The sequence below is a fragment of the Calditrichota bacterium genome (assembly GCA_020637445.1).
GTDB lineage: Bacteria > Electryoneota > RPQS01 > RPQS01 > RPQS01 > JABWCQ01.
Map to the genome: position 1 here is coordinate 1,441,788 of JACJVZ010000001.1, position 57,671 is coordinate 1,499,458.

The 57,671-nt window shown below is 54.5% G+C and carries 56 protein-coding genes (2 of these 56 cut by a window edge); 1 reads left to right on the forward strand and 55 read right to left on the reverse strand.

The window, feature by feature from the left end:
* From H6507_06040 to H6507_06130, 19 genes are all read right to left on the reverse strand, one after another.
* Positions 1-374 carry the 5' portion of a hypothetical protein gene (locus H6507_06040; protein ID MCB9368646.1) on the reverse strand. 22,060 nt of this gene lie to the left of the window's left edge, so the window shows 374 of its 22,434 coding nt (coding positions 1-374); the start codon lies at positions 372-374; its stop codon lies beyond the left edge, outside the window.
* A gap of 568 nt (positions 375-942) precedes the next feature.
* Entirely contained in the window at positions 943-1,773 is an 831-nt protein-coding gene (speB, locus tag H6507_06045) for an agmatinase (GenBank protein ID MCB9368647.1), read from the reverse strand.
* A 72-nt stretch (positions 1,774-1,845) separates the two neighbouring features.
* The gene (speE, locus tag H6507_06050; GenBank protein MCB9368648.1) at positions 1,846-2,685 is read right to left on the reverse strand and encodes a polyamine aminopropyltransferase; all 840 of its coding nucleotides are present in this window, start codon (positions 2,683-2,685) and stop codon (positions 1,846-1,848) included.
* A 153-nt stretch (positions 2,686-2,838) separates the two neighbouring features.
* Positions 2,839-3,306 (reverse strand): arginine decarboxylase, pyruvoyl-dependent, encoded by a 468-nt coding sequence (locus H6507_06055; GenBank protein MCB9368649.1) that lies wholly within the window; start codon positions 3,304-3,306, stop codon positions 2,839-2,841.
* Positions 3,307-3,717, reverse strand: coding sequence for an adenosylmethionine decarboxylase (gene speD, locus H6507_06060; GenBank protein MCB9368650.1), 411 nt, complete (start codon positions 3,715-3,717; stop codon positions 3,307-3,309).
* A gap of 50 nt (positions 3,718-3,767) precedes the next feature.
* On the reverse strand, positions 3,768-4,304 hold the full coding sequence (locus H6507_06065; protein ID MCB9368651.1) for a helix-turn-helix transcriptional regulator: 537 nt from the start codon (positions 4,302-4,304) through the stop codon (positions 3,768-3,770).
* A 260-nt stretch (positions 4,305-4,564) separates the two neighbouring features.
* Positions 4,565-5,989 carry a GTPase HflX gene (gene hflX / locus H6507_06070; GenBank protein MCB9368652.1) on the reverse strand — a complete coding sequence of 475 codons (1,425 nt, stop codon included), beginning with the start codon at positions 5,987-5,989 and terminating at the stop codon, positions 4,565-4,567.
* Positions 5,986-6,732 (reverse strand): nucleoside triphosphate pyrophosphohydrolase, encoded by a 747-nt coding sequence (gene mazG, locus H6507_06075; GenBank protein ID MCB9368653.1) that lies wholly within the window; start codon positions 6,730-6,732, stop codon positions 5,986-5,988. The genes hflX and mazG overlap by 4 nt, the downstream gene beginning before the upstream one ends.
* 79 nt (positions 6,733-6,811) lie before the next feature.
* On the reverse strand, positions 6,812-7,333 hold the full coding sequence (locus H6507_06080) for a hypothetical protein (protein MCB9368654.1): 522 nt from the start codon (positions 7,331-7,333) through the stop codon (positions 6,812-6,814).
* A complete protein-coding gene (locus tag H6507_06085; GenBank protein ID MCB9368655.1) occupies positions 7,330-8,628 on the reverse strand; it encodes an HlyC/CorC family transporter in 1,299 nt (432 codons plus the stop codon). The genes H6507_06080 and H6507_06085 overlap by 4 nt, the downstream gene beginning before the upstream one ends.
* Complete coding sequence (ybeY, locus tag H6507_06090) at positions 8,625-9,083, reverse strand: rRNA maturation RNase YbeY (protein MCB9368656.1); 459 nt, start codon at positions 9,081-9,083, stop codon at positions 8,625-8,627. The genes H6507_06085 and ybeY overlap by 4 nt, the downstream gene beginning before the upstream one ends.
* Entirely contained in the window at positions 9,076-10,149 is a 1,074-nt protein-coding gene (locus tag H6507_06095; GenBank protein MCB9368657.1) for a PhoH family protein, read from the reverse strand. Before H6507_06095 ends, ybeY begins: the two co-directional genes overlap by 8 nt.
* Positions 10,150-10,471: 322 nt before the next feature.
* The gene (aspS, locus tag H6507_06100) at positions 10,472-12,241 is read right to left on the reverse strand and encodes an aspartate--tRNA ligase (GenBank protein MCB9368658.1); all 1,770 of its coding nucleotides are present in this window, start codon (positions 12,239-12,241) and stop codon (positions 10,472-10,474) included.
* Positions 12,242-12,478: 237 nt separating this feature from the next.
* Positions 12,479-13,450 (reverse strand): DMT family transporter, encoded by a 972-nt coding sequence (locus H6507_06105; protein ID MCB9368659.1) that lies wholly within the window; start codon positions 13,448-13,450, stop codon positions 12,479-12,481.
* A 1,120-nt stretch (positions 13,451-14,570) separates the two neighbouring features.
* Entirely contained in the window at positions 14,571-14,939 is a 369-nt protein-coding gene (gene crcB / locus H6507_06110) for a fluoride efflux transporter CrcB (protein ID MCB9368660.1), read from the reverse strand.
* 105 nt (positions 14,940-15,044) lie between these two features.
* Positions 15,045-17,051 (reverse strand): hypothetical protein, encoded by a 2,007-nt coding sequence (locus H6507_06115; GenBank protein MCB9368661.1) that lies wholly within the window; start codon positions 17,049-17,051, stop codon positions 15,045-15,047.
* Positions 17,052-17,296: 245 nt separating this feature from the next.
* Positions 17,297-18,040 (reverse strand): T9SS type A sorting domain-containing protein, encoded by a 744-nt coding sequence (locus H6507_06120; GenBank protein ID MCB9368662.1) that lies wholly within the window; start codon positions 18,038-18,040, stop codon positions 17,297-17,299.
* Positions 18,000-18,389, reverse strand: a complete 390-nt coding sequence (locus H6507_06125; GenBank protein ID MCB9368663.1) for a hypothetical protein — start codon at positions 18,387-18,389, stop codon at positions 18,000-18,002. The genes H6507_06120 and H6507_06125 overlap by 41 nt, the downstream gene beginning before the upstream one ends.
* A 158-nt stretch (positions 18,390-18,547) precedes the next feature.
* Positions 18,548-19,174: a hypothetical protein gene (locus tag H6507_06130; protein MCB9368664.1), complete on the reverse strand. Its 627-nt coding sequence runs from the start codon at positions 19,172-19,174 to the stop codon at positions 18,548-18,550.
* Between the two features lie 838 nt (positions 19,175-20,012).
* Here H6507_06130 and H6507_06135 point away from each other — a divergent pair.
* On the forward strand, positions 20,013-20,984 hold the full coding sequence (locus H6507_06135) for a hypothetical protein (GenBank protein ID MCB9368665.1): 972 nt from the start codon (positions 20,013-20,015) through the stop codon (positions 20,982-20,984).
* 267 nt (positions 20,985-21,251) lie between these two features.
* Here H6507_06135 and atpC read toward each other — a convergent pair whose 3' ends face one another.
* From atpC to dnaE, 36 genes are all read right to left on the reverse strand, one after another.
* Positions 21,252-21,662: an ATP synthase F1 subunit epsilon gene (atpC, locus tag H6507_06140; protein ID MCB9368666.1), complete on the reverse strand. Its 411-nt coding sequence runs from the start codon at positions 21,660-21,662 to the stop codon at positions 21,252-21,254.
* Positions 21,663-21,665: 3 nt separating this feature from the next.
* Positions 21,666-23,126, reverse strand: coding sequence for a F0F1 ATP synthase subunit beta (gene atpD / locus H6507_06145; GenBank protein ID MCB9368667.1), 1,461 nt, complete (start codon positions 23,124-23,126; stop codon positions 21,666-21,668).
* Between the two features lie 252 nt (positions 23,127-23,378).
* Positions 23,379-24,149, reverse strand: coding sequence for a DNA alkylation repair protein (locus tag H6507_06150; protein MCB9368668.1), 771 nt, complete (start codon positions 24,147-24,149; stop codon positions 23,379-23,381).
* Positions 24,150-24,157: 8 nt separating this feature from the next.
* Positions 24,158-24,700, reverse strand: a complete 543-nt coding sequence (locus tag H6507_06155) for an NYN domain-containing protein (GenBank protein ID MCB9368669.1) — start codon at positions 24,698-24,700, stop codon at positions 24,158-24,160.
* A gap of 62 nt (positions 24,701-24,762) precedes the next feature.
* On the reverse strand, positions 24,763-25,410 hold the full coding sequence (locus H6507_06160; GenBank protein ID MCB9368670.1) for a hypothetical protein: 648 nt from the start codon (positions 25,408-25,410) through the stop codon (positions 24,763-24,765).
* Between the two features lie 142 nt (positions 25,411-25,552).
* Positions 25,553-26,407 carry an ATP synthase F1 subunit gamma gene (gene atpG, locus H6507_06165; GenBank protein ID MCB9368671.1) on the reverse strand — a complete coding sequence of 285 codons (855 nt, stop codon included), beginning with the start codon at positions 26,405-26,407 and terminating at the stop codon, positions 25,553-25,555.
* 73 nt (positions 26,408-26,480) lie between these two features.
* Positions 26,481-27,716 (reverse strand): DUF2029 domain-containing protein, encoded by a 1,236-nt coding sequence (locus H6507_06170; GenBank protein ID MCB9368672.1) that lies wholly within the window; start codon positions 27,714-27,716, stop codon positions 26,481-26,483.
* A 662-nt stretch (positions 27,717-28,378) separates the two neighbouring features.
* The gene (locus H6507_06175) at positions 28,379-29,893 is read right to left on the reverse strand and encodes a F0F1 ATP synthase subunit alpha (protein ID MCB9368673.1); all 1,515 of its coding nucleotides are present in this window, start codon (positions 29,891-29,893) and stop codon (positions 28,379-28,381) included.
* 96 nt (positions 29,894-29,989) lie between these two features.
* Entirely contained in the window at positions 29,990-30,541 is a 552-nt protein-coding gene (gene atpH / locus H6507_06180; protein MCB9368674.1) for an ATP synthase F1 subunit delta, read from the reverse strand.
* Positions 30,538-31,032, reverse strand: coding sequence for a F0F1 ATP synthase subunit B (gene atpF / locus H6507_06185; GenBank protein ID MCB9368675.1), 495 nt, complete (start codon positions 31,030-31,032; stop codon positions 30,538-30,540). The genes atpH and atpF overlap by 4 nt, the downstream gene beginning before the upstream one ends.
* A gap of 227 nt (positions 31,033-31,259) precedes the next feature.
* A complete protein-coding gene (locus tag H6507_06190) occupies positions 31,260-31,490 on the reverse strand; it encodes a F0F1 ATP synthase subunit C (GenBank protein MCB9368676.1) in 231 nt (76 codons plus the stop codon).
* Between the two features lie 264 nt (positions 31,491-31,754).
* The gene (gene atpB, locus H6507_06195) at positions 31,755-32,672 is read right to left on the reverse strand and encodes a F0F1 ATP synthase subunit A (protein ID MCB9368677.1); all 918 of its coding nucleotides are present in this window, start codon (positions 32,670-32,672) and stop codon (positions 31,755-31,757) included.
* On the reverse strand, positions 32,669-32,938 hold the full coding sequence (locus H6507_06200; protein ID MCB9368678.1) for a hypothetical protein: 270 nt from the start codon (positions 32,936-32,938) through the stop codon (positions 32,669-32,671). Before H6507_06200 ends, atpB begins: the two co-directional genes overlap by 4 nt.
* The gene (locus tag H6507_06205; protein MCB9368679.1) at positions 32,935-33,153 is read right to left on the reverse strand and encodes an AtpZ/AtpI family protein; all 219 of its coding nucleotides are present in this window, start codon (positions 33,151-33,153) and stop codon (positions 32,935-32,937) included. The genes H6507_06200 and H6507_06205 overlap by 4 nt, the downstream gene beginning before the upstream one ends.
* A complete protein-coding gene (locus H6507_06210) occupies positions 33,150-33,608 on the reverse strand; it encodes a polymer-forming cytoskeletal protein (GenBank protein ID MCB9368680.1) in 459 nt (152 codons plus the stop codon). Before H6507_06210 ends, H6507_06205 begins: the two co-directional genes overlap by 4 nt.
* A 57-nt stretch (positions 33,609-33,665) precedes the next feature.
* On the reverse strand, positions 33,666-34,508 hold the full coding sequence (locus H6507_06215; protein MCB9368681.1) for a peptidoglycan DD-metalloendopeptidase family protein: 843 nt from the start codon (positions 34,506-34,508) through the stop codon (positions 33,666-33,668).
* Positions 34,509-34,614: 106 nt separating this feature from the next.
* A complete protein-coding gene (rlmB, locus tag H6507_06220; protein MCB9368682.1) occupies positions 34,615-35,427 on the reverse strand; it encodes a 23S rRNA (guanosine(2251)-2'-O)-methyltransferase RlmB in 813 nt (270 codons plus the stop codon).
* Between the two features lie 22 nt (positions 35,428-35,449).
* Positions 35,450-36,319: a ParB/RepB/Spo0J family partition protein gene (locus H6507_06225; GenBank protein MCB9368683.1), complete on the reverse strand. Its 870-nt coding sequence runs from the start codon at positions 36,317-36,319 to the stop codon at positions 35,450-35,452.
* A complete protein-coding gene (locus H6507_06230) occupies positions 36,316-37,107 on the reverse strand; it encodes a ParA family protein (protein ID MCB9368684.1) in 792 nt (263 codons plus the stop codon). The genes H6507_06225 and H6507_06230 overlap by 4 nt, the downstream gene beginning before the upstream one ends.
* A 44-nt stretch (positions 37,108-37,151) precedes the next feature.
* Complete coding sequence (recG, locus tag H6507_06235) at positions 37,152-39,266, reverse strand: ATP-dependent DNA helicase RecG (GenBank protein MCB9368685.1); 2,115 nt, start codon at positions 39,264-39,266, stop codon at positions 37,152-37,154.
* A gap of 6 nt (positions 39,267-39,272) precedes the next feature.
* Positions 39,273-40,607, reverse strand: coding sequence for a DUF4139 domain-containing protein (locus H6507_06240; GenBank protein MCB9368686.1), 1,335 nt, complete (start codon positions 40,605-40,607; stop codon positions 39,273-39,275).
* Positions 40,608-40,806: 199 nt separating this feature from the next.
* Entirely contained in the window at positions 40,807-43,500 is a 2,694-nt protein-coding gene (locus H6507_06245) for a valine--tRNA ligase (protein ID MCB9368687.1), read from the reverse strand.
* A 37-nt stretch (positions 43,501-43,537) separates the two neighbouring features.
* The gene (locus H6507_06250; protein MCB9368688.1) at positions 43,538-44,236 is read right to left on the reverse strand and encodes a rhomboid family intramembrane serine protease; all 699 of its coding nucleotides are present in this window, start codon (positions 44,234-44,236) and stop codon (positions 43,538-43,540) included.
* A complete protein-coding gene (locus H6507_06255; protein ID MCB9368689.1) occupies positions 44,233-45,765 on the reverse strand; it encodes a M23 family metallopeptidase in 1,533 nt (510 codons plus the stop codon). Before H6507_06255 ends, H6507_06250 begins: the two co-directional genes overlap by 4 nt.
* The gene (gene rodA, locus H6507_06260; protein MCB9368690.1) at positions 45,750-46,964 is read right to left on the reverse strand and encodes a rod shape-determining protein RodA; all 1,215 of its coding nucleotides are present in this window, start codon (positions 46,962-46,964) and stop codon (positions 45,750-45,752) included. The genes H6507_06255 and rodA overlap by 16 nt, the downstream gene beginning before the upstream one ends.
* Positions 46,961-48,811 (reverse strand): penicillin-binding protein 2, encoded by a 1,851-nt coding sequence (gene mrdA / locus H6507_06265; GenBank protein ID MCB9368691.1) that lies wholly within the window; start codon positions 48,809-48,811, stop codon positions 46,961-46,963. Before mrdA ends, rodA begins: the two co-directional genes overlap by 4 nt.
* Positions 48,811-49,287 (reverse strand): rod shape-determining protein MreD, encoded by a 477-nt coding sequence (mreD, locus tag H6507_06270; protein MCB9368692.1) that lies wholly within the window; start codon positions 49,285-49,287, stop codon positions 48,811-48,813. The genes mrdA and mreD overlap by 1 nt, the downstream gene beginning before the upstream one ends.
* Positions 49,284-50,123: a rod shape-determining protein MreC gene (gene mreC, locus H6507_06275; GenBank protein ID MCB9368693.1), complete on the reverse strand. Its 840-nt coding sequence runs from the start codon at positions 50,121-50,123 to the stop codon at positions 49,284-49,286. The genes mreD and mreC overlap by 4 nt, the downstream gene beginning before the upstream one ends.
* A 6-nt stretch (positions 50,124-50,129) precedes the next feature.
* Entirely contained in the window at positions 50,130-51,152 is a 1,023-nt protein-coding gene (locus tag H6507_06280; GenBank protein ID MCB9368694.1) for a rod shape-determining protein, read from the reverse strand.
* Between the two features lie 61 nt (positions 51,153-51,213).
* Positions 51,214-51,552: a hypothetical protein gene (locus tag H6507_06285; GenBank protein MCB9368695.1), complete on the reverse strand. Its 339-nt coding sequence runs from the start codon at positions 51,550-51,552 to the stop codon at positions 51,214-51,216.
* A 9-nt stretch (positions 51,553-51,561) separates the two neighbouring features.
* Positions 51,562-53,100: a bifunctional phosphoribosylaminoimidazolecarboxamide formyltransferase/IMP cyclohydrolase gene (gene purH / locus H6507_06290; protein ID MCB9368696.1), complete on the reverse strand. Its 1,539-nt coding sequence runs from the start codon at positions 53,098-53,100 to the stop codon at positions 51,562-51,564.
* Positions 53,101-53,109: 9 nt separating this feature from the next.
* Entirely contained in the window at positions 53,110-53,727 is a 618-nt protein-coding gene (locus H6507_06295; GenBank protein ID MCB9368697.1) for a phosphoribosylglycinamide formyltransferase, read from the reverse strand.
* A complete protein-coding gene (locus H6507_06300; protein MCB9368698.1) occupies positions 53,728-54,726 on the reverse strand; it encodes an LD-carboxypeptidase in 999 nt (332 codons plus the stop codon).
* Positions 54,671-55,915 (reverse strand): GWxTD domain-containing protein, encoded by a 1,245-nt coding sequence (locus H6507_06305; protein MCB9368699.1) that lies wholly within the window; start codon positions 55,913-55,915, stop codon positions 54,671-54,673. The genes H6507_06300 and H6507_06305 overlap by 56 nt, the downstream gene beginning before the upstream one ends.
* Positions 55,879-57,264, reverse strand: a complete 1,386-nt coding sequence (gene rimO, locus H6507_06310) for a 30S ribosomal protein S12 methylthiotransferase RimO (GenBank protein ID MCB9368700.1) — start codon at positions 57,262-57,264, stop codon at positions 55,879-55,881. Before rimO ends, H6507_06305 begins: the two co-directional genes overlap by 37 nt.
* Positions 57,255-57,671: the 3' portion of a DNA polymerase III subunit alpha gene (dnaE, locus tag H6507_06315; GenBank protein ID MCB9368701.1), read on the reverse strand. The gene runs 3,015 nt beyond the window's last position; only the last 417 of its 3,432 coding nucleotides appear in the window; its start codon lies off the right edge, out of view; it ends in the stop codon at positions 57,255-57,257. Before dnaE ends, rimO begins: the two co-directional genes overlap by 10 nt.

Here is a 57,671-nt window from a genome sequence, read left to right on the forward strand (position 1 = left end):
GGCCCAGCCAATCCCTGTCCGGCTGTAATATTCGTCGTCATCTCGTACAGACTCGTCGTCAAACCCGAGGGGCAGTTGATGATGATCGACGGATAAAGCGCCGGGATCAACACACCGAGATCGGGTGTCGGATCGAGGCCGACGTCGATTGAGTCGCAGAAATTGTCGACATACGCGGCTCGCGCGGTGATCTGCAGAACGTCACCGAGCTCGTCGATGATACCGTTCGGCACAGTACCGACGGAGTCTTCAATACACACGGCCACAATCGCGCCTTCAGTATTGATCTGAGCGCTGGCCTGCTGAGGAAGCAGAAGCACAAACAGTGCGCTTACTGCGGACATCAGCCACACAAAAAGAGTCTTGGACCTCATTCTGTGATTCTCCTGAATATGGGAAATCTTATTAGTCCGAATGGAATGGGCTGCGTCGGATACGCACGCCGAATGTCCGCCAGAGCACATTGCTCCGTGGACATTGTGAATAACTTGCGTAGGCATGAACTGGTTGTTCAATTCGTCTTTAGTGCTACTAGGATCTGGCATGAACGCATCCGTATTTAATCAACCCAGCTTGAGGAAAAAAACACAAGCTCCCTTTTTCACAGTAGCTCATCGCAACTGCTTACGGAAGTTTGGGTTCTTTGAGTTATGCTGGAAATCAAGTACTTAAAAAATGGGGTCTGACCTAAGTTCAAAAAAGTTCTATACTGGTCAAAGTTCCCCAAATATAGTCAATCGGAATCAACTTGTCAAGGAAAATGTTTTGCCTATTTTTAACATTCTCAAACCCCGGCAAAACGAAAGTCCTTATTCCTTAGGGAGTTCGCAATCGACAGAGACCCTCGCTGGGCTTTAACTGTCTATCTCACTATTTCTTTTAGAGCTTATAGCAATTGCAAGAGCGAGCCTATGGCCAAAGCCGTGGCAAATTGCAAGCCAATCAGTAAAGAGTTGCGGTTGAAGCAAGAATCATTGAGCGAACGATCTTGGAGGAAACCACTGAGGATACTTGTGTTGGATCGTAGTCTGGCGATAGCTCAACTACATCCCAACCCACCCATTGTGAGCCAGAAAGTGCAATAATCCAGCTTTGCAACGTGGAAAAAGTGACCCCCCCAGGCTCTGGGGTACCGGTTCCCGGAAGTATTGAAGGATCAAGAACATCCAAGTCTAATGTGACGTATACTGGCCTATTCCCTACCCATGCACTCAAATCTGCCGGAGAACACGTATCTGGACGGTAAGTTCCAAATTTTTTTGCTATTTCGAACTCCTCCCGTGGTCCCGACCTCGGACCAATCTGCAAGATTCGTGACGGACTCACAAACTCCATGATCCTGCGCAGAACTGTCGCATGCGACAACCGGGTACCCAGATAGTCATCCCGTAGGTCTAAGTGTGCGTCAAACTGCACCAAGACCATGTCCGGAAACCGCGAAAACGCCGCTTTTGCGAGCGGCAGCGTCACCAAATGCTCTCCGCCGAGAGCTCCCGGAATTACCCCGGCGCTATAGAGTTCGCCAGCGGCTTGTTCAATGAGCTGCAGGGTTTCGTCTTTATCGCCGGGAGGCAAAATCAAGTCACCCAGATCGGCAAACTGCACGTCTTCCAAGTCAGCATTTGCAACCGGACAGTACGTTTCTAACCCGTCTGAGACATTCCGGATGGCCGCCGGACCAAAGCGCGTCCCCGGACGGAACGAACACGTTCCGTCATAGGGAAGTCCGAACAACGCCAAACGGGCGCCATCCAGCGATTGCTGGGCGCCCATATAAACTTGAGTTCTGGTTGTCGGAGTTTTGAAGGGAGGAACGAACGGTTTTATGTTTTGAACGGGAGATAACTAAGCGACTCCCAATTCACGCGCGAGAAAGGCGGGAACGGCAAACGCCGCTTCATGCACCGCCGGTGTATAATACTTGGACGACTGCGTGATCTCTTGCATCCGTTCGAGGCTTGCGGCCTCGATAGGATGCACGCTGTCCGACGCAAAAAAGAAACTCCACCACCCGTAAGGATAAGTCGGAATCACCGCTCCGTACCAATGAGCTTGCGAATAATTTTGCAGCAAAACGTCTCGAATAGTCCGCAGTTTTGAGTCAGGATCCCACGGGCTGTGCGATTGAGTGACGAGGACTCCTCCCGCCTTGAGTGCGCGCTTCGTCAAGCCAAAATATTCTTGCGTAAACAGCACTTCGCCGGGACCGATCGGATCCGTCGAATCCGACAAAATCACATCGAATTCACCTTCGTGGTTCTTCAGATATTCGAAGCCGTCGCCGACTTGAATATCCACTCGCGGATCATCGAGTTTGGACGTATGATTCGGAAAGTACTTGCGGCAAACGTCTATCACGTCGCCGTCAATTTCCGCCAACACCACGCGCTCCACTCCCGGATGACGAAGCACCTCACGTACGGTCCCTCCGTCTCCTCCGCCGACGACGCAAACGCTCTTCGGAGCGGGATGCGAAACCATCGCCGGGTGAGTCAGCATCTCGTGGTAAACGAACTCATCTTTTTCCGTGGTCATCATGCAGCCATCGAGGACCAAAGTCTTGCCCCAACGCTCTGTTTCGACGATCTCCACGAGCTGGTACTTCGACTGCTTCGAGTACAGCACACCGCCAGCTTTCCAGCCGCCGCGAATGGGTCCGTATGTTTCAGTTAGCCAGAGTTCCATGTCTCTCCTTGGGGAAGACAGAAGATAGTGAACGGCCAATAGAATCTCAACTCTATCAAGATTCTCGATTTACATAAATTATGAACTTAGAGTCCAAACAAAAAGAAATCGGCCTCCTTGTTAGGAGGCCGATACTCTATACAATTTGACTTGTTAGGTCCAGAGGACGACGCCTGCGAATGCCGCACCCTTTTTTTCGACCTTTCCGGACACCACCGCAAACTTCAAATCAGCCAGCTTCCACCCTCTTTGGCGAAAAGCCGACTCGACTTTGGCGATCACGATGTTCTTGCATTCTTCTTCCGATCCGTGCATGTGGTGTTCCATAATTACACCCGGCAGAGTCGGATCGTCCGTAACACCCAAAGCCACTCCGGCACTGACCGTTTCGCCGGGAATCGAACTTACTTCGTCGGCATAAGCAATCGGAACAAGTGCGCCGTACGGAAGCTGAATCGGTGCAATCTCTTTTGCAGCCGGAGGCAGAATCGAACTCATGCGCACGAGGTTAACATTCCCAACTCCTGCGGCAAGCAGTGAATTGTCGAACGCGTTCAGTTCCGTATCGCCTTCGGAAAATCCCTTGACCAGAAAATATTTGTCGGGAGTCTTTATGATCATTTACGCTACCGCCGCCGTCATCATCGCGGTCGGCTTGTGCGAATCGAAACGGAGACCGTGTGAATTCATGATGCCGCGCTTCATCTCCATCGCGGTGAATTCTTCGGCTTCCAACGCTTGCTTCAAATGTTCGAAAGCAACCGCCGGATCGACTTCGTCGCCGCACGTGAACAGGTCCACGGCCGCGTAACCGAATTCCGGCCACGTGTGAATAGCAAGGTGCGACTCGGCGATGATAATTGCGCCGGACACACCGTACGGATTGAACAAGTGAAATGCCTCAGTCACGATCGTTGCGCCCGCCTTTAGAGCGGCTTCACGCATGGCGCGCTTAACCGCGGCGACGTCGTTCAAGAGTTCAGGATTACACTTGTGGTAATCGACCACAATTTGTTGTCCCAAAGATTTCAATGCAGGTTCTCCTACCTGAAAAGGTGAAAAGGTGAAAAACCCAACGCTACTTAAAAAGTGGGCGGCGTTGTAACCCAGAGAAATTCCGCGGTGCGTTTTCCGGCATTGCGGATAAAATGTTCTTTCTCTCCGGAAAAGTAAAAACTCGCTCCGGAAGAAGCCGAAAAAATGTCGTTGCCAAATACCAACTGAATCGTTCCTGACATCACGAACCCGAACGCTTCTCCTTGATACGGTCGCGTCGGGTAGGTTTGCTGATCGGCCTCCAGTGTAACCAAGGCCGCTTCCATTTCCCGGTCCGCCCCGCCCGGTATCAGCAATTCGAAGCTCTCGGCTCCAGTTTCCGCAATCGAGATCCGTTCAATCTTGTTGAACACAACCTGATCCGGCTGCGTCTCTTTGAAGAAGTCGGAGACCTTGATATCGAGAACTTTTAGAATCCCGATCAAGCTGTCTACCGATATGCTGGTCTGGTCGCGCTCGAGTTGGGAGATAAATCCCTTGGTCAAGTCAGCGCGCTCGGCCAGCTCTTCTTGGGTCAGGTTCCGGGCCAGTCGGAGGTTTCTTATTCGTGCTCCGATTTCCACCGGTCTGTATTCCAAGTATATTAAACTTTCTGTTCAATAAATTGAAGCGGCAATATAATGAGAAAAGGGGGTCTTGTCAAGACCCCCTTTGGGATACACTTCTCCTAACCTACTGGGTTTCCAGCTCCTAAGCCAAAAATCCGGAGAAACGAAAGTTTAATATATTACGCCCCTTAGCGCACTTAACCTGAACCGCAAGGGACCCCAAAAGCTAACAATTGGAGAGAAAACCCTGCCGACCCACACGTTTTTTTCGAGACTTACGCCTCTTTTTCCGAGTTTTCAACGTCCTCATCCGACCCCGGAACAATCCCACGTCTCCACGGATCAGACTTGGGCCGTTCAATCAGCCCCAACCGTCCCGCTTCCACGCGGTCCATCTGCACCCGTACCAATACCGTATCCCCTTTAGGTTCAGTACTTTGAACTTCCCCCACCCGGTACAATTCCTGCCATAATTTCCCATTCGCTGGATCAAGTTCGATTTCGAGCTGGACCTTCTCCTGCTCCATGATATGACGCATCCGTTCTCTAAGGAGATCGAGCCCAGTTCCTTCCCGTGCCGAAATAAGCTCAGCTTCAGGCTTGGTCTCTTTCACCCACTTCAGGACCGACGGATCGTCCAAGGCATCAACCTTGTTGAAAACTTCGATGGCCGGAATGTCGCTCACACCCATCTCGCCCAAGATTAGCTCCACTGCTTCCATTTGCTCGCGGTAGGTCGGCGAGGCCGCGTCGACCACGTGGACAATGCAGTCCGCCTCGGAAATCTCAGCCAACGTCGAGCGAAAACTCGCCACAAGTCCCGGCGGCAGCTTGCGAATGAAGCCCACGGTATCTGAAAGCACGGCTTTGATCCCCTGCCCCAGAGGAAGATTTCTCGTAGTAGAATCTAACGTCGCGAACAAGAGGTTCTCTTCAAAAACTCCCGCTGACGTCAGAACATTCATGAGTGTTGATTTTCCGACGTTGGTGTAACCTGCGAGCGAAAACCTGAACACCTCCTGCCGTTTCGCGCGCTGCGTTCGGTGCTGCTTCTCTATATGAGAGAGATCGTCTTCCAATTTGCGAATCCGCGAGCGAATAATCCGGCGGTCGGTTTCGATCTGCGTTTCACCCGGACCGCGCATGCCGATACCCCCCCGTTGCCGTTCAAGGTGCGTCCACGCTCCCGTCAAGCGCGGCAGCATATACTTCAGTTGCGCAAGCTCCACCTGCGTTTTTGCTTCGCGAGTTTGCGCGCGCTTGGCAAAAATATCCAAAATAAGTCCCGACCTGTCCACCAGCCGGGTCTTGAATTCGCGTTCGAGATTTCTCGCCTGCGCCGGAGCGGGGTCTTCGTCGAAAACCACAAGGTCCGCGTTCACCTCTGCCACCAACCCCGCAATTTCGGCGGCCTTTCCCTTGCCCATATAGAGAGCGGGATCGATACTTCTAAGTTTGACCAGTTCCTTGTCGACAATCTCCGCGCCCGCAGTTTCAGCCAGCATCTCAAGCTCTTCCAAATGCTCCTGCGCCGTGGTCAAGCTATCCCCCGGTTTGCAAATGCCGATCAAAAACGCACGCTCTTTTTTCGGGACGAGCGCGTTCTCGGCGTCTCCCTTGGAGGCGTCTTCAATCCGCAACCGGTCAAACCCCAAAGACCGCGACCGGTCATCTCCGATACTGTTTCTGGCCTTACTCATGCGTTCTCTTTCTCGCGCTCTTTCGCCAAGTCCCACAACTTATCCATCTTTTCCAGCCCCGCTTCATGCAGCGGCACTCCCTCTTCATTCAGTTGCAATTCAATCTGTCCGAACCGGTTCGTAAACTTTTGAATCGAGCCGCGCAGAGCTTCTTCAGGATGAATATTCAACTTTCTTCCGAGATTCACCATCGTAAACAACAAATCACCGAATTCCGCTTCTATCTTCTCGCGGTCCCCTTCAGCAAGTTCCTGCTTCAACTCTTCGATCTCTTCGGTCATCTTTTTCCACACCGGTTCATCCGACGGCCAATCGAATCCCACCGCCGCGGCTTTCTCCTGCACACGGTAAGCGCGGTTCAAAGCAGGCTGGTTCTTTGGCACACCCGACAAAAGCTGCGGCTTGTGCGTCTCATTGAGCTTAATCTTTTCCCACTGCTTGTTCACGTCGTCGGTCGAATTAACAACCGCGTCGCCAAACACATGCGGATGCCTGCGAATCAACTTCTCGTTAATCTCATGCAGCACTCCCGCAATGTCGAATAGTTTCTCTTCGTGAGCAAGCTGCGCATGAAACACGATATGCAACAGCAAGTCGCCAAGCTCTTTCTTCAACTCTCCGTAAGCCTTGCGGTCTATCGAATCCAGGACTTCATACGTTTCTTCGATCAGGTAAGGCCGCAGCGATTCATGCGTCTGCTCGCGGTCCCACGGACAGCCGTCGGGCGCGCGCAGCGCCGCCATAATGTGCACAAGCCGCTCGAACTCTGCGGCGGCTTGTGAAGATTCGGGGGTATGTTCGAAATTCCGCTTCACGCGATCTCTACAAATAATTCAACAAAGCCATGATGCGCCGTCCGTTATCGTTGGACGTGCTTTCTACCAAAAGATTATAAAGGTTTGACGTCGCCGGATGCGCCAACGCGATCTTCGTTTGCGCCCGCGCTTCCTTCACGAGTCCCGCGACATACAGCTCTGGACTGACCGAAAGATCAATCAGCAAGTCGAACTCAGCGGATTTTACGGATTTCAAAGTCTGTTCATCCGGCATTCCGAACCGCGTTGCGTGAACAGGATCAAAACTCTTCACGACGCAAAACTCGTTAATTACGAGCCAGCTTCGAAAATTTTCACGCACGAAAATCGTCGTCTGCGCGTGCATCAACCGCGCAAGAATGTCCGGCAATATCGTGCGCACAATATCGAAGTCGTCAAAGTTCGCCGGCAGCACGACACAAACTTTGCGCGCGTTTTCAGTCACGCGCGGCAGCGACACGCGGCTGTTCGCGGCTTCACTTTTGCGCCACGACAAGAGCATCCAACCGATTCTCTCTTTGATCGTCATTCGTTGTTGTCCGATATCGCTTCGCGGCGCACGACGCGTACGCGGCCCAATCTGTGCTTACGCACTTCTTCGATGATAAATTCGTAATTGTGGTATTCCACAATCGTATGCGCTTCCGGAAAATCGCCGATCTCCGAAAGCAAGAATCCGCCCAGCGTATCGAAGTCGTCGTCGATCGGAATTACGTCGTCGTCCAAAACTTCATTCACCGTTTCCACGTCGAGCTTCGCGTCAATCAACACCGTATTTTCGTCGATGCGTGTCCATAAATCCCGTTCCGCGTCGTGCTCGTCTTGAATCTCTCCGACGATCTCTTCAATCACGTCTTCCAGAGTGACCAGTCCCGCCGTGCCGCCGTATTCATCGACCGCAATCGACATGTGTACGCGCTGCTCTTGAAACTGTTTCAGAAGTTCATCGGCGGTTTTCGCTTCGGGCACGAAATGCGCCGCGCGAATAATACGTCTTAAATCGACTTCATCCTTGAACGGATAGAATGTCATCAAGTCTTTCGCGTGCAAAATGCCGATGATGTTGTCGACCCGCTCATCAAACACAGGAATACGCGAATGTCCGCACTTGCGCAAGGTGTCCAGCACTTTTGAAATCGGAGTCTTGACTTCGATCGCGATCATGTCCGTGCGCGGCACCATGATTTCACGGACTGTGATTTCACCCAACTCGAAAATCGAATGAATCATGTCGCGTTCGGATTTCTCGAGCGCGCCGTGTTCTTCGCCGACTTCCAAAAGGGTTTTGATCTCTTCTTCCGAAATCCACAACTTCTTTTTCTCGACTCCTAACCCGCGCGCGATTCCGTCCGCGATCGGAGTGATCAAAGCCGTAATCGGATACATCAGCATGGTCAACAGATTCAGCGGCGCGGCAATCGCCAATGAGAAACTCAGCGGATTGCGTACGGCCGCGAACTTCGGCAGAATCTCCGCGCCGATCAAAATCACCAGAGTGACGACGACGCCCTGAATAACGTACACCGCCCACTCGCTGATCGCAAAATGTGCCACGAGTCTCGACGTCGCCAGAGCCGCCACCGTCGCCGCCAAAATATTGACAATCGTATTGCCCGTCAAGAGCGAGATCAAGAGCTTGCGCGGGTCTTTCAGGAGTTTGGCCAACACGCGTGCGCGGCTGTCTTCCGACGAGCCGTTCAGTATTTCGCTAATCTGCGAGCGCGTCAAAGAAAACAGCGCCGTCTCCGACGAAGAGAAGAACGCCGAGAACAAGAGCAGTCCGCAAAACGCGACAAAGCTCCACAAGAGATAGCCGTCTATCACAGTGTGCCTCCTGCTCTCAATGCGTGGTCTTCCGCGCGCCGCATCTGCTTGCGTCCGTGTTCCGTGTGGTCGTCGAGCCCCGCCAAATGCAGCACGCCGTGGGCCGCCAATCGAGCGATCTCTTCATAGAGCGGCACACGGTATTCTTTCGCCTGCCTGCGTGCTTGATCGAGACAAATATAGATTTCGCCTTCGAGCGCCGCGTCGGGGTCGGTGAGGTTGAAAGTAATGACGTCCGTCGTACCGCGCAAATTCAGAAACTCACGGTGGAGTTTCGCCATTTTGCGGTCGTTCACGAGAACAAATCGAATTGTGCCGACGGGTCGTAGAACTTTGCGCATGGCCACGCTTGCGCAGGCCATCGCGTAGTCTTTGCGCACGCGCGCGCGGGGAATCTCAGAGTAAAACTCGAGTTTGCCTCGCACGCGCCTGCGCGAGGGAGGGTGATCAGTCATTAGCGGAGGACGGCTTGCTGCGGTGTTCGGGCAGCTTGCCGAGATCTTCACCTGTTTCGTTGGCTGCGTCGCCGCTCGCGCTCGCAGAGTCTTGAAGGAAACGGTCATACGCTCCGACGATACGGGCCACGAGCGGGTGGCGGACGACGTCGGATTTATTCAATTTTACGAATTCAATGCCGGCAATGCCGTCGAGAATATACTGGATGCCGAGCAAGCCGCTGTCACTGCGGCGCGGCAAGTCGATTTGCGTTAAGTCGCCGGTGATGACAGCCTTCGAATTTTCGCCCATACGGGTCAAAAACATCTTCATCTGACCGGCCGTCGTGTTCTGCGCTTCGTCCATAATCAGAAACGCGTTGTCGAGCGTACGGCCGCGCATATAAGCCAGCGGAGCGATTTCGATAATTTGACGGTCGAGCAGTTTACGCAGACGGTCTCCGGGAATCATCTTCATCAGCGCGTCATACAGCGGCCGGAAATACGGATCGACTTTTTCACGCACATCGCCCGGCAAAAATCCCAAGCTCTCTCCCGCTTCCACCACGGGACGCACCAAAATAATCCGGTCGAATTTCCCCTGCTGGAACATCTGTACGGCACACACTACTGCGATAAACGTCTTGCCCGTTCCCGCGGGACCGAACGCGAACGTCAAATCGCTGCGCTGGATCGCTTCCCAGTATTCGTTTTGTCCTGCGGTGCGCGGATTGAAGCTCCGGTCGCCGCTGCGGAACATCGCCGCAAACGGAGTGTCCGTATCCGACTGCATATCGCGCGCGGAAACTCCCACGCGCAGCACGCGGTCGATGTCGCCGCGTGAAAGTTGTCCCAATTTGCGGGTGATGCCGACGAGTTCCATGATCAGTTCGACGGCTTCCAAATTTTCTGCTTGCGTGCCGCGGATCAATATTTTTTCGCGGCGCGCCGTCACCTTCGACGGAATGTGTCTTTGCAGGTAGCGAAGATTCTCGTCGTTGGGGCCCAAGAGTGGCCTCAGGACTCCTTCTTCAATGGGTAGTTCGACTATTTCGATGAAGTCCTGCGGGGCCTGTTCAGCAGCCATAGAGCGTTGACTCAGCGGAAGTCCTCCTGTAGTTCAATCCACAAAAAATACCTCGCGTCGGACGAAATTGCCCGGCGGAGGTACCTAAAACATACGCATTCTGTCTGTTTCCGAGATACTTATCCACTCGATTTGGGTATCGCTAACCCTAATATTCCTTTTGCGATTCGGACCACCAGTTAAATGTAACAAAAAACAGGCCTCTTGTCAACGGAACTTGGGCACAAAGTAAAACTTGTCATAGCATGAGAGTTTAGTTAGGGAGTTGTGAATTAAGGATTTCCCGTGCTTGTCCACAACACTGCGCAATCGTCTTTGCAGTCTACTTCCCCGGCAGCAGAGCGATCTGCAAATCTGTCAAGAGCTTAGGATCGACTGGCGAGGGGCTACCGTCCATCAGTGACTGGGCCAAGGTTGTCTTGGGAAACGCGATAACGTCACGAATGGGGCGGTTTGTCAACACCATGATCATCCGGTCGAAGCCCAACGCAAATCCACCCATCGGAGGCGCGCCGTACTTCAGAGCATCCACGAGGAAGCCGAACCGCAACTTTGCCTCTTCGTCGGAAATCCCCAACATCTTGAAGATTTTCGCCTGCTGAACCGGATCGTGAATACGAATTGAACCGGACAAAAGTTCATTGCCGTTCATCACGAGGTCGTAGGACGTGCTGCGGACGTTCCACGGCTCCGTGTCGAGCATGTGCGCGTCGTCGGGATGAAATCCGGTGAACGGATGGTGCGCGGGCCACACTTCACCCGTTTCTTCGTCGCGCTCGAACAGCGGAAAATCCACGACCCAGAACATCGAAACTTTGCGATGATCGGCGGGATCAAACAGCTTGAAGTGCTCCGCAAGTTTGATGCGCAAAACGCCCAGCGATTTCAGCACGTCGCTCTTCTTGCCGACTGCAAGCAAGAGCAGGTCGCCCGTTTCGCCCTTGAGTTGCGTGACTATTTTTGCCAGCGCCGCATCATCGACTTTCCCCACCAACACACCCGACAGTCCTTCCGCCGTAATTTTGATCGGCAAAATTCCGCCCAGCCCCGAAGCCTTGGCAAGCTCTTCCACTTCACCAAATTGCTTGCGCGACAAATCAGCTTGCCCCGGAACTCGCAGACCAATCACAACTCCGCCGTTGTCAATCGCTCCGCGAATTACACGAAACTCCGTGTCCTTTACAAGCTCCGAGACGTTCTCAAACTTCAAATCATAGCGAAGATCAGGCTTGTCTGAGCCGTAGCTTTCAACACATTCATTGTACGACAGTCGCTTCAGCGGCATCGGCAGATCCACGCCCCAGATGTCGCGCAGAATCTTTACCCACAATCCTTCCACGACTTCGAACACCATATCGCGGTTCGCAAACGACATCTCGACGTCGATCTGCGTGAACTCGGGCTGACGATCGCTTCTCAAATCCTCGTCGCGAAAACATTTGCAGATCTGAAAATACTTGTCGAAACCCGCGACCATCAAAATCTGTTTGTAAATCTGCGGCGATTGCGGCAGCGCGTAGAACTGATGAGGAAAAACACGAGACGGCACAAGATAGTCGCGCGCGCCTTCGGGAGTGCTCTTCACCAAGCACGGCGTTTCCACTTCAATAAAACCCTGCTCCGAAAAATGCAGCCGAGCAATATTCGCAACTCGGTGCCGCATCATCAGCACTTCTTGCAATTCGTTGCGCCGCAAATCGAGATAGCGGTATTTCAGGCGCAGTTCGTCGGACGCCTTGTCCTGCGTTTCGATTTGGAACGGCAGTTCGGGACAGCGGTTCAAAACTTCAATCGCGGTCGCCACGACTTCGACTTCGCCTGTCGGCAGATCGGCGTTGATCATCCCCTCGGGACGCGTGCGCACCTTGCCGTGAATCTCAACCACCCACTCGCTCTTCAGCTCATGAGCAATTTTGATCACGTCCCCTTGCTCCGGCTCGACCACCACTTGCGTTTTACCATAGCGGTCACGCAGGTCAATAAACACCAGCCCGCCAAGGTCGCGCGCGCGCGCCACCCAGCCCTGCAGAACCACAGTCTTTTCGTTATCGATTTTGCGGAGTTCCCCGCAAGTATGCGTCCGAGTAGTCATAAGTTGTTTTCTCGCCGTTGTGGGTCTCGAGACCCGCAACGGCGTATAAATCATTGTTTGCGCTGGAAATAACAGCGCCGCCCGAAGGCGGCGCAGGTCGTGCGTTCACAGGGTAATATGGAGGAAATTAAGCGAAAAATCAACCCATATCAAGTCGCGGCGGCAGGTGTCTTCACCTGCCCCGCAAACCGAGATCGCATGCGTCCCCCACTAGGTCGGGCCTCCGGCCCGACGCACCTACCCAAACGTCACCAAATACACCCCGATCACGGCCAGCACAATCCCGATCACCCGCTTCTTGGTCAATCTCTCTTTTAAGAAAACTCCCGCCAGAATAAATACGAACAGGTTACTCGTCTGATTGAGCGCGGCGGCCTGCGACGCTTGAGTGAATTTGATACCCGCGACCCATGCCATCAACGCGATATATTGCCCCATCAGCGTTCCACTGAGCGTCCACCCCCACCCTTTTCGCACGAGCAGCGATTTCAAAATCTCCCGTCGACCTCGCAGAAACATCAGCGTAATCAGAATCGCCGCGACCCCGCCGATCTGCCGCATCTCGATCACCCACAACAGCGAGTGCTTGTTGAGCAGCGGTTTCATAATCACAATCGACACCGCCATACAAACCATCGCCGTAACACCCCACAAGACTCCGATTGCATTCCCCCTCGCTTCAGCGGGGGGGCCAGGGGGGGTCTCTGCATTCCCCTCCGGTCCTCCGGGGGGGCTAGGGGGGGTAGAATTGCCAAGCGAATCCGTCTCCGTTGCGATTTGGGATTTGGAATTTGGAACTTTCCCGCCGCCCCAAACCGCCTCGAGCACCGCCGAGACAATCAGGAGCACGCCAAAAATTTGCAGCAGCGAGAGCGATTCGCCCAACCAGATCACGGAGGCCAAAATCACCGTCGGGCTATAGAGACAGTCGATGATTGAGGTCAGCGCCGCGCCCAGCCGGTTGAGCATCATAAAGAACAGCGTATCGGCCAACCCAATACCAATCGCGCCGCTCACCAAAAGCCACAGCATATCCCCGCGCGGCATATCAAAGGCGAGCGATCCCTCAATCGCAAGAATCGTCAGCAGCACCAGCACCCCGCTCACGGTACTTTTGAAAAGATTCAGCGCCACCGGATGCACCGTCTCGCCCGACTTCTTATACAAGATCACGGCCACCGCCCACAGCAAAGCCGTCAGCAGCGCCAATGTTTCACCAAGATGCGGAAGGGAAGTCAAATGAAGAAAATGAAATGATGTAGGGGCGGATGGCAATCCGCCCGTTTCGCCGAGCGGGGATTTAGCGTAGCGGTTCCCCGCCGGAATCTGAACCTCCGCCGAGCCGGGTCAAGCAAAGCGCAACCCGGCCGGAACGATTTCGCTAAGAGAAGAATCAAACGCCGCCCCAAAGGACGGCGTTTAAAATATCGCAGATTCAAAACCGAAAAACAAGGCTCTGAATTTCCCCCCGGTCATGTGCTTCACAAGCACTCCGGGGGGATAAAGGGGGGTCAAACGGTTAAGCAAAATCGAGACTGTCAGTCGCGGCGGCGGGTTCGTGTGCTTGACAAGCACCCACCCGCCCCGTTCATCGAGAATGTAAAACGGTTTTGTCATCCTGAACGTAGTGAAGGATCTATTCAGAGTGGGCGAGCATCTTGAGTTTTTCGATAATCCCGAGCCGCTGTATTTAAACATACACGCGCGTCAAAGGACTGATCAACCGTGTCCGGCCTGAAGTGTGAATCCTTAACCATAGGTCGAGCCTCCGGCTCGACGAGGATCGGAGGGGCAGAGGGTCAGCAAGCAGCTTGTCGTGCTGGTAAGTTCTAGTAGCCCCTGACCGGGCGAAGACGATCCCCTGCAACAGACGATACCGCCCATCAAACGGCACCCCTCCCCTACTACCTCCCTGCCTCCGGCAGGGGCGGACGGGCATCACTCCCAGAGCGACGGCCAGAGGCCGACGGTAGTAGCGGTTCTCGAAAATGAAAAAGCAGGCCAAGGCCTGCCACTACGTATTGAACTCCCACTCACGCGGGCGGAACGCCTTCCGCCCTACACTCAGATTCCGGCCGGGTTGCGCTACGCTTAACCCAGCTCGGCGAATGAGAAGTGTTTCCTCTTTCCTCTTTCCTCTTTCCTCTTTGCTATTTGCTATTTGCTATTTTCGATTTGGGATTTGGGATTTTCTCCAGATTCCGGCAGGGAACCGCGCTGACGCGCTAAATCCCTGCTCGGCGAATGAGAAGTGTTTCCTCTTTCCTCTTTTCCGCTATCCTTTATCCCTTATCCTTTATCCTTCTCCGCCATCCTTCATCCTTCCAAGCTACCCCAGCACCCTCCCCACTCCCAGCCCAATCCACGTCCCCGCCAAACAGCCTACCAGCGTGACGCCGATGTTCGTCATCGCGGCCGCGACTTTCGCCTCTTGAATCAGCGCGATCGTCTCGTAGCTGAACGATGAATAGGTCGTGAATCCTCCCAGCAATCCGATCGTCAAAAACAGCTTTAGCCCCGGCGCGTCGTCGAACCGCGCGGCGAGTCCCGACATCACCAGCCCGATCACGAAGCAGCCCGTGATATTCACGACAGCCGTTCCGTAAGGAAATCCCAGCGACGTCAGCCGGTACACAATCCCCGATCCCCAATAGCGAAGCAGTGCACCCAGCCCGCCTCCGACAAAAATAAGCAGCATGTTGTTCATTCTGAAAAGCTACTTATAACCCTCCGAATAATCAAGAAAAAAAGACGCGAAAACCACTTCGGTCTCCGCGCTTTTCAATTTTCTATTTGCCATTTTCTATTTTCTGCCCGCCTGCCAAATCCCACCTCTGAGCGGATACTTGGTCGGATCGCGTTCGGCCAGTCGCGCATAGAGCTCTTGACCGCCCTTGGAATCATAACCGTTCGCCACGGCCCACTCGTGACCTTCTTCGAGAGTCGCAAGCTCTTGATCTGCCGCACGGACACTGAACTTGTAGAGTTTCGAGCGCAGCGACGCGGCTTGCGGATCGCGGCGGTCGAGCGTGTTCGTGGCGAGGTCGAGAGATTCGTGAACGGTTCTGTTCATCGCAGCGTAGTCGCGGTCCATTGCCAGTTTGTGCTCGGCCAAAATCGAAAGCGAATCATGATCAGTGACGGCCGCGAAGAGTTTGGTGATGACTTTTTCGAGCGCGTCGGAAGACTCCGTGGCGAGTTTTTTCGCTTCCACGATCTGCTCTTCGAAGGCTTCAGTCATTGATTCGACCGCATCGGGATTTCCGGTCACTCCGAGCGTCCGCGAAATTTGCGTGGCGTTCGACGACGTCGTTTGCCACTGACTTCCGCAGAGTTTGCGAAGTTCGGTCACCGGAGTCATTAAGTCGTTATAGAGAGTCGAAATCGCGAGATTCGCATTCTTGATATCGGGATTTTGCCGGGCGTAACGCAGCGCGAGCTTGCGGTAGTCGGCGCATTTTTCGAGTACGGGCAGAGCTTCGTGAACGATCGCGTCGAATCTCGGAGTAAAGCCGTTTTGTCCGAAACTCCTGAGCGGAGTCTTTTGCCACAGCGATTCCGACCAGTTTTCCAACTGATTGGCCGCGTGAACATAAAGATCGTAGGTCAGTTGTTTCGCTTCCGACTGGAAATCGGCGGTTTGTGCGGACCAATGTCCGGCAGCAAGCGGCGGAAGAACTTGATCTTTGTGCGCGGCGGTTTCCAAAAACATGTCGGCAGCTTCGTCATATTCGTCCAAGGCTTGATCACGGAGGCGGTCGCGAATCGCAAGATCTTCCGGCCGGCTGGAAAACATCCCGAGGCGCAGCAAAGCGTCGCCGTGAAGTCTGTGAAGTTTTCCGGTTAGAACCGCGACTGCGGATTCATAGGACGGCGCAACGGTTAATAATTCGTTCGTATTTTTCTCAAGGTCGCTGCACCACCGCGCGGCCTCTTTGGCGTTCCATTCGAGCGAGACTTGGAGTTTCTTTTCGAGCGCCGCGAATTCGAATTGCAGAAGTTCCCATCTTGCTCTCGCGGCCGCATTCGCGACTAACGGAGAATCGAAGCCGGGCCGTTTCTTCTGTTTTTCCCAGACGTCCCACGCTTGATCGAATTCGGTTTTCGCTTGCAGATCATGTTTCAGGAATTGTTCGATCAAACCAAGTTCGACACTTGCGCGCAAGGCTTCGGGAGTATTGGGAGCGGAATTGTTGCTCAGCCTGAACAGAACGTGCTGCGCATCGTCGGTTCTGTCGGAACGAAGCAGCGAGTTCGCGAGCAGCAGTTGATCGGTCGCGGGAAGGTTGTAATTTGAACGGATCAGATCGACACCAAGGAACGACGCGGGGATCCAGAGTTGTTCAGAGATATATGCGCGAAAGAGCTCAGCTTTGAACTCATTTGCCCAAGGTTGGTCGGGATGCGTGCCGCTTTGATCAAGCAGAATATCCGCGACTTCGAGTTGTTCATTGGGAGACCCGCCGACGGGCCAGACGTAGGGCAGCGCATACTTCATCCACGGAGCGGACGGGTCAGACGTACAAAGATTCAGAGCCCATTTGTGACCTTTGGGGTTTGCAGAAATTGCCTGTTCGATCAAGGTGATAGTTTGGCAAGTTGAATCTTGCCAGCGCGTGTCGCCGCTATACAACACGGCGTCCTTTAGCTGTTGCTCCAGTACTTTAAGTTGACCGACATCGGGGACGGGTTGATCGAGTAGGAGTCTTGCAGATTGCAAGTGTTGTTGCAAATCTGAAGCGGCGCGCGTGGCCGACGCGGCGAATATCATGCAAAGGCAAGCGATGTACATCAATTTTTGGTAGCGCACGGGAAGAACTCCTGTTTAGGCGCAGATGTACGGGGCAAGAGACGGGCCAGACGTGCGAGGATGAGGGATGGGGGATGGGGGATGGAAGTGGAGTATTGAAAATAGCAAATGGAAAATAGAAAAGGCGGAGGGGGGAAATTTGAAATATGAAGGCAGAATTCGGATTCCGGCCGGGTTGCAGAAGACCTTAACCCGGCTCGGCGGAAGGGGCACCCGCAGCGGGTGCCGCCGCGAGAATGCGGAACTTAGCGAAGCAGAAGTAGTTTTGTGGTTTTTGAATAGCTTGGGGCTTTTAGTGTGGCGAAGTATAGGCCGGTGCTCCAAGTTGGGTGGGCGATTTGTTGGGTGTGGTGGCCTGCTTCCAATGTGCCGAAATCAATGTGTTCGATTTGTTGGCCGAGGATGTTGTGGATGGTTAGCTCGGTTTGGGTGGCTCGGGGCAATGTGAAGCTTAGGGTTGTTGAAGAATTGAAGGGATTTGGGAAAGCTGATAGGGAAAAGTTGTCTAGAATAAAAGGCGGAGGGGAGTTTGACGGATCAATTCCGATACTTGAAATAAATCCATCCCAGCCATACCAGTTAATCCGCTGTCTCAGGGCGTCCGGCGTCGTGGGGAACTCGTCAGATTGTGTACCGCCCGCTATCCAAATGGTTGAAGGCTCGGGCACCCAGACTTGGTAGACATGTTCGACATCCTCACCTCCAAAATACGTGCTATATTCGAGAGTGCGCAAGTCAGAGGATAGTTTGGCGATGAAGAGGTCGCTTGCTGAAGTATCAATATTGGGTCCGTACGTAGGGTCAAGCGCGCTGTCCGTAACAGGAAAACTCTCATCATTGGTGTACCCGGCAACAACGAATGAACCGTCTGGCGATCTGGCGCCCGCTTCCAGCACATCATACAACTGGCCGCCTAGAAACGTAGAGGCCACGATGGTTGCAGGAGGCTCAAAGATTGTTACAAACAAAAATTGTGTCGTACGCGCCAAACGTCGTAGGCCATTCACTTGAACCTGTTGATCCGTAAAGCGCGAGTCTGCCATCTTCTACCAGTTGAAATGCGGATATCTCGTCCCGGGACTCTCCGCCCATATAGGTCGTATAGAGGCTCGCGGGAGGATGAAGACCGATGTGGGATAAAAATGCATCCACGCCCGCAGCACCTTCGGAAAACTCGCTTTGAAAAGCGTCTGGCGTGACTGCAAGTCCACTTAAGAAGACTCGGCCGGAAATCCACAAAGATCCATCATCTGCCAGTACAATTCCTGTCGGATCGCAGGTCGTAGCTCCCCAAAAAGTCGAGTATATCACGGATGGTTCATAGACGTTTAGCTCCATGACAAAAACGTTGCCCCCCCCCGATAAGCGAAGAGAAGGTGGCGTCGGGAGTTACGGGAAACTGTTCTGAAGACGTGTATCCGGTCATAACAACGTCTCCGGCGGCCGTGACGACCAAATATTGGACACGTTCATCGCCACTTCCGCCAACATAGCTACTATGTGAGGCTGCTTGCGTCATTGGAGAATAATGCAACAAATCCCTCGTACCCTTCATGAATTGAGTCTAGAGCCGATGGAGTTAATGGGATTTGGCCGAGTTGAGATACCCTCCCTACGACTACGATGTCTCCATTCGGCATCGTCTTGATGTCCTCGCAGGCGACATAGTCGCTATCGCCAAAAAGTGTACTGAACTCAATTTCCCTGGCGTCTGACGAGAGCTTCGTAATGAATCCGTCCTGTCGCCCAAGCAGGTGCTCCTGATAACTACCTGGAGTGGTAAGAAAATCGGACGATGATGAAGAGCCGCACAACAAGAGTCCCTCGTCACCAGCAAGAACACAAACGCGATTGATATATTCCACACCATCAAGCCCGCCGAAGTATGTGCTGTAAATCAGCGGATCAATCACCAGTTCCTTGCTCGCATCAAACCCCTCAAACTCAAACGCAACGCGATTGCCGTCTATGATGCGATAGATTGATTCGACGCGCTTTTGCACTCTCCCATCCACCTGATAGGCGTAGGGAGCTTGCTCTTTGACTTCGCCGAGAGATGTGGTTAAAACAAGATTGCCTTGGAAGTCAACTCTCAGGGGAGCATCGAGTCCGATGTAGTCCATTTGTATTTGCGTGGGGTCGGCTCCAGGAGCTACGTGATAGATGGTTTCTACGCCTTGTTTGTCTGCGCGGTACTCAACGTTTAAGCGGGGCCAGACTTCTTCAGCGATGACCGTTTGGTAGTGGGAGACTCGGCTGCGCCAGTTGGTGGAATCTCTACCGAAGAAGTAGTTGGAATAGTGGGGGAGTTTTTCACCCCCCCTTGCCCCCCCCGCTAAAGCGAGGGGGAATGTGGGAGCTCTCGGTGGTCGGGGCAGGTGAAGACACCTGCCGCCGCGACGCATTGACGTAGTGGATTTGGATTACGTGGCCGCGGGTTTTCAGATTCCGGCGGGGAGTGGATTTGGATTACGTAGCCGCGGGTTTTCAGATTCCGGCGGGGAACCGCTTTGCTTAATCCCCGCTCGGCGAAAGCTGTGAAGTTGTCTTGGGGGTTTTTGCCCAGCGAGCTGGGCGCTACGGCAGACGACGGGGCACCCGCAGCGGGTGCCGCCGCGAATGAATAGTGGGGGAGTTTTTCACCCCCCCTTGCCCCCCCGCTAAAGCGAGGGGGAATGTGGGAGCTCTCGGTGGTCGGGGCAGGTGAAGACACCTGCTGCCGCGACGCATTGGAAGCTGGAGGATTGCCATCCGCCCCTACGAATTGGGGGCATGAAAGCATAAGCAAGAGGATTAGGGAGCGCATGTGGATAAGGTAGCTCTGGGGTTGGGGAAAGTCAAGTTTTGGGATAAGGTTATCCACAATGCCTACGGGACTTGGTCTCTTGTTAGTGAATCGGAAATAGCGTATAATTCGGCTCATTCATATGCTTGATTCACTCAAACTTTGAGAAGCTAATTATGCGGTCCCTCCTCCTCTTTTCACTTTGTCTGGTGTTTGCCGGACACGTGCTCGCGGACGTTAAGCGCGAAACCAAGACTTCGGGCACGATAGCGCGCATGGGCGTCAACGAAGCCACAGCTACCGACTACTACACGGCGGACAAACACACGAGCGAATCGGTCGTTAAGTGGACGCGGGGAATCATGAAGACGCTTACGGGCGGCAAAGCGCTGGACGGAGCGAACATCGTCAGACTAGACAAGGATTCGGTCTATACGGTCGACAAGCGAAAGGAAACTTACGCGGTGATGTCATTGGCCGAACTGCGCGAGCAGATTCAGAAAGGCATGACGGACATGGAGGGTGCGCAGCCGGAAGAAGAAGACGAAGTGGATTCGACGTCGACGGAAGATCTCTATGAGTGGACGACGGAAGACGTGTCGGAAGCCGACGCGAAAGAGATTCACGGATTTACGTGCCGCAACGCGCACATTCGCACGACGGGTATCAACAAGCAGGATGCGAATGACAAAGTTATCATCAACTTTGACATGTGGAACTGCGAAAACGTGCCGGGTACAGAAGAGATATTGGCCTTCAATCAGAATTATCTGAAAGCATTGGGGCTGGATGAACTGGCACTGCAGGAAGGGTTGTTAGCTTCGGCGTGGATGTACCAAGGCAAACTCACGGAGCTTATCGAAGCTGCGAAGAAAGCTCCGGGCGAAGCGGTGACGAGCTTGATCAAGATCGAGCACAACAGACTGAAAGGCAAGAGTCTGAAGCAGGCAGCCAAGGAAGGCGCGGCGGAAGAATTGACCAAGAAAGTACCATTCGGCTTGGGAAAGAAGAAGAAGCAGGAAGAGAAACCGGAATATGTGCTTAAGACTGTTTACAGTTTCGACTACGAACTTTTGAATGCTGCGGTGGAAGCCGTGGATACGGCGAAATTTGAAGTGCCGGCGGGGTTTAAGCGGAAGAAGAAATAGAAAAACAGATACCGGCAGGGAATCCCTACGGGACAGGCCGCGCTGATGCGCTTAATCCCTGCTCGGCGAGACTGCGAATTTAGTTTCCAGAAGCCCCCCTTAGTCCCCCCAAATCCGCAGACGGATTTGGGGGGAGATAAGAAAAAAGGTCGAGCGTTTGCTCGACCTTTTTTAATGATCTTGAAGTTCCGGCCGGGTTGCGCAGCGCTTAACCCGGCTCGGTGAAAATTTGAAGGCGGCGGATTGCCATCCGCCCCTACATTCGCTTTACTCGCTTTTGTATTCGGCGACGTGGACTTGAGCGGCGTAGCGCTTGAAAGCCCACTGTGCTTCTTCACGATCGGCGGCTGTTGCTGCCGATTCTATGCGTTTCAGGGCCTCAAGTTTGTTTTTTTTTGCTTCGTCGAGATCAATTTCGTTCTTGCGGTAACACGTTTCGGCAAGAATGATGGCCTTGTTGTTTTCGACGGTGAAATAGCCGCCGCCGATGGCGAACTCTTCGCGATGGCCGGGGAAATCGATTTGCAAGCGGCCTGCATCGAGTCCTGCGACCATGGGCGAGTGGTTAGCCAAGATTCCGAATTCACCGGCGGAACCGGGGGCGCGCAAGTGCACGATTTCGGCCGCGAGCAGGTGTTTTTCGGGAGTGATCAGTTCAACGTGAAAGGTGTTGGCCATGATTTACTTTTGCGCGGCTTCGTGGTTTTTGATCACGTCTTCAATGCCGCCGCACATGTAGAAGCTCTGCTCGCCTATGTGGTCGTAATCGCCGTTCAGAATGCCCTTGAAGGCCTTGATGGTGTCGGCGACTTTGACATAAACACCGGGACGGCCCGTGAAGGCTTCGGCGACGTGGAACGGCTGCGAGAGGAAGCGCTGCATTTTGCGGGCGCGCTCGACGACACGCTTGTCATCGTCGGAGAGTTCGTCCATACCCAAAATAGCGATGATGTCCTGCAAGTCTTTGTAACGCTGCAGAGTCGATTGCACGCCGCGGGCGACATCGTAGTGCTCTTGACCGACGACCATGGGGTCGAGAATACGCGACGTGGAGTCGAGCGGATCGACGGCGGGATAGATACCGAGCTCAGCGATCTGACGCGACAACACGGTGGTTGCATCGAGGTGCAAGAACGTCGTTGCGGGAGCGGGGTCGGTCAAGTCGTCAGCGGGCACGTAGACGGCCTGCACGGACGTGATCGAGCCTTTGTTCGTCGAAGTGATGCGCTCTTGCAAGCCGCCCATTTCGGTGGCGAGCGTCGGCTGATATCCCACGGCGGACGGCATACGACCGAGCAACGCGGAGACTTCGGAACCTGCCTGCGTAAAGCGGAAGATGTTGTCGATGAAGAGCAGCACGTCACGGCCTTCTTCATCGCGGAAATACTCGGCCATGGTCAAGCCTGTCAAGGCGACGCGCGAACGCGAACCGGGCGGCTCATTCATCTGACCGAAGACCATCGCGACTTTGGAATCTTTCAGCGCGCCTTTGTCGACATTCTTGGTGTCGAACGTGTGCGCATCGAAATTTTTGCCGTAGGACACAACGCCGGACTCGACGAACTCACGCAAGAGGTCATTACCTTCACGAGTACGTTCACCGACACCGGCGAAGACGGACAGGCCGGAGTGTTCTTTCGCGATGTTGTTAATCAGCTCTTGGACGATAACGGTTTTGCCGACACCGGCGCCGCCGAAGAGTCCGATCTTACCGCCCTTGGAGAAGGGTTGAATCAAGTCGATGACTTTGATACCGGTTTCGAGCATCTCGGCGCGCGTGTTGAGTTCCGTCATTTTGGGAGCGGGACGGTGAATCGGGTAACGCTTTTCGGATTTTACCTCGCCGAGTTCATCGACGGGCGCACCGGTGACATTCAAAATTCGACCGAGCACCGCGCCGCCGACGGGGACGCTGATGGGTTGACCGGTGTTGGTGACTTCCATGCCGCGCGTAAGTCCTTCGGTCGGGTCCATGGAGACGGCACGGACGGTGTTGTCACCGAGGTGCTGTTGGACTTCGAGGGTTTTTTGCACACCGTCACTCGTGACGTGGAGCGCGGAGTACAGCGGCGGCAATTCGCCGTCGGAGAATTCGACGTCGATGACGACGCCGATGATCTGCTTGATGGTACCGTTTTTCATCGAATGTATGTGTTATGGAAATAGAAAATCGAAAAGTTCCGGCCGGGTTGCGCTACGCTTAATCCAGCTCGGCGGGCGGTAGAAGTTCCGGAGGGGAACCGCTGCGCTGAATCCCCGCTCGGCGAAAAGGACAAGATTAGTTTGCTCAGATTCCGGCGGGGAACCGCTGCGCTTAATCCCCGCTCGGCGGGCGGTAAAAGTTCCCCTTAATCCCCCAAAAACTTCTGCGAAGATTTTTGGGGGAGATCAAAACTACAATTTTGAAAGAATGTCGTCGCGCCAGTCGGGGTTCTTTCTGGCGAAGGACGCTTCGAGAACCATGGGAATCAATTCGCTGTCATAGGCTGAATTGACTTCAGCGCGGGATTCCAAGAAGGAGAAAACGACGTCGGGTTGTTTTCTGCCGATTTCACGCAAAGCTGAAACGACGTTGCGGCGGACATATTCGGCAGAGTCTTCATAAAGCGGTGAGACGAGTTTTAGAACGCGCTCGGCATTTTCGACAGATTGCCCGGCGAATCCCACCAAAGCCCGGGTGACTAACCTGCGCACACGATAGCTGTTGTCCGTGCGCCACTCTTCGAGAATCGAGAAGACGTAGTCACCGTGCATCTCCACCCAACCGTCCAACTGCGGACGCAGATCGAAGATCATCGGAGCCATATCGCGGACGCCGGGATTTTCGTCTTCGGCCAGATGCTTGATCAACGAAAGCCATGTGCGCGGGTTGAATTTGCCGACACGGGCAATCAAAACACAACCCAAGGCGCGGGCGGCGTCACATGTGGACGTCGACAATTTTAGCGTGATGTCCACCGCGGGTTCGGGCGAGCGCTCGATTTGGTCGGCCGCTTGATTGCCGAGATCCAATATTCGGTAGGATTCTTCGGCGGAGTATTCAGAGAGCAGTTGTTCGCAATCGGCTGCATGCAGGTCAGCCTGGTCAGGCCGGTCGCGCCACCGATTGATAGAGGTCAGGATGGCGGCGGTCAGTGCATCGCGATTGTCCAAGCTATCGGTCACGCGACGCCTTAGCTGTGCCCGTGACTGCCGTATGAGTCAGCGGGATGCTCGAGATGCTTGGGATGGTCGCGGGGTTCAGGCGCGGCGCGCTCGATTTGCGAACGCAGGTCCTGCAAGTCGATGAAGTGCGAACCGATAGCTTGACGCAACTCGGCGGCAATCCAGTTTTGCGTAGAGACAACACATATTTGGCGTCCGCGCGAGCGAAGAAGTTCAAGCGCACGTTCGAAATCTCCGTCACCGGAAAGCAAAATAGCTTTGTCGAAGTTTTCTATGGTATTGAACATGTCCATGACAATCTCGACGTCGAGATTCGCTTTTTGCGTGGTCTCGCCGGTTTCACTGTCATAGATCGTTTTCAAGCCTTTGGTACGCACGACGTAACCCGCATAGGACAGGAAGCGCACGAAGTTTTCGTCTCGCGGATCGGGCGGCTGTTTAAGGCCCATATACCAATACGCGTCGGTCAATTCATCGTCACCGCGCAGAACTTTCAAGAGTTTCGCCGGATCAAAGAACCAGCCGAGACCTTTTTTCTGCGTGTAGAACATATTGGCACCGTCCACAAAAATGGAAACGCGCTTGCGTTGACTTGGATGCTGCACGGGCGGAATTACCTTTTGCGTAAAATCAAGAATAAGCGTCTGTGCCGCCGCATAGGAACCGTTTCGGGTGGAAGCGGCATTTCCGCGGGGGAAGTAGCGTGCGTCGAAGTCAGAGTCATCAGGGCTCGACGCAACGGAGACTGTGCAGACTTGTACAGGAATTGAGTAGCCATTTCCTGAAAGTAGGCGACGTCTCCGGCATAGAATAAATCAAGATCAGTAAATCCGTGTGCCCACGATGCAGCATCTTGCGGTGTAGGAATACCGTGTCTTAATGCAAGAGCAAGTTCTTCGGGAGAAGAAAGTTTCAGTTCCAGCGCGAGTTTTTCGAGACTGCGATAGATCGTCGTTTGCAATTCTGTACCGAGCGGCGCCGCTATGACGGCTTCGCGCTTAGCAAGCGCGGCAATTCTTTTGACATACTGCGCGCGTTCGGCAGCAGGCAAGGTGTGCACGATATCGAAAGAGAATACGACGTCCGCTTGTTGTTCGCCTTGCTTGATCTCGAGGTCGGGTAAGTGCTGTTGGACTTGCGAAGCGAGTTTGTCGGCATACGAACCAGTAATACTCAAAGACGCGAACTTGGGTTCGGCTTCCCTTAGCAGATCGGCGACGTATTGTGCGCTGGAAGTTAGATCAAAGAACGGGAGGAGCAAGGAAAAATCCCAAATCGAAAATCCCAAATCCCAACCAGCGTGCCGCTGGACTGATTGCGCTGACGCGGGTGTATTTAGTTTTCGTAAGCTACCCCTGCCGGAGGCAGGGAGCTAGTCGAAAAAATGGAACGCGGACATAAAACTACTTCAGGCCTTCGGCTCCGGCGACGATTTCTAAGATTTCGCCGGTGATAGCTGCTTGACGAGCCTTGTTGTAGGTCAGAGTAAGATTGTCGATGAGTTCGCCGGCGTTTTGAGTGGCATTTTCCATGGCAGTCATGCGCGCGGCCATTTCGGCGGCGAAAGACTCGAGCAGAATGCGCCACATTTGTACATTGACAAATTTCGGCAGAATCGCGTTCAAGATAGCCATTTCATTCGGCTCGAAGATAATTTCGGCGCCGGAGACTTTAGCATTCGAGTCGGGAACGATGGGGAGCAACTGCTCGACAATGACTTCTTGCTGAATGACGGACTTGAACTCGTTGTAGACGACGTAGACACGGTCCATCGTGCTGTTCTGATATTCAGCGGTGACGATCTCGCCGAGTTCAACGGCGTGATTGAAGTCGAGATGGTTGAAGAAACCGGACATGCGGCCAGTGACATCAGCGCCGCGCCGGGTGAAGAATTCGGTGCCTTTTTTGCCGACAGTAATGAGGTGGACTTTGTGCTGCGCATTTTCGCGCATCAATTGCTGCGCGCGCTTCATGATATTGACATTGAAACTGCCCGCCAAGCCACGGTCGCCTGTGACAACAACGATGCCGACGTGATCGACTTCGCGGATTTCGAGCAGTGGATGCGACGAGCGCTCGACGCGCGCGGAAAGATCACGAATGGCATCGCGCAAGGTCAGCGAATAGGGTCGCGCATTCATCATGGATTCCTGCGCACGACGGAGCTTGGCCGCGGCGACCATTTTCATGACGCGCGTGACTTGCTGCGTGGATTTGACGCTTGCGATGCGCCGCTTGATAGTTTTTAGTCCAGCCACGAATCAGAAAGGATGAAGGATAAAGGATGAAGGATGAACCTTCAGAGAAAATAGCAAACAGAAAATGGAAAAGTCAGACTGCTACGGATTCGACTTTTTTGGTGCGAATCACTTCTTGGATGCAGTAGATCCAGAAGAGGATCAGGCCGAAGCATTGGCTGCCGCTGATGACTTTGCCGACGGGGTCTTCGGTGTAGAAGCGGGTTAACTTCATGGTGAAGAAGAAGGTCGCGGCGGCGAGCAAGAGAGCTCGCGAATCTATCCGGCCCCGCTTCCATTCATTGTAGATCAGCGCACCGAGAGCCGGAAAGGCAAACATGTAATAGTGTTCCCACGTTACCGGCAACGACAACATCAGTCCGGACATCATTAAGCCGTTTTCAAGCGCGAGGGGCAATTCACGGTCGCGGTTTTGCCAAAGGATCCAAGCGGTGCCACCCAAGAAGATCGCCAAGAAAGTCAGGCGAACCGTTTTGATCAAAAGGGTCGGAGTGAAGTTGGGTCCGAGCAAGCTGTGGCCGAGCACAGCTCGCGTGAACCAACCAGCGGGTGACTGATTGCCGAAGTAAGTGTAGACGACGCTGCCGAATTCCTTGACGGCATCCCACCACAGCAAATGAATTTCGAGGCCCATTGACAGGACTGAAATTCCGTAGATGGTGATGATTACTGCGCCGATGCCGAAGATGGTTTTCCATCTTTTGTGAATCAGCGGGACAAGCATCCACCCTGCCGGGAAGATTTTGACCGCGATGACCGAGCCGAGCAAAGCACTCGACGCAAATCCGGACCGCTTCAGTCTTAGCACGCCTTCCCAGAACAAGAAGGCAAGCAAGGGAACGATTTGCGCGAGCTTGCTGGCACGGGCCATGGGATAGGTCATCAGAATCAGCGCGAACGCCCAGAGAAAACCACGCCACGTCAACTTGTCAGCAACGAGCCTTGTGATTTGCCACGTGAAACCAAAGAGCAGAAGAATGTTGATCGTCAGGAGGATGTTGCGCCAGACATAGACATGCACGTCAGATACCGGAGCGAACATTCCCGCGATGAACGGCGGATAGAAGTACGCATTTTCATCTCCCCACGCCCCGAGCCGGTCGGCTTGCGGACGATACCACTCTTTGATCCATTGATCGTAGTGGTCATAATCCGTATACATCTTGTCCGGCTGGTCAGTGTGCCAAGCATAAGACGCAAGCTGGATGTGGAAGAGATCGATATGCCAGAGATCAAACGTGCTGCGCTGCCACAGGAAGGCACCGACGGCGAGTGCGAGGAATAGGAGAAAGTCACGCGGATGTTTCATCTTATCCTCTCAGATTTCGTCCAGCGTGCCGCTGGACTGATTGCACTAGTGCGAGAGCCTTGAGTCCTCGTGGACTGCCCCTGCCGGAGGCAGGGAGCTTGGGGTGAGAAAATCCCAAAGCGAAAAGAAGAGAGATCCTTCACTACGTTTCCCTACAGGGACAGGCAGGATGACGACAGTGAATTCAGATTCCGGTGGGGAACCGCGCTGATGCGCTTAATCCCCACTCGGCGAGTGCATTTCTCTGATTCCGGTGGGGAACCGCGCTGATGCGCTTAATCCCCACTCGGCGAGTGCATTTCTCTGATTCCGGTGGGGAACCGCGCTGATGCGCTTAATCCCCACTCGGCGAGTGTGTTCCTCTGATTCCGGCGGGGAACCGCGCTGATGCGCTTAATCCCCACTCGGCGAGTGCATTTCTCTGATTCCGGCGGGGAACCGCGCTGATGCGCTTGATCCCCACTCGGCGAGTGCATTTCTCAGATTCCGGCGGGGAACCGCGCTGATGCGCTTAATCCCCGCTCGGCGAAACTTGATCCATCACTCGTTGAGGATGACGACGCGATTGACAAGAGCAGCACTCTTCGGGAAAATCTTCGCGCGAACTTGTTCACTACACTTTGCGGAAGCGGGCGGATTGCCATCCGCCCCTACAAGACTATTTACTGCGCCCAGGTGGTTTTGAAGTCGGTGATCAGAGTTTTCATCTTGCCGGTGAGATCGTCGTCGAGGGCTTTCTTGGTGCGAATGCCTTCGAGAACAGGTGCGCCGACGGAGTGAACGTACTTCATGTATTCAACCTGGAACTTCGCGATGTCGTTGTCTTCGACGTCATCGAGATAGCCTTGACCAGCAGTCCAGAGAATCACAACTTGATCTTCGACGGGCCACGGGGAATATTGACCTTGCTTCAGGACTTCGACGAGCTTGGCACCGCGAGTCAACTGAGCCTTGGTGGCCTTGTCGAGGTCGGACGCGAACTGCGCGAAGGCCGCGAGCGCGCGATACTGTGCGAGGTCGAGACGCAACTTACCTGCTACCTGACGCATCGCCTTGATCTGCGCATTACCACCGACACGAGAGACGGAGATACCGACGTTGATGGCGGGACGAATACCGGAATAGAACAATTCCGATTCCAAGAAGATCTGACCGTCGGTGATCGAGATCACGTTGGTGGGAATGTACGCGGACACGTCACCGGCCTGTGTTTCAATAATCGGAAGAGCCGTCAGCGAACCGCCGCCCAAAGAATCGTTGAGCTTGGCCGCGCGCTCGAGCAAACGCGAGTGCAAATAGAACACGTCACCGGGGTATGCTTCACGACCCGGAGGACGACGCAAGAGCAGCGACATTTGGCGATAGGCCCACGCGTGCTTGGTCAAGTCGTCATAGATACACACGGCGTGTTTGCCGTTGTCGCGGAAGTATTCGCCCATCGCGGCTCCGGCATAGGGAGCCAAGAACTGCAACGGTGCGGAGTCCACAGCGGTCGATGCGACGACAATCGTATGCTCCATCGCGCCGTTGTCTTCAAGAGTCTTGACGACCTGAGCGATCGTCGAGCCCTTTTGACCGATAGCGACATAGATACAAATTACGCCGGTGCCTTTTTGATTGATAATCGTATCAATCGCGATGGCGGTCTTGCCGGTCTGACGGTCGCCGATGATCAGCTCGCGCTGTCCGCGACCGATGGGAATCATCGCGTCGATGGACTTGATACCTGTTTGCAGCGGCTCTTTCACGGGCTGACGTGTGACGACGCCCGTGGCAATACGTTCGACCGGATTGGAGAGCTTGGCATTGATGGGGCCTTTGCCGTCGAGCGGCTGACCGAGCGGGTTGACGACGCGGCCTACGAGTTCGGGGCCGACGGGAACCTGCACGACTTTTCCGGTGCGCTTGACGATATCGCCTTCTTTCACCGTCGCGTCAGATCCGAAGAGCACGCAACCGACGTTGTCCTCTTCGAGGTTCAAGGCCATACCTTGAATTTCGCCGGGGAATTCGACGAGTTCACCATACATAACTTTGTCGAGGCCATAGACGCGGGCGATACCGTCACCGACGTAAACGACGCGGCCGACTTCATCAACGGCAGACAGCGCTTTGTAGTCAGCGATCTGCTCTTTGAGTATGGAAGTTATTTCTTCGGGTTTGAGTTTCGTGGACATGGGATTTGTGAAAGAGGAAAGAAGAAAGAGGAAAGAGGAAACAGCGATCCTTTTTCCGGCCCGGTTGTGTGTTGCGCATCCGGGCGATGATACTAATTAAACGGAAGCGGACAGGCGCTTGCCTAAGTCTTGGACTTTGCGGGCGAGCGAGCCGTCTAAGATTCTGTCGGGGTATTGAACTACTATACCGCCGATAAGAGCGGGATTGACCTTGTAGGTGATCACGGGTTTCTTGCCGCTGCGGGAAGCGATGCTTTGAGCGACATTTTGTTTCATCGTGTCGGACAGCGGAACCGCAGTTTGCACGACGACTTCGACTTCACCTTCGAATTCGCGGAAGAGTTTGTGGAACTTTTCCGGAATCGCGGGCAAGATTTCGAGACGGGATTTTTCGAGCAAGAGATCGATGAAGCGGCGGGTCATCTCACAGAAGCCGACCTTGTCACCGATGCTCATCAGAATCGCGCGCCGTTTTGCATTGCTCAGGCTGGGGCTGGCGAGCAGAACAGGCAGTTCGCGGTTCTCTTCGTAGATGGCCACCAGCGCTTGCAAGTCGTGCTCGACTTCCGCCGAGCATTTTGCTTTGAGGGACGCTTGAAAGAGAGAACGCGCGTAGCGAAGCGGCAGCGCTCCTTCGAATCCTTTCAACGGTCCTCCTTCAAGGCTTCCATGATGAGACGCTCGTGCTCTTTGTCGTCGATCACGCGGCCCAGCAGACGCGAAGTGGCCTTGGCCGTGAGTTCAGCGACGTGACGCGAGAGTTCGGCTTTCGCGGCATCGGATTCGCGCTCGATATCGACGCGGGCTTTTTCGATGAGCTTCTGACCCTGCTGTTTGGCTTCGGCCTCGGCTTCAGCACGGTGTTTGTCGGCGGAGTCTTGCGCTTTTTGAATGATGTCCGCGGCTTCTTTTTTGGCATTCGCCATAGCCTGCTTGTAATCGGCAAGCAGCGCACCGGCTTTTTCGCGCTCGGCCTTGGCGGTCTCGAGGTCAGTGCGGATGGAGTTTTCTCGATCCGTGAGACCTTTGATGATTGGCTTCCAGCCGAACTTACCGACCAGCCAGACGACGATCAGGAATGTGACAATCGTCCAGATGATGGAGCCGGGTTCAATGTTGAGGATGTTTTGCAGGCCCATGGGGAAATGTCAAAATCGAAAATTGCCAGCGTGCCGCTGGACTGGTTGTTCTGACGCGGCGTGATCTTCAAAACGGTAATCACTGCGTTCAGGATGACGACACTGAATTCAGATTCCGGCGGGGAACCGCGCTGGCGCGCTTAATCCCCGCTCGGCGGAAGCTTCAGAAGCCCCCCTTATAATCCCCCCAAAACTTCTACGAAGATTTTTGGGGGAGACTTTCTAACTTACTTGGTCCAGATGAGGATACAGATGAGGAATGCGAAGAGTGCGGCACCTTCGACGAGACCAGCCATAACGAGGGCGGCACCTTGGATCTTACCGGCGGATTCAGGTTGACGGGCGATACCATCCATCGCGCCTTTACCGATTGAACCGATACCAATACCAGCGCCAAGAGCGAACAGACCGGCACCCAAACCAGCGCCGAGCAGAGCAAGACCGTTTCCGAGTTCCATTTTCGAGTTTCTCCGAAAAGATTACGATGTTTATGATTTGTGAAAAAATTCGATTTCAGATTCCGGTCGGGTTGCGCGATGCTTAACCCGACTCGGCGAGTGCGTTTTTCAGATTCCGGCGGGGAACCGCGCTGACGCGCTTAATCCCCGCTCGGTGAGCATCTGAGAGATCCTTCACTGCGTTCAGGATGACGACTGTGCTTATGTCGTCGACTGTGTCCGGGGATTTTGCCCAGCAAGCTGGGCGCTACAATTTCAGAACGCTTAGTGCGCGGGGTGCATGGTCAGGCCCATGAAGGTGGCCGTTAGCATGATGAAGATGTAGCTCTGGATCAGGGCTACGATGATCTCCAGCAAGAAGACACCCGTGGCAACGGCGAGAGCCGGGACTGCGAAGGCAAGACTTAAGATCAAACCGAGCAACACGAAGAAGACCGCGTGTCCGGCTAACATGTTGGCGAAGAGACGAATCGTCAAGGCGAAGGGACGGATCAGGAAGCTGACGATTTCGATGATAATCATCAACGGCATCAGCCACATGGGAACTCCCGGAGGAGCGAAACTGTGCAGAAAACCGCCGAGACCGTTTTCTTTCACACCCATGCCGACCATCAGGCCCAAAGTAAGCAGCGACAGACCGCAGGTGACGTTGACGTTTCCTGTTGACGTTGTGCCCCACGGAAGCAAGCCGAGCAAGTTTGAAAACAAGATGCCCGTGAAGAGAGTCAGGAAGTAGGGCATGAAGGCATCAGTTTTCTCATGCAGATTGGGTTTGACGACTTCATCACGAATGAAGACGACCAATCCTTCGAGAGCGTTGCGCAAACCGGAGGGAACGGCAGTTCTTTGTCTTGCACCCAACCAAACGACGAGGCCCATCAACCCCAGCGCGATGATCCACCAAACACGATGCTTGGTAATGGCATATTCAAAGCCGCCGATTTTTATGGTTGGCAGATGCGCTTCCCATCCAAAGAGTTCGAAATGATCGCTGTCCACCAAGTGATGCTCGAGAATATGCACGAGCGTCGTTCCCAAGTCGTGCTTTTCTCCGTGCTCGGATTCCGCAGCGGCAGCGTGGCCATGCTGATCTTGCGCGGCGACATGCTTGTTTTCGCGGGCGAACGTCAGACCGACGACGACTGCGAGGGCAAGGATAATCAGTAGGCGGGAATATTTCATTTCGAGGAGCGGGAAATCAGGAGTTCAATTGCGAGACTGAGATAAAAAGCGAGAACAATACCGAGGACCAGGGGGATTTTGCTCAATCCGGGGTTTTTCATTTGCCAGAAGAGACCGATCCCGATGAGGGCGAATCTTAGAAAGACTCCGATGCCCCATAGTTTGATGAAGTCGCCCATTTTGCGGCGGGCTTTGAACCACGCGAGAATGAGCGAGGGTATAGAAGCGACTGCGCCGATGGCCATGCCGATCAAGAACGAGTTCATTCTTGTTTGCCGTCGTTGTCCAGATTGCGAAGAAGGAGAATCGTACGGTATAACGAAGTGGCAAAGCCTACAACGGCACCCAGAGTCATGAGCAGGGGAAACGTGCCAATCTGCTTGTCAATCCACCACCCGATAAGACCGAAGACCGCAGTGGATACGACGATGGTCAGGCCGATGGCTAAGGGGTCTTGACGAGGTGGCTGAAAGCCTTTCAATTCTGGGGAACAGTCACGGGACGGTTACGCGGCACCATGTTATCCGGCTGTGACTCGGGTGTACCCTGAGCCTGCGGACGAGCGGAGGGAACGCGGGATTCATCCGTAGCAGCATGACCTCGAATCTTGGCACCTTCTTGAATCGAGAGTTTGCCGGCGGTCACATCCCCATGCAGTTCGGCGGTGCTTTCGAGATGAATTTTTTGTTTGGCAACCAAGGAACCTTTCACGCGACCGGCAACGATGATGTTTTCGGCTTGAATGTTTCCTTCGACGTACCCCGTGGTACCGATGGTCACCAGTTTAGAACAGATCAGGTCTCCATTGACGCGGCCATCAATACGCAGAGAGCCTTGGGTTTTGAGCGTGCCGCTGATTTCAGCATCTTTCGCAAGTAACGTGGACATCTCTCCGGAATTCGAATCCGAAGCCGACAGTTTCGTCCATTTAGCCATGAGCCCGTCCTCCCTGTTTGGGAATTGGCTGAGATTTATCGCGACGCGGCCAAGCGATCAGCCAGCATCGTGGGACAAGACAGATTCGGGATCAACCCGAATGCCGTCTTTCCAAATTTCGAAATGAAGGTGCGGCGCGGAACTGCGCCCGGAGTTTCCGAGCAGAGCGACGGGTTGTCCCTGTAGGACTCGCTCGCCGGAATTGACCAGCAACGTTTGGTTGTGGCCGTAGAAGGTATCATAGCCGGATTTGTGCGCGATCACGACGAGGTTGCCGTAGGGATAGCTCCATCCGGAGAAAAGCACGAGACCATTGGCCGCAGCGAGAATCGGGGTTCCGACTTTGGCGGCGACATCGAGGCCGTAGTGGCCGGGATCAGTCAGTCCGTGCTTGGTTTCAAAGGAGCGAGTGACATATCCCCGGACGGGAGGATAAGTAGGAATGTCAGAGGGCAACACTCCTTCCACACTGTAGTCCGCTTGCCTTTCAGCATAAACATTTAGAAGATCGGACTCTTCTGAAGCGAGACTTGTGGGTTGGGTTACAAAGCTCGAATCGGCGGCGAGCGCTTCATCCGAAGGCAAGCCTTCTTCGGGCATTAGGAGACCACGGCGGAGCTGCTGTTCAAACTGCTTGAGCTCTGCCAATCTTTCGGCAATATCGCGGATGCGGTCGTTGGTGGCTTCAAGCTCTTCGACTTTGGCTTTGAGGGCTGAGTTGTCTTCAATTTTGGAAGACATGGACCAAGTCATGTAGCCAAAGACCAAGAGCAACGCCAGCGCGGCGATGCCGGTCGTGACGGCAAGGTAGAACCAGACCTTTTTGAGATGGAACTGGCGCATGCGGGCCTGATTTTCGGAAAGGACGACGATGGTCCATTCTTTTTCGGGGGTAGACATAGAAAATCAGGCGGCGCAGGCCGTCAAGAATTCAGGAATATACAGAATTAGACTCGGAGTGTCAAGTGAAAAAAATATCGATGTGCTCAAAAAACATAGGTTTCTATTAGACTTCAGGGAGAAGTTCACGACATTTGGCGGCCTCAAAGAGGAGCACAGCAGCGGCGGCGGACACGTTCAGGCTATCAATGTCTCTATATAGAGGGATTTTGACGGTGAGGTCTGCGCGCTTTTGTAAGAGGGGTGAAACTCCCGAGCCTTCGGCTCCGAGAATTAGGACGGTGGGACGGTCCCAGTCGAACTCGGAGTAGACCTTGGCATGTGGGTCGGCCGCTGCGGCAACTATCCACCAGCCGTTTTCTTTTAGCGTGCGGACAGTCTGATCGAGGTTGGTGACCTGATAGAGATCGATCAGTGCAGCACACCCAGCGGAGGCTTTGAAGACAACTTCGGTCAGGGGAGATTGGCGGCGTTTGCGAAAGAGTACGGCATCGACTCCAGCGGCATAGGCCGTGCGCAAAATCGCTCCGAAATTGCGGGGGTCTTCGATGCCGTCGAGCAACAGGACGAGTGGCGAAGGTTTCCCATCCACGATTTCATCAAGCGCCTCAAAGTCCCCGTGAATTTCAGGCAGGCGGATATGCGCGCGGATTCCTTGTGTGGGGACATCTGCTTCGGATTCGGCGACATACCCAGCAGCAACCGGGACATTCATGCGCTCGGCGAGGTCGTGGATTTGGGTGATCACTTCGCCGTGAGAGCCAGATGAAATCGTAACATCATCGACGAGTCCTCGCCGGAGCGCTTCCAGAACGGGATTACGTCCGTAGATGACCAAGGTACGCTCGGACAGCGGGCGTTCGTCATGTGTGGTGCGGTTGCGGTCGAGACCGGATTTGTGAGCGCGTGGGCGGGGCACAGTGGGAAGAGAGTTGTAAGGGCTATTTGTCTACGATTTCGAGCAGGCGGTTCAAGTCATCCACGCTGTAATATGTAATTTCGATCACGCCACCGCGCCCTTTTGGCTTAATTTTTACACGCGTCGAGAGCTGTCTGCTCAGAGTATTCTCAACTTGAGCGAGAGCTTTTGCTTCGCGCGAATCTGAAATTGCCGACGAGGCCGTTTTGGATTTCGACGTCTTAGGTTTGCGGGTCAGCGCTTCGGCTTTGCGCACAGTAAGGTTTCCATCGACCAAGAAGCGCTCGAAGAGTTCGAGCTGTTCGCCTTCATCGACGACTGAAAGCAGGGCGCGGGCGTGGCCCATCGTTAGCTTGCCTTCGGAGAGAGCGTGCTGAATACGCGGCGGAAGTTTGAGCAGTCTGACAAGATTGGCGACGTGCGCGCGGCTCATGCCCATTTTTTCGGCAACGGCTTCTTGCGTCAGCGCATATTGCTGCTGCAGCTTGACAATCGCGGTGGCCAGTTCGATGGGAGTGAGATCTTCCCGATGAACATTTTCCAGAATCGCGAGTTCGAGCATTTCTTCGGAACTCTCGACGACACGAACTTGCGCGGGAATCGTCTTCAAACCTGCGGCGCGAGTGGCACGCAAGCGTCGCTCGCCTAAGATCAATTGATAGCGAGTCCCGGAAGGCCTGACGACGACGGGCTGCAGAAGCCCCTGTTTCAGAATCGAATTCTTGAGTTCGTCGATCGCATCATCATTAAAAATCTGGCGCGGCTGAAAGGGGTTGGGATCGATGAGGTCGACGGCAATTTGCGTAACCTCTTGCGCCGACGCGGAAGAAGTGACTTCCTCGTCGGAGATAAGCGCTCGCAATCCTTTACCTAAAGCCTTGTGAGATTTCATGCAACAGCCTCGCGGGGCGGAAGTTCTTGGTGACTTAGAAACTCGACCGTGAACTCGCGGTAGTTTTGCGCACCGCGGCTTTGCGGGTCGTACGTATAGACCGTTTGACCGAAGCTGGGGGCTTCGGAGAGGCGGACATTGCGGAGGATCATGGTTTTGTAGACGCGCTCTTCGAAGACTCCGGTGATTTCATCGGCCACTTGCTTGGTTAAGTTAAGGCGTCCGTCGTACATCGTCAAGAGTATGCCTTCAATTTCGAGCGTCGTATTTAGATGTCGCTTGACCAAGTTGACGGACTTCATTAACTGCGCAAGCCCTTCGAGCGCGTAGTACTCGCACTGCATGGGGACAAGAATAGTGTTCGCCGCGGCCATAGCATTGAGAGTAAGCAGCCCAAGCGACGGCGGAGTGTCAAGGACAACGAACTGAAATTTGTCTTCCAAGTCAACAAGCGCCTCGGCGAGGATACGTTCGCGGGCGAGCTTTGACACGAGTTCGATCTCCGCGCCGTGAAGTCTTGAGTCCGCGGGAAGAAGACTTAGGCCGGAGACATTCGTGGAATGAATGGCTTCGGCGGCTTTCATCTCGTTGATTAGGACGTCATAGACGCCGTTTTGGTTTTCGGCGGGAGTGACTCCGAGGCCCGCGGTCGCGTTGCCTTGCGGATCGAGATCGATCAGGAGTGTGGGGTATCCTTCAAGCGCCATGCCCGCGGCGAGGTGAACGGCCGTCGTGGTCTTCCCCACTCCGCCTTTTTGATTGGCGATGGCGATGGTTTTGGTTTGCATATTTCTGACAACTCCTCCGTTTGGGTTGGAGTAAAAAAACTTGTTTAGCCTCCGGCGAGCAAGCCGAGTTTCGGTAGATGCGACTCGCGGAATTTTTCGCGCAACGTGGGATAGTCGCGCAGCTCGGGATCATTTTCGACCATCGAGAAGGCGCGCTCACGGGCAAAATTCAGGAGCGGTTCGTCGCGCTCGGGAATATAGTGGCGAAGTTCGGCGTCGCCGGATTGTTTGGTGCCGAAGAGTTCGCCGGCTCCGCGCAGTTGGAAATCGAGTTCGGCGATTTCGAAGCCGTCGTTCGTGGATTGAATCGCATCGAGTCGCGCTTTCGCTTCTTCAGTCAACTTGGGACCGGGAAGCAAAATGAAAACGGACTTTTGACCTTTGCGGCCGATGCGGCCGCGCAATTGATGCAGCGCCGCGAGTCCCAAGCGCTCGGGATTTTCGATGACCATGACGGATGCATCTGGGACATCGACGCCGACTTCGACCACGGGAGTCGCGACGAGAATCGGGGTTACGCCATCGCGGAAGGCTTTGACGGCATTCTCTTTTTCTTCGGATTCCATGCGACCATGGACTAAGCCGACCTTGACGGATTTCAGAGCGCCGTTTGAGACTCTCTTGTGATAATCTACAGCGGCTTCGACTTGGACTTTGTCGGACTCTTCAACGAGCGGACAGATGATAAAGACGCGCTCGCCTTTTTGCGCCTGCTCGATCAGGTATTTGTAGACGCGTTCGCGGTCGGGTGCGTAGCGAATCGCCGTGGTGACGTCACGCGGACCGCCGGGAAGTTCTTTTAGCGTGGAGACGTCGAGATCTCCGAGTTCGGAGAGACGCAACGTGCGCGGGATTGGCGTCGCCGTCATGACCAGCAGATTCGGACGTTTGCCTTTGCTGGATAGCTGTGCACGCTGCTCGACGCCAAAGCGGTGCTGTTCGTCGATGACTAACAATCCTAACCGTGGAAACGTCAATTTCTCATTTAAGAGAGCGTGCGTGCCGACGACGATATCGACGGCGCCGCTGGCGATGGCGGAATAGACTTCACGCTTTTGCGCGACGGTTTGTTTGCCGCGCAATATGCGAATCGACAATCCGGCTGCTTGCGCGATCGGAGCGATAGTGCGCGCGTGCTGCTGCGCAAGAATTTCGGTCGGCGCCATGAAGGCTGTTTGAAAGCCTGCATCGGCTGACATCGCGGCGGCGAGCAGTGCGACCGTAGTTTTTCCTGCGCCGACTTCGCCATGCAAGAGTCGCTGCATAGGAATCGGACTTGTCAGGTCCTGCCGCACTTCGGTCAGGACTTCTTTTTGTCCGGTCGTCAGTGGAAACGGGAGCGCATCGAGCACTTTGCGAGTGATGGGACCGATATTGTCAAACGGGCCGACCCCGGGCAGAACTTTGTTGTAGTGTTTGCGCAGCGCGAAAAGTAATTGATGAAAGAGCAGCTCTTCGTAGCGCACGCGCCGCCAGGCTTTGGCGAGCAAGTCGGACGCATCGGGGAAATGGATTTGTTGAAGCGCGTCACCAAGCGGCAGCGCATCGGCTGTCGCGAGATCGGTCTCGGGCAAGTACTCAATTAGCTCATCGCGGACGAACGCGAGCGCTTCCTGTTGAATGCGTCGCATATTGCGCGACTCGAGTCCGACTTTTCGCAGATCGAGTGAAACGGGATAGAGCGCGACGATTTTGCCTGTATTGAACATGCGGCTCTCGTCGCCATCTTCACCGAGACGATCCACGGCGGGATGTGCGAACTCGCGCGTGCGGCGGTCGCTATGTTCGGCGCTCTCGTTCAGCTTGCCGCTTACCGCAACCATCTCGCCAACGACCAACTGCTTCTTCCAATATTGTGCACCAGCAAACCAGATACAACGCAGGACACCGGTTTCATCGGCTATCGTGGCTGTCAACATCACGCGGCCGGAGCGTATGCGTCTTTCGTTGACGGTCGTCACTGTTCCTACGATTGTGACTTCGTATTCCGTCGTAACGAGTTCAGATATCTTTTGTTGGCGTGAGCGGTCGAGATAGCGGCGCGGATAGTAGCGAATCAGTTCGCCGAGGCTCTTTATGCCGAGCTTTTCGAGCGCCTTGGTGCGAAACTCGCCGACTTGGCGAAGGGTGGCAACCGGTTCAGAGAGCAGTCCGGACACAAAATTCTACTTGTTGCGAATAGTGTAGGTCAGAACGACTTCCTGATCAGGATTGCACTGGGCATCGAACTCAAACTGGCGCGCATTGACTTTGCGCACTGGCAAACTTGACTTGGTGACTTCCCAATCACCCCAAGAATGTTCGACAACCACGACCGTGACCGTTTCCTTTTTGTGATTGCGAAGTTTAACTTGAATGTCCTGTTCGCTGACGCGGTCCGTGATCCGGCGGTAGTCCATTTGCGCACGCTCGACGGCGATATCGAAAGCGTTGCCGATGGTGACGCGAACTTTTTCGTCGCGTGGAGTATGGTCGATATTATCTTCGCCGATAAACTCTTGCGAACCGTCGGTGTCGTTTTGAAAAACTCGCACGCGGCCAGCGGGCAGCGGCATACCAAGATCGTTCACTTCCGAGTTTTGGAACTCGAGCGAGACGGATACCTTATCGCTGTTTTTCGAATAGTCGTACTCGTAGATGCGCTTGGTTTGCAAATTCGCATCGGGGAACAGGCTGACTTGCTTGGTTTGATTGTCGAGCACGTCGGTCGGGCGCTCGAGCGTATAGAGGTGATACTCGAAGAAGGACTTTTCGGAAAATTGCGCCCCGCCGTCCATCGCCATAGCTTCCATGCGCACCATTTTGTTATAAGACGGCGCAGGCGGCTGTGCGCGGTGCACTTCGCCAGCGATGAGTTTCAGTTTTGCATCTTTGTAGGAAGCGCCGGACGTGTTGTTCAAAGTCACCCACGCGGACAGGTCAGCTTTGTTGCTCTCGTCGATGACCAAAACGTAGTCAGCATTCCAACTCATGCCGCCGGTCAGGTAGGACACTTCGGCCTCTTGTTTTGCGCTTGACGGCGCGTTTACAAGCCAGCGCAGGGTTGGGCGAGTGATCAAGCCCTCAGGAAGTTTGGGATAGCGGATCTCTTGAATCGATTCAGTCAAGAGCGACCGCAGCGTGCCGTCGCTTGACTGCACGACGATGTTGCTGCCGGAGGATGTCAAGAGTTTTCCACTGACCAGATCGCCGTTTTCTACGATGACTTGAATGTCTTGATCGACGTATTTTTGCAGCAGTTTATCCGGCGAAACGAGATCGAAGTCAAAGTTTTGTTCGAGGAGAGTGACGCCATTTGACTTGAAGTGCACAGACGACTGATCGATCTGCGCGGCGACATCGCGAAAGAGAAGTTCGCTGTTGCCTTTGTTGAACTCCATTGCGCGGACGTCACGAACCAAAGCCAGATTTTGGTTGTAGACCGTGACTGAAACGCCGGGCTTGGCGAAGGCGGCGGCGGCGAGGAGAAGAATCGCTGTTATTAGTGTGATACTTTTCATGGCAGGGGTGTGCGGATAGAGCAAATTGAAAACGGGATTCCGGCGGGGAACCGCTACGCTAAATCCCCGCTCGGCGCCAATGTCGTATAAAATATGAAGGCGTGATAAAGCAGAGAGGTCCTTCACTGCGTTCAGGATGACGACACTTCTAGCTTCCTAAAGAGATTCGCGCAGAGAGGTTACGAACTCAGAGCAAGACTTACTCGGCGGCTTCGAGTTCTTCTAAGAAGCGGCGGATTTTTTGATGTGCGTGTTCGAGTTCCGAGAGTTTTTCACGTTCGGCCTCGACGATTTCAGGTTTGGCTCGTGAAACGAAGTTCTCGTTGGCGAGTTTGCTTTTCGTGCTGGACACGAGTTTCAGCAGACGTTCATCTTCTTTTCCGAGTCGCGCACGCTCGGCGGCGACGTCAATCAAGCCGTGTAAGGGGACGTAGACTTCGATGCCTTGGACGATGGCGGACGCGCTGCCTTTGGGGCGGTGGCGATCCGTTTCGAACTCAGATAGCCCAGCGAGGCGAATCACGAAATCCGCCAACGATTCCCACTCTTTGGAGAGCTTGTCGTGATCCGAGCGAATACCGGCCGGAATTCGCGACGACGGGGGTATGCGGAGTTCGCCGCGAATATTGCGAATCGCCGTGACGACGTCCTCGAGTTTCGAAAACTGTGCTTCTACGTTTCGGTCGACGAGTGATTTTTGGAAGGTCGGGAATTCGGCCTGCATAATGCTCGCATGGCGGCGGTTGGCCGGCCAACTCGAGGCGGATAGTTTGCTAAGAGAATGATACAACTCTTCGGTAACAAACGGCATGAACGGATGCAACAATCGAACGATGCCGTGCAGAATCGAGAATGCGTGGCGGAGCGCATCATTACGTTCGTCCGCCCCGCCCTGCAAGCGGACTTTGATCAGTTCGAGATACCAGTCACAGAAATCATTCCAAACAAAGGCGTAGGCACGTTTGGCGGCATCGGCGAACCGAAACTCCGCGAGCGCACGGTCGACGTCCTGCACGCAGGTGAAGAAAGCCGACGTTATCCAACGATCGATGAGATTCTCGGGAGCGTTGGGGAGCACTTCAACGGGATCGAAGGGGAAGGTCTCGCCTTCGTCGGGAATGTTCATCAACAGAAAACGCGTCGCATTCCAGAGTTTGTTGGCGAAATTGCGACCATGCTCACACATATCACTGCCGAACCGGATATCGCCGCCGCGAGGAGTTTGCGAAATAATCGTAAAGCGCAACGCGTCGGCTCCGTAGGTATCGATAACTTCGATAGGATCCGGAGAATTGCCGAGCGATTTCGACATCTTGCGGCCTTGCAAGTCGCGCACGACACCCGTGAAGTAAACGTCTTGATAGGGCGACACACCGAAGACTTCTTCGGAAGCGATAATCATGCGGGCGACCCAGAGGAAGATGATATCGGGCGCCGTAACCAAAGTCGTGCTGGGGAAGAAGTGCGCAAGGTCCTCCGTTTGATCCGGCCAACCTAACGTGGAAAACGGCCAGAGCCATGACGAGAACCACGTGTCCACCACATCGGGGTCTTGCTCGAGCGTCAGTCCCGCGTACTTCGGATTGTTTGAAGGATCCTCAACGGAGCAAATGACTTCTCCGGTTTCTTTGACCGTCCAGAGCGGAATGCGGTGCCCCCACCAAATTTGACGGGAGATGCACCAGTCGCGAACATTTTCGAGCCAATGGAAGTACGTTTTCTCCCAATGTTCAGGATGAAATCTGACGCGGCCTTCGCGGACAGCGGCGATCGCGGGCGCGGCGAGTTCTTTCATACGCACGAACCACTGTTCGGAGAGCAGAGGCTCGATGACGGTGCCAGTACGCTCGTTGTGTCCGACGCTGTGAGTGTAGGGCTCGATCTTCTCCATGAAGCCTTGCTCTTCCAAGGCCGCGACGACCTGTTTACGAGCATCCTTACGATCGAGTCCGCGGAATTTTTCGGGTGTGAGATCCGTCATCGTACCGTCGGGACCGATAACAATCAGAAAATCGAGACCGTGACGCATACCGATTTCAAAGTCATTGGGATCGTGCGCAGGAGTGACTTTGACGCAGCCCGTGCCGAATTCGCGGTCAACATATTCGTCCGGAACGATCTTAATTTTGCGGCCGGTGAGCGGAAGATCGACGGTTTTGCCATGAAGATGTTTGTAGCGCTCGTCTTCAGGGTGAACGGCAACAGCCGTGTCACCGAGCATGGTTTCGGGGCGCGTGGTGGCGACAATCAGATAGCCGCTTCCGTCGGAGAGGGGATATTTGATGTGCCAGAGATTCGAAGAAACGTTGCGGTATTCAACCTGTTCGTCGGAGAGAGCCGTGTGTTTTTCAGGATCCCAATTTACGATACGCTTGCCGCGGTAGATCAGCCCTTTGTCATATAGACGAACAAAAATTTCGGCAACGGCACGGGAAAGATCGGGGTCGAGAGTAAAGCGGGTGCGGCTCCAATCGCAGCTTGCACCGATCTTGCGAAGCTGTTTCAGGATAATGCCGCCGTAGTTCTCGCGCCACTCCCAAATTTTCTCGACGAGTTTTTCACGACCGAGATCATGACGCGTGACGCCTTGTGTGGCGAGTTCGTTCTCGACCTTGATTTGCGTCGCGATGCCGGCGTGATCGGTGCCGGGGAGCCAGAGCACGTCGTCGCCGGACATTCGCCGCCAGCGAGCGAGCACATCTTGCAGCGAGTTATTCAGCACGTGGCCGAGAGTCAGCATACCCGTCACGTTCGGCGGCGGCATCATGATGACGTAGGGCTTGTGTCCCTTGCGAATTTGCGCGCGGAAGTAGCCTTTTTGATCCCACGTTTCGTAGATGCGTGTTTCAACGCTTGTGGGAGAATATGCTTTGTCGAGTTCTATTTTAGGCATCGAGAGAATAACGTTCGGACTGAAGAGTTTCGATTTGCTAACGGGAATAGGCGCGTGACAGCGTAGGTTTTTGCGGTCTTACGCCCGCGATAAATATCATGATGATTCCGGCGACGAAACCGCCGATATGAGCGAGCCACGCGACGCCGCCGCCTTCACGGCCCATATCTCCGGCGAAGCTGGAGAGCTGCATGAAGAACCAGATGCCGAGCATGAGAATCGCGGGAACTCTAATGAAGCGGACGATCATAACGATCCAGACCAGCACAACGACGCGAGCTTTGGGGTAAGCGAGCATGTAGGCACCAAGCACGGCACTGATTGCTCCGCTTGCACCGACCATAGGAATATTCGACGCCGGATCAAAGAGGATATGACTCAACGCGGCGACGAGACCTCCGATCAAATAGAAGAACAAGAATTTTACGGGGCCGAGTCTGTCTTCGATATTATTTCCGAAGATCCAGAGGTAGAGCATATTGCCGCCGAGGTGCATCAGTCCGCCGTGCATAAACATCGACGTGAAAAGCGTCAACCACGCCGCGGGAAAAGACGGGAGCTCATGCCAGCCCGCGTAGACTTCACTGGGAATCGCGCCCCATGCCATGATGAAGGCTTCTTGGGCTTCGGGAGGCTGAAACATTTGCATCAGGTAGACGACGACGTTTAACGCAATCAGCCCGATTGTGACATACGGGGTACGGGAAGTAGGATTTTCATCGCGAATCGGAATCATCTTACCGTTACCTTGACGTCCCAAGACTTTGTGAGGCCCGCGCGATTGGCCGCTTCGAACTCAACGCGATGCTCACCGGCCCGAAGTTTTGAGCGTGTCCAAATTGAGCCGCCATCTTCTTCGTACTCGTATTCAGGAATGGCGACCTCGCCGTCAACTTTGCAACGAACACTGCTGTCATCGATGGATGACTCGTCATCGGTTAGGGTGAACGTCAACTTGCCGCCACGACCGGAGAGAAGAAGTTTGGGCGGCGTCGCATCTTCGGCAATGCCGTATGTACCGCCGCGCAGAACATAGCAGGACATTGCAGACAAGTCCTCAGAGGGGATTCGCCACATTGCCGAGCGTTTGGCCGCGCCGCTTTTGCGATACCAGTATTTGCCGGGAACGAACGGTTCGCGCGCCGTCAACGTGAGTTTTCCGGGGAAGGCAAATTCGGCATTGTTCAATTGACATTCGCCTCCGACTGAACACAACCGCGACCAACTCAGGGCGGTTTCGCTGCCTGCGAGTTCATAGCCGATTGACGCGCAGTCATCCGCGGTGCGGGCAGCGAGTCTATCCGATCCGGATTCGACAGGCAGTCTGACAGACGTCGTGTTGCCGTTGCGGTCTTCTACTTCGATACGGACGACGCCGACAAAATTTTCGAGCCAGCCCGCCGGAAGTTTGCCGTTCATGCGCACTTGCTCAGTGGGCCATTTAAACAGACGGCGGACATCGCGGTCATTGTCTTTGAATTCCCGGAAGACGAGCTTCTCATAGATATTTTGATCGGCGAGCAAGTCGATTTCCGCGGAGCGGTCTTCAAAGATCAGGTGTTCATTCGCATAAACTCGGATCGCTTTGGGCACGGCATTGCGGCCCCACGGTCCGGGATCGTAAGTACGGATCAAAAAGGCAACGGGCTCGGTGGATTGAATCCGCGGCGACGCACTCAGGGCCAGCGCATTTCCGGACGACGACGGGATATCCTCCGACAAACGGACATAACTCACGGCGACGATGACGGGGTCATCGTGATCCTTGGGAGCATAGAAACTCAGAGGATCGATTTGTACGGCTCCGCTGCGAATTTCGAAATGCAGGTGCGCGGGTCCGCGGCCGCTCGATCCGGTGTAGCAAAGGACGTCGCCAGCTTTGTAATGCAGTGCTTTTGTGCTGTCCTTAAAAGAGAAATCGACTCTATAGGTGCCGCTGACCAATTGGCTGTCGCGAACGAGCTCTTGAAGTTCCGGTTCGTAGCGGCTCAGATGTCCGAAGACGGCGGTGTTTCCATCGTCCAAGCGAAAATAGAGCGCTCTCCCGTAGCCGCCGGGATTTACATTGACACGTTCGACCCAACCGTCAGTGGGTGCAATGACCTTCAAAGGAGTTCGCGCGCGGAGATCGGCTCCGCCGTGGAAATGATCCCACCGGCTGTCGGCGAACCCTCCGGTCAACGTGCGGGAGTCAGGCAAGGGCCACAGGTAGCCTGAGGCCATTGCCAAATTCGCGAGCATGAGAAAGATCAGTATTCGCGCCACCGGAGAGCCGCGCTGAAGAGAAGACCAATCATCGCAAGAGTGACCAGCATCGAGCTTCCGCCGTAGCTAACCAGCGGCAGGGGTAATCCCGTGACGGGCAAGAACCCGACGGTCATCAGGAGATTTGTCAAGGCTTGAAAGATAACCGTTCCGACGACGCCGATGGCAATCAGCGAATGAAAGGGTGAATGACACTTGGAAGCGATGTTCACACCGCGATAGTAGAAAATAAAGAAAGCTAAAACGACGGCCAGCGCACCGATAAATCCCCACTCTTCGGCGAAGGCCGAGAAGATGAAGTCATTGTGTCCCTCGGGGAGAAACTGCAATTGAGTTTGTGTGCCGTTTAGAAACCCTTTACCGGTCACGCCGCCGGAACCGACGGCGATTTTCGATTGAATCAACTGGTAGGCCGCACCGAGCGGGTCGGACTCGGGATCGAGAAAGGTTGTGATTCTTCTTTGTTGGTGGGGCTCAAGTTTGGCCCAGAGTTTCGGAGTCAGAATGCCGAAGAAGAGATAGAGGCCGGAAAGCGCCGCCACCCACGGCAATTTGCGAATCGAAAGGAACGCAATGAGTGTGAAGACTAAGAGCAGGCCAATGTGCAGCGGAGTGCTCCAGACCGTGAGCACGGCAACGACCGGCATAATCATCAAGAGCAAATACTGCGGGGCAACTCCGGCCCACGCGGTCATGACGAAGAGCATGACCGGAAAAATCAACGCCGTTCCGAGATCAGGCTGAATCAGAATCAGGCCCATCGGCAGAATCGCCACCGCGCAAGCGGCGATGAAGAGCCACAGTTTGTCAAGATTCCGCTGATTTTCAGCGAGCAGCCTCGCCATCGCAATCAGAGCCGCAACTTTGGCGAACTCGGAAGGTTGTAATTGAACCCCTCCAATATCAAACCAACTGGTCGCGCCTTTGTGGGTTGCGCCGACCGCGAGCACGAGCACGAGACTTGTGACAGACAACCCGTAAAAGATGTAGGCTGCCATCTCGAAGAAACGCAATGGAATCGAGAGGATGGCAATAGTAATCGCGGAACCTATACCGATCCAAAAGAGCTGCCTTTGAAAGTGATAGAGCCCGGAGCCATCGGCATGACTCGTCGAGAAATTGGAAAGCAATCCAATTCCTAACAGGGTCAAGATGGCCAGCACGAGCCAAAGATCGGCAAATCTGCCGCGCCCGATCATGGGTTCATGACTCCAGCTATCGAGCTGTCTTTTGGCGACGCAGGCTCTTCCTGCTCATCTTCAGGGGTTTTGTCCTCGTAGAGTTCAGGATAGAGCTCGTGGCGAATCAAAGAGCGCAAGACTTCACCAGCAACGGGAGCACCTGCACCGGAACCGCTTTTGCCGAATTCAATGAGAGCACAGCACGAATACATCGGGTCGTCGATGGGACCGTAGCAAATAAACCAACCGTGGTCATCGCCATGCGCATTTTGCGCCGTGCCGGTTTTGCCCGCGATTTTGCAGCTATCGTCCTGCTGCCTGCGTGCCGTGCCGGACGCACCCCAGACAACTTGTTCCATACCTTGCTGCGCATATCTGATAATGTCCACAGGAACATCGCAGGGTTTGGGATCAACGGGCTGCCGTTTTTTCAAAGTGTGGGTCGAAGGATCATAAATGCCATCGACAAAGAAGGGCTGTTTCCAAACTCCGTCAGACGCAATGGCCGCAGCGAACGCACAAAGCTGGAGCGGCGTCGCGAGCATCTCGCCTTGACCGATGGAGACTGAGACCAAGAAACCGGTGGACCAACCGTTTGAGCCGTAACGTTTATCGTAGTACTCTTTGGACGGGACAAGTCCCGCGGCTTCGCTGGTTTGATCGACACCGGTGGCGGAACCAAGATGAAAGCGAGTGAACGCGCGGTTAATTCCGTCGACTCCGAGCAACAATCCAAGTTTGTAATAGAACACGTCGCAGCTTTGGGCCAGGGACTGAACGCAGTCGACGTGACCGTGTCCCCCCTTTTTCCAGCACTTGAAGGTACGGTTGCCGTAGGTAAAACTGCCGGGACAGCTAACACTCCATGACGGGGTGATCACTCCGCTGGCCAAGCCTTCAATCAGCATCGCGGGTTTGATGGTCGAACCGGGCGGATACATCGTTTGTACTGCGCGGTTGAGCATCGGCTTGTCAGGATCGTTCAGGAGCGCGCGCCAATCCGACGAAGAAATCGATCCGGCAAAAACATCCGGATTGTAGGTTGGCGAGCTGGCCATGACGGCGATGCCGCCGGTGCGAACATCCATGGCGACGACGGCACCGATTTTCCCGACCATGAGCGACTCGGCAAGAAGTTGGGCGTCGCGGTCAATCGTAGTCCAGAGTTCGAGTCCGGGAATGGGCTCGATACGTCCCAAGGGGGTTTCCGATTCGACTTCTTGTCCGTGCACATCGACGACAGAGAGTCTGCTGCCTTTTTCGCCGCGGAGATCTTTGTCGTAAATACGTTCAAGGCCGCGTTTGCCGACGAGATCTCCGGAGACGAGGCCGGGGAATTTTGCCAGTTCGTCGTCGGAGACTTCAGCGACATATCCGATGGCATGCGGAGCATGCCCTCCGGGATAGAAGCGTTTGGGTTCGATTTCGAGATAGGCACCGGGGATCTTGTCGCGAGTTTCTTCGAATCTTGCGAGCAAGGTGTAAGGTAAATCGCGGCGCAACCGCTGAGGTCTGAAAGACGAGCGAAACGGCTTGAGCTGTTTGTCCCGGATTTCACTTGGGTTTTCTTCCAGCGCGTAACCGATTTTTCCGACGGCGACGCTGTCTTGGTAAAGATCGCGGGGAATGCCGTAGCAAGTGTAGGAAGGTCTGTTGCTGACGAGCAAACCTCCCCGGCGATCCCGGATCACGCCGCGAGGAGCGAGCATTTCGACAAAACGAATGCGGTTGTCTTCGGATTTGGCGCGGTACTCGGGCCCATCCATCACTTGCAATTGAACCAAGCGATAGACGAGCAAGACAAAGACGACAAACCCGACGCTGAGGAAGAGTCCGTCGCGCAGCATTTCATTTCTTTTGGTCATTACGCGGAGCCGTCGCGCTTATGCAGCGGAGACAGGAACCATAGTACGGCCAATCCCGTCGTCCACAGAGCGGAGGGAATTCCGCTCCAGAGCATGAGATTCAGGAAAGGAAGTTGGTTTGCGCGCGCGAGGACAAGCATACGCAAGAACTCAAGCACGAACGCGAAGAGCAGAACATAAGCCGTCCACGGCCACCAAAGCCTGAACGGCGCGTCTTTGGCGAGTTTTCCGGCAAAGAAACCAGTGATGCTGAAAGCAAGCGCCGACATACCCAAAGGTAGATTGCCAAGGGCGTCCACACCAAGTCCGAGCAGGAAACCGACCATGGTGCCCAACAGCGAGCCGGACTGCAAGCTGACATAGACGACGAACGGCAATAGAAATGACGGGCGCGCATTTCCGACCGTAATAAGCGGACCAACACCGGCCTGCAGAATCAGCAGGCTGAGCGCCGTGACGAGGATTTTTCCCGTCATTGCTGAGCCTCGACGGGAATATCATCTTTGCCGGCCAGCGAGTCGGGCCAGCCGGCATCAACTATTACGAAAACGTCTTCGACCGCTCGGAAATCGACGAAGGGCTGGACCTGCCAACTCTCTCCGTAAGTAGTGATATTCGACGGAGCATCATTGACGACACCAACGCGGAGTCCTTTGGGAAAAACGGAGCCTGCTCCGGAAGTTAGTACGAGGTCACCTGATTTGACATCGACACCTTGGGGAAGCCCGGTCAACGTGAATCGGTCGGGGCCGGACCAGCGGAGAATGCCGCGCATGCGCGTGCGCTCAAGCATGACGGCAACGCCGTAGCTGTTGCCGACAAGAGTTTGGATCAACGCTGTGTTGTTCGTGACTTCGACGGTTTTGCCGACGAGACCGAGTGGTGTGATGACGGCCGCATTTAGTTTGATTCCGGCGGAACTTCCTTGATCAATACGGAATTGTCCGCCGAGAGCGGGACCGACCGCGCTGACGACAGACGCCGAAACGGTCGTCAGGTTCTCGCGTTCGCGCATGTCCAGCATCGCACGCAACCGGAGATTTTCGACAAGGGCATCACGGAGCTTCGCGTTTTCTTTGCTTAGGGCAACAGCGTGCTGCTGCAAGATGTCGTAGTCAGTCCAGATGGAAAAGAGCCGGCGGACAAAATGCAGCGGCGAGACGGCATAGCTGACGACATCAGCCGCAGAGTCTTTTAACTCGCGGACACCGGGTTTGGGGCTGGTAAGCAGCAACACAAGCGAAATCGCGGAGCACGCGAGGAAGACCGTCCATTCGAGAGTGCCGCTTGCCTGACGGTAACGCGGAGGCATCTGGGCTTAATTGGGAAGCAGGACTCTGTGATAAGTTTCCATGTCATCGAGGACTTTTCCCGTGCCGCGCACGACGCAGGTCAGCGGGTCTTCGGCCAAGAAGACGGGCAACGAAGTTTCTTCGCGCAAACGCACATCGAGGCCACGAATCAACGCACCGCCGCCGGTCATGATGATCCCGCGGTCACGAATATCGGCTGCGAGTTCGGGCGGCGTTTTTTCGAGCGCGTTTTTGACGGCATCGACGATTTGCGAAATCGGTTCTTCGATCGCATCGCGAATTTCGATGGAGTTAATTTCGACGGCCTTGGGTACGCCTTCCACCAAGTCGCGGCCTTTGGCAACGATTGAAAGTTCCTGTTCGAGTTTCGACGCGGAGCCGATGCGAGTTTTGATTTCCTCGGCGGTACGTTCACCGATCAACAGGTTGTAGTTGCGGCGCATGAACTGAATGATGGATTCATCGAGTTCATCGCCGCCAACGCGGATTGAGGTGTCAGTGATGATTCCGGAAAGAGCGATGACGGCAATTTCGGTCGTACCTCCGCCGATATCGATGACCATATTGCCGACGGGATCAAGGACAGGAAGTCCGACACCGAGGGCGGCGGCCATGGGTTCGGCGATCAGATAAACTTCACGGGCACCTGCATGTTCGGCTGAATCGCGAATGATACGCTTTTCGGATTTTGTGACGCCGGACGGCACGCAAACAATCACGCGCGGTCGCAGGAGTCTGCTGGTTTGCGCTTTTCGAATCAGCGCGCGGATCATGATTTCGGCGACTTCATCATCGTCAATTACGCCGTCGCGCATGGGGCGGATGACTTCGAGATCACGGTGAGTCTTGCCGAGCATTTCGCGGGCTTCATTGCCGATTGCGATAACTTTGCGGTCGCTTTTGCGAATGGCAACCATGGAGGGTTCGCGCACGAGAATACCCTTGCCTTTGACAAAGACCAGAGTGTTGCGGGTGCCGAGATCAATAGCGATTTCGTTGGAAAACAATCCCGAGAGGGAAAAGGACATAGGCTCCTCGATAGAAATGCATTTGACGACGCAGGCGGCCGTCACTTATGTGAAAAGGACGTTAGTCCTCGTCTGACAAAATAATACCTTCGGACATATCGGGCGGTTGTATACCGCGCTTTTTTTCTTCGTCCCAAAGGTAGGTAAGAATCAGCGGCTGTTCTTCAGCATCAACGCCGACGTAGACAGAGTAGTACGCGCCCCACGTGCAAATCAATTTTTGGTTTTGCGCGGCGGCGATCGCCTCAGCTTCGGAAGGAAGTTTGCGTGTCATACGACCGATGATGCTGTAGATCGCGCCGGAGATATCGCGTTTGACGATGTAGTTTTTACCCATGTAGCGCACGCGCGAAGAGGGGCGCACGTAGAGGGGTTTCTTCAGGTTTCTTGGCCAGCTCATGTATTCAGCTCAGTGTTTGAAATGCCTGCGACCCGTGAAGATCATGGCGATGTTGTGTTCATTTGCAGCTTGGATGACTTCTTCATCGCGCACGCTGCCTCCGGGCTGCACGACCGCGGTGGCTCCGGCTTGCGCGATTTGATCAAGTCCGTCACGGAAGGGGAAAAATGCGTCGGATGCGCAGACTGAATCTTTTAGCGAAAGATTCGCGTTCTCGGCTTTTAAGGTCGCAAAGCGGGTGGAATCGACGCGCGACATTTGGCCCGCGCCGACGCCGAGAGTGCCCGCGCTCGATGCAAAGACGATCGCGTTCGAGCGCACATGTTTGCAAACGATCCAACCGAGTTTAAGTGCTTTCAGTTCGTCGGCGGTCGGTTCACGCTTGGTGACAGTTTTGATTTCGGACCATTCGGGGAAACCGTGATCGCGCTCTTGCAGAAGGTAGCCGCCCCAGATGGCACGAAGTTCTTTCGTCGCTTTTCGAGATTGGAGAGCTTTCAAATCAAACGTGATCAAGCGCAGCGATTTCTTTTTCGCCAGAATTTCGCGCGCGCCGTCGGTGAACTCGGGAGCGAGAATAATCTCGAGGAACATATCGGCGAGCACTTTGGCGGCTGCATCGTCAAAAGTATGATTGACTGCAACGATGCCGCCGAACGCGGAAACAGGGTCGGTTTTCAGAGCGGTTTCGATTGCCGAGGCAGGCGTTGCGCCGAGCCCCACTCCGCAGGGGGTTACATGCTTTATAATTACCGCCGCACATTCTGAGAATTCACCAAGCAAGGCGAGCGCTCCGTCGGCATCAAGCAAATTGTTGTACGAGAGCTGCTTGCCGGACAATTTGTCGGCGGCAACCAGACCTTCGGTGTGCGAAGAATACGGTGCATAGAGCGCGGCTTTTTGGTGCGGATTTTCGCCGTAGCGCAACTCGCGAGATTTGTTGAGCGGCAGCGCACTGAATTGCCCGGGGTTCAGCCAATTGGCAATCGCGCTGTCGTAGGAAACTAACTCAACGAAAGCGTGACGGCCCAATTTGTCGGCGAGTTCTTCGGACACAGAACCGTTGCCGGATTTGAATTCGGCGATGAACTCTTCATACTGAGCAACGTTCGTCAATACTGCGACGTGCTTGCGGTTTTTGACGGCGGCGCGCACCATTGACGGACCACCGACGTCGATGTTTTCGTTGGTTTCTTCATCGGACTTCCCTTTTGCAAGAGTCTCAGCAAAGGGATAGAAGTTGACAACAAGCAGATCGATTGGATCGAGACCGAGCCGCTGCATGTCCGCGACATCACCGGCGTGGTCGCGGCGGGCGAGCATTCCACCATGAATACGGGGGTGGAGTGTTTTTATGCGGCCTTCCATCGCTTCCGGCGACCCTGTAAAATCGGCGACTTCTTTGACCGGAAGTCCGGCATCGGTCAGGGTTTTGGCCGTGCCGCCGGAGGCAACGAGTTCGACCTTGTGTTCATGCAGGGCTTTGGCCAAATCAATCAAACCTGATTTGTCACTGACTGAGAGCAGGGCGCGGCGAATCGAAATCATAATAAGTAGCTAAGAGAGAATGGTAACTTTGCGGCCGTCAATTTTGACACGGCCTTTGGTGAAGAGTCTTAGCGCACCGACGTACAGCGATTTTTCAATTTCCTGCACGCGAACGGCGAGTGACTCGGGAGTATCCGTGGGCAGCACGGCCAACGCCTGTTGAGCGAGAACGGGACCGTGGTCATATTCTTCGTCCACAAAATGCACGGTCGCGCCGGTAATTTTGGCACCGTATGCGATAACTGCTTCGTGAACATGCCGCCCAAACATTCCCTGCCCCCCAAACGCGGGAAGCAGAGCGGGATGAATATTGATGATGCGGTGGCGAAACTCCGTGACGACTTGCGGCGGCACGAGCTCCATGTAGCCGCACAAACAGATCGCGTCGATTTTGGATTCGCGCAAAACGTTCAGGAGCGCGTCAGCATGCTCGGAGGTATCAAGGAAGTCGCGTCGTCGAACGACACGCGACTCGATTTCAAGGTTCTTTGCACGGTCAAGCGCGACTGCCTTCTTGCTCGAGCACAAGAGCAGTGCCGGTGCGGCCGGCATTTGTTCCATGCGCATCGCTCGAACGAGATGCTCAAAAGTAGAACCATTTCCTGACACGAAGAAAGCGATACGCATTTACGCGAACGACAGAAAAGGTGAAATGGCGAAGGACATCGACATATTTCCGGGTTCGATTCCGAATTCTACGGGAGAACCGACGGGCAAAGTAATGCGAGTGGCACCGTGCCCATAGGGAAAGCCCGCGATCACGGGATAGCTCGTGCCGCTTGCGGCATCAAGAACGCTCTCGCGCAGACGCTCGCGAGATTCGTCGTCATTTTCCTCCCAACCGAAATCTCCGAGGATCAAGGCCGCAAGGTTGCGCAGAATACCCGCATTTTTCAGATGGAACAGTAAGCGGTCGACGCGGTAGGGCGGTTCGGCAATATCCTCAATTACGAGAATGTGCCCGCGAACATCAGGCATCCACGGTGTGCCGAGCAGCGTGGTAATCATGGTTAGGTTTCCGGGCATCAGCGGCGCAATGATCTTGCGCGCACCGGGGCGCAGAATTTCGAGCTTGTTATTCGGGAAAGCGGCGAGCCAATTTCTTGGCGGTTCACCGGACAACATACGAAAAGAAAATTCTTCCGATTCTTGCGAAAGGGAACCGTCGAACTCGACGGAGAGCGGGCCGGTGAAAGAAACAAACTCGTTTTTGGACCAAAGCTGCCATTGCAGAGCGGTGACGTCCGAAAAACCCAAGAACGTCTTGCCGGAATTTGCGACGAGATTAGAATCCAATTTTGTCAGCAGGCGCGACGTGCCGACTCCGCCGCGCGCGCACCAAACCGAGTCGACTTCGGGATCCGTGAACATGCCGTGCAGTTCACTTAGCCGGACGTCATCCGTTGCAGAAAGGAAGCCATGTTTTTCGAAAACGCTTGGACTCAGTTTGACGATGAAACCCAGCGAACGAAGTTTTGCTACTCCCGATTCAAGTTTTTCACGTTTGACGGGCCCGGCGGGCGCGCAAATGCCAATCGTCGCTCCGGGCTGCAGAGGTTTCAGCACGCGATCAATATCCCAATTGAGGTCCGGACAATGTGTAATCGCCGAATCCGGTATAGTCAACGAAGACGAAGCGGCGGTTGATATTGTGGTAGTACCAAATTTCATAGGGACGAGAACCGGACTCGAACGGATGGCGCTCGATGTCGGACGGTTCGCCGTACATGATGAAAATTCTTCCGCGGTCCGTTTCCCAACCGGGTCGATTGGTCGAATATTTTTCGTTGGCGAGTTCGACCCGGTAGTAGTACTCTTCCATCAATTCGTTTCTTTGGGTTTCCGGAGTCGGATCGCGCCGTTTCCAGAACTCTCGGAAGAGCTGTTCTCGGTCGGCCGTTGAAGCGGAACGGAGGCGGCGATTTTCTTCTGCGGAACCGATGTACTTCACCTGCCGGATGGCTTCGCCGAGATCGTTTATCGAAGCGGGAATGCCGGGTATGTTCACGTTAAACGTGACCGTGCGGGCTTCGCGCCGACCATCGCCGAGTGCTTCAAACTCGACGGTGTATTTTTGCACGGGAAGGTTTTGCATGACGACACTGTACTCGAAGTGCTCGACTTCTCCCGACGGCAAGATTTTTTCTGTTTGAGTGGCAGCCGTATCTCCATCTTCTCCGGTTACGCGCCACGTAATTTGCAGCGATTCGGGCGCCGCGGAAACGAGATCGATGGCGACCGTCGCGGGTTCTTCTCTATTCGAGAAGTTCTCAATGACTCGCGGCGTGTTTTGAGAGTCGAGGACCGTATCGGAATCAACCCAATAGAGATCTGAAACAGAGAGCAGCGAGTCCATGATCACTGCGGAGACTTTTCCGCTCCAGCGGCGCTTGCGTTTGGTTTCGTGGTCAGTGATCGTGACGGAGACTTTGTAGTCTCCGGGCGCGATGTAAAACTCTTCGGTGCGAACGGCGTTCAGAGTTCGGCTGTTGGTTTCCTTGAAGGACTCGGTGTAGACGTCCATGTCGAGATCGCGTTCGGCGGCGAGTCGGTCATCGTCGTCGATGATCACAAAGGACGCACCGAAATGCGAAACGAAACCTGATTCCACTCCGCGCACGAAGGTGAGATTGTCATAAGGAACCGAAATCGCGACAAAGACCAAAGCACTATCGGGAACGGGCGAAAGCCGTTGCCCCGTTCGGCAGCGAAAACCGCGCGGCTCCTGATCCTCGCCGAAACGAGGACGCTGTGCGACAGCCAGCGACGAAATCAGAGTTAGTGCGACAAGACAGGCAGTGCAAAGTTTCCGCATGCATCACTCCGTGAAAGAGACTCAGACTGAACCGGCACGGCATCGAGTTGATATGCCGCCGCGCCAGTCACTTTAACCATGTGCAAAACACCGGGCGACAGCGTGCCGCGCACGCGCACCCGAGCGTCGATGTCCGGCGCATCCCACGCACTGCGTCCCCACGACGCGTCACGTAAATTGCGCTCAATCAAGACCGGAATTTCGAAGCCGACAAGACTCTTGTGGCGGTCGAGACAGATTTGCTTTTGCAATTTCATCAAACGGTCAAGCCTGTCGAGAGCGACTCCCTCCTCCACTCTATCGGGAAGCTCTGCACCGGCGGTTCCGGTTTGGGGAGAATAGGTAAAGACACCTGCGCGCTCGAATTTGACGTCTTCCATGAATCGGTAAAGATCGTCGAAATCCTGATCCGTTTCGCCGGGGAAACCGACCAACACGGTCGTGCGAACGCAAACGTCTTGACGGCCGTCGCGGAAGGCGTCGATGGACGCCTTCATTTTTGCGGCGGTGGTCTTGCGGTTCATCAGCTTGAGCATTTTGGGCGACGCATGCTCGACGGGAAAATCGAGATACGGCGCGAGCTTGGGAACACGCGCAAGTTCGGTCATGAAGTGCGGCGGCGCTGACGGCGGATGCGCATAAAGAATGCGAATCCACTCAATCCCCTCAATGTCGGAGAGACGATTGCAGAGTTCTACGAGCATACGTTTGCGATAGAGATCCACGCCGTAGCTTGTAGTTTCTTGGCCGATAATCAGAAGTTCTTTGACGCCGGTGCGAGCGAGCAGCTTGGCTTCATCGACAAGTTTGTCAAGCGGTTCGCTTCGATAAAGTCCGCGCATTTGCGGAATCGCGCAGAAGGCACACGCGTGCGAGCAGCCGTCAGAAATACGGTGGTAGGCGGATCCCGGCCCAGCATTTCCACTGAACATCGTGACGTTGGATGACTCGGCAATGCTCAGGGGATTTGCACCGAGCGCAGACAACATGCCGCCCCATTCGCCGATACCGAAGACGCCGTCAAGCTCGGGGAGCTCCGCGCGAATTTCAGGACCGTCCCGTTGAGTGAGACAGCCCATGGCAAAAACGCGGCGGCCTTTGCGGGCTTGTTTCCAACGCACAGCTTCGAGCATAACCTGAATCGACTCGATTTTCGCGTCATCAATAAAACCACAGGTATTGACGACAACGACATCGGCTTGGGATTCGCGTTCGACGTACTCAAATCCGCCTTGTTTCAAAAGTCCGGCCAGAGTTTCGCTGTCGACCGTGTTTTTCGCGCAGCCGAGCGTTTGAATCATGACACGCGGCTGACGCAGATCAGCGGAGCAGTGTTTCTTCACCGCCATAGGCACTCCACGTTCGTTTCGCCGATGACTTTGCGAACGCGCGAGAGTACGTCGAGGGAAGTTTTCAGCCGATAGCGGCGAGAGCGAATCAAACGCTCTTCCCCATTCTGCTCTACGCTGAAGAGAATCTCAACGTCACCGTTGTGATGGACGAAAAGATCTTCAAGCGCGTTCAGAGTGTTTTCGATATTTGGACCCGGCGCGACGTGGATCAGAAGCCGCTTGGCGAACTTCGCTTTGGCCTCGTCAATGGTCATGAACTCTTCGGCGATAAACTTGGGCTCTTCGTCTTCACGGCGAGTGACACGCGCGACGGCGATCAACTTCGCGTCTTTTTGCAGCAAATGAATATAGCTTTCGAGGGCATCCGTGAAAACGAGAATCTCGGCGGAACCGGAGAAATCCTC

Bases quoted from the DNA above. Each gene is read 5' to 3' on its own strand.
- H6507_06295 (MCB9368697.1), bottom strand. From the start codon at position 53,727: ATGCGTATCGCTTTCTTCGTGTCAGGAAATGGTTCTACTTTTGAGCAT.
- speB (MCB9368647.1), bottom strand. From the start codon at position 1,773: ATGGGCGCCCAGCAATCGCTGGATGGCGCCCGTTTGGCGTTGTTCGGA.
- atpD (MCB9368667.1), bottom strand. From the start codon at position 23,126: ATGAAAAACGGTACCATCAAGCAGATCATCGGCGTCGTCATCGACGTC.
- mreD (MCB9368692.1), bottom strand. From the start codon at position 49,287: ATGACGGGAAAAATCCTCGTCACGGCGCTCAGCCTGCTGATTCTGCAG.
- H6507_06170 (MCB9368672.1), bottom strand. From the start codon at position 27,716: ATGAAACATCCGCGTGACTTTCTCCTATTCCTCGCACTCGCCGTCGGT.
- mrdA (MCB9368691.1), bottom strand. From the start codon at position 48,811: ATGACCAAAAGAAATGAAATGCTGCGCGACGGACTCTTCCTCAGCGTC.
- H6507_06250 (MCB9368688.1), bottom strand. From the start codon at position 44,236: ATGATTCCGATTCGCGATGAAAATCCTACTTCCCGTACCCCGTATGTC.
- atpC (MCB9368666.1), bottom strand. From the start codon at position 21,662: ATGGCCAACACCTTTCACGTTGAACTGATCACTCCCGAAAAACACCTG.
- hflX (MCB9368652.1), bottom strand. From the start codon at position 5,989: ATGAGTAAGGCCAGAAACAGTATCGGAGATGACCGGTCGCGGTCTTTG.
- mazG (MCB9368653.1), bottom strand. From the start codon at position 6,732: ATGGCGGCGCTGCGCGCGCCCGACGGCTGTCCGTGGGACCGCGAGCAG.
- H6507_06125 (MCB9368663.1), bottom strand. From the start codon at position 18,389: ATGGAGCTAAACGTCTATGAACCATCCGTGATATACTCGACTTTTTGG.
- H6507_06230 (MCB9368684.1), bottom strand. From the start codon at position 37,107: ATGCAAACCAAAACCATCGCCATCGCCAATCAAAAAGGCGGAGTGGGG.
- H6507_06240 (MCB9368686.1), bottom strand. From the start codon at position 40,607: ATGAAAAGTATCACACTAATAACAGCGATTCTTCTCCTCGCCGCCGCC.
- rodA (MCB9368690.1), bottom strand. From the start codon at position 46,964: ATGATCGGGCGCGGCAGATTTGCCGATCTTTGGCTCGTGCTGGCCATC.
- aspS (MCB9368658.1), bottom strand. From the start codon at position 12,241: ATGACTACTCGGACGCATACTTGCGGGGAACTCCGCAAAATCGATAAC.
- mreC (MCB9368693.1), bottom strand. From the start codon at position 50,123: ATGCCTCCGCGTTACCGTCAGGCAAGCGGCACTCTCGAATGGACGGTC.
- atpB (MCB9368677.1), bottom strand. From the start codon at position 32,672: ATGAAATATTCCCGCCTACTGATTATCCTTGCCCTCGCAGTCGTCGTC.
- H6507_06305 (MCB9368699.1), bottom strand. From the start codon at position 55,915: ATGCGGAAACTTTGCACTGCCTGTCTTGTCGCACTAACTCTGATTTCG.
- H6507_06135 (MCB9368665.1), top strand. From the start codon at position 20,013: ATGCGGTCCCTCCTCCTCTTTTCACTTTGTCTGGTGTTTGCCGGACAC.
- H6507_06190 (MCB9368676.1), bottom strand. From the start codon at position 31,490: ATGGAACTCGGAAACGGTCTTGCTCTGCTCGGCGCTGGTTTGGGTGCC.
- purH (MCB9368696.1), bottom strand. From the start codon at position 53,100: ATGATTTCGATTCGCCGCGCCCTGCTCTCAGTCAGTGACAAATCAGGT.
- H6507_06055 (MCB9368649.1), bottom strand. From the start codon at position 3,306: ATGATCATAAAGACTCCCGACAAATATTTTCTGGTCAAGGGATTTTCC.
- crcB (MCB9368660.1), bottom strand. From the start codon at position 14,939: ATGCTGCTTATTTTTGTCGGAGGCGGGCTGGGTGCACTGCTTCGCTAT.
- H6507_06210 (MCB9368680.1), bottom strand. From the start codon at position 33,608: ATGGCTAAATGGACGAAACTGTCGGCTTCGGATTCGAATTCCGGAGAG.
- H6507_06175 (MCB9368673.1), bottom strand. From the start codon at position 29,893: ATGTCCACGAAACTCAAACCCGAAGAAATAACTTCCATACTCAAAGAG.
- H6507_06225 (MCB9368683.1), bottom strand. From the start codon at position 36,319: ATGAAATCTCACAAGGCTTTAGGTAAAGGATTGCGAGCGCTTATCTCC.
- H6507_06095 (MCB9368657.1), bottom strand. From the start codon at position 10,149: ATGGCTGCTGAACAGGCCCCGCAGGACTTCATCGAAATAGTCGAACTA.
- H6507_06285 (MCB9368695.1), bottom strand. From the start codon at position 51,552: ATGAGCTGGCCAAGAAACCTGAAGAAACCCCTCTACGTGCGCCCCTCT.
- H6507_06080 (MCB9368654.1), bottom strand. From the start codon at position 7,333: ATGACGATCAAAGAGAGAATCGGTTGGATGCTCTTGTCGTGGCGCAAA.
- atpF (MCB9368675.1), bottom strand. From the start codon at position 31,032: ATGGGCCTGCAAAACATCCTCAACATTGAACCCGGCTCCATCATCTGG.
- H6507_06200 (MCB9368678.1), bottom strand. From the start codon at position 32,938: ATGAACTCGTTCTTGATCGGCATGGCCATCGGCGCAGTCGCTTCTATA.
- ybeY (MCB9368656.1), bottom strand. From the start codon at position 9,083: ATGACTGATCACCCTCCCTCGCGCAGGCGCGTGCGAGGCAAACTCGAG.
- H6507_06155 (MCB9368669.1), bottom strand. From the start codon at position 24,700: ATGTTCTACACGCAGAAAAAAGGTCTCGGCTGGTTCTTTGATCCGGCG.
- H6507_06130 (MCB9368664.1), bottom strand. From the start codon at position 19,174: ATGGACTACATCGGACTCGATGCTCCCCTGAGAGTTGACTTCCAAGGC.
- rimO (MCB9368700.1), bottom strand. From the start codon at position 57,264: ATGGCGGTGAAGAAACACTGCTCCGCTGATCTGCGTCAGCCGCGTGTC.
- H6507_06280 (MCB9368694.1), bottom strand. From the start codon at position 51,152: ATGTCCTTTTCCCTCTCGGGATTGTTTTCCAACGAAATCGCTATTGAT.
- speE (MCB9368648.1), bottom strand. From the start codon at position 2,685: ATGGAACTCTGGCTAACTGAAACATACGGACCCATTCGCGGCGGCTGG.
- H6507_06215 (MCB9368681.1), bottom strand. From the start codon at position 34,508: ATGTCTACCCCCGAAAAAGAATGGACCATCGTCGTCCTTTCCGAAAAT.
- H6507_06245 (MCB9368687.1), bottom strand. From the start codon at position 43,500: ATGCCTAAAATAGAACTCGACAAAGCATATTCTCCCACAAGCGTTGAA.